Here is a 56,277-nt window from a genome sequence, read left to right as displayed (position 1 = left end):
TGCGGGCGATGTCGCTGGCCTTGAAGACAGCCGCGGCATCTACACCCCGCACGAAGTTGCGCACGTAGTCGTCGGCGGGGTTGCGCAAGATCTCGTCGGGCGTGCCCACCTGCACCACGTGGCCGTCTTTCATGATGGCAATGCGGTCGCCGATGCGCATGGCTTCGTCCAGGTCGTGAGAGATGAAGACAATGGTGCGGCGCTTGACCTGCTGCAGGCGCAGCAGCTCGCTTTGCATTTCGGTGCGGATGATCGGGTCCAGCGCTGAAAACGCTTCGTCCATCAGCAAGATGGATGGGTCTGACGCCAGCGCGCGCGCCAGGCCCACACGCTGTTGCATGCCCCCCGAGAGTTCGTCGGGGTAGCTGGCGCCCCAGCCGTCCAGGCCCACTTGCTCCAGCGCCCGTGCGGCCAGTTGCTCGCGCTCTGCGCGGTCCACACCGGCCAGTTCCAGGCCAAAGGCCGTGTTGTCGAGCACCGTCAGGTGCGGCATCAGCGCAAACGACTGGAACACCATGCTGATGTCCTTGCGGCGCAGGGCTCGCAGCTGGCGGTCGCTCAGGGCGTTGAGGTCCTGGCCATCCACCACGATGCGCCCGGCGGTGGGTTCGATCAGGCGGTTGAGCATGCGCACCAGCGTGGATTTGCCCGAGCCCGACAGGCCCATGACGACAAATATCTCGCCGGGCTCGATCGTGAAGGTGGCATCGAACACGCCGATGGAGTTGCCTGTGTGGGCCAGGATCTCGTGTTTGCTCAGGCCCCGTTGCACAAGGTCCAGGGCTTTTTCGGGCGTGTCGCCGAATACCTTGAACACATGGTCGATGATGATTTGTTTAGCCACGTTGTGGGTCCTCCCTTGGTCGCTGCAGTGCAGCGGGTTGAACACGCCAGGGCCGCCCGCAGGCCGCCATGGCTCGAAGACCGAAAGATGGAAACCCTGATGCGGCGGCCAAACCGGCCGCACAGGCAAAAGCCCGGCACGCCAGATGGCAATCAATAGGGTGGACACAAGGGTGACCGGATCGGCCCGAATGGCACGCCAAAAGGGTGCGCAAGGGCCTGGGGTGCGGGCCAGAAGAGGTCTTGGCAGAGGACTTCTGAACAGCGCAGGTGCCGGACCACCGCGAAGCGGGGTGCGACACCAGGGGCATCAGGGCCGACATTTCGGCCGTGGTGTCAGGTGCTGTCTGTCAAAGAGTTCAGCCGCCTGACGGTGAGATTCGCCCTGTAAAAGGGTGAATTACCTGCGTTGCAGGTTGTAAAACACCACTGAATTATAAGGATTCAGTGCTTTTATGTCAAAACACAGGGTTGGCAGGCCGCCCAAGCCGGGCGCCAAGTGCCCCGAAGTCGAGCCCATCATCCACGGTGGTTTGCTATGTTTTACATAGCTTCCAGCGATTTATTGACAAGCGCTGGCGCCCTAAAACACCTGATTGTTGGTGTTTGCCGATGGCGCTCTGCCGGGCGCCATCGCAGGCTCAGTGCTTCCTCAGTGTTTGTCGTGCGAGGCGTTGAGCAATTTGTCGGTGTAGGCGATGGCCAGGGCGCTGAGCAGGAACACCACATGGATGATCGTCTGCCACATGAGCACCTTCACGTCGTAATTGGCGGCGTTGATGAATGTCTTGAGCAGGTGGATGGAGCTGATGCCGATGATGGACAGGCCGAGTTTGACCTTCAGCACCGACGCATTCACGTGGCCTAGCCACTCGGGCTGGTCGGGGTGCTTGTCCAGGCCCAGCCGGCTCACGAAGGTTTCGTAGCCGCCCACAATCACCATGATGAGCAGGTTGGAGATCATCACCACGTCGATCAGCGCCAGCACCACCAGCATGATCACGGTTTCGTTGAGCGCCGTGATTTGCAGATCGGGTTTGTAGCCGATGCTGGTCACCAGGGCCTGCAGCGCGGTCTGGTTGCCAAAGGCCGCTTCCACCAAGTGCCACAACTCCAGCAGGAAATGCCATACATAGACACCCTGGGCCGCAATCAACCCCAGATACAAGGGCAGTTGGAGCCAGCGGCTGGCAAAAATCAGGCTGGGAAGCGGACGCAGCGGCGCGTTGACCGGATCGGTTTGGCCGGCCAGGCCGGGGGTGGGGAGGGTCATAAGGGTGGTTGGAGAAAAAAGTGTCGCGATTCTAAAAGACGCGTGTGACGGGGCTTATGCCCTCACGCGTGCGCGGGCGTTGGCGCGCGCCAACCCAGTGCGCTGGACGCCGCATGGGATGGGTGCGCAGGGCGGTGATGCGGGGGGCGGCTGTGCGCGCGCACCTAAGGGGCATGCCGGCGTGTGTAAGCTTCGTGCCAGTCAGTGGCTTGTAAGTGCTGCGGCAGACAGTACCGCCCAAATCCAATTCCATCAGACCCAGGAGACAAAACCATGAGTGCGCCCACATCCGCCATCGAATCCGTATTGGTTGAAAACCGCGTGTTCCCACCTTCCGACGCGTTTGTCAAAGCCGCACGCGTGTCGGGCATGGCGGGCTACGAGGCGCTTTGCGCCGAGGCCGACAAGGACTTCGAGGGCTTCTGGGCGCGCCTGGCCCGCGAGAACCTGCAGTGGACCAAGCCCTTCACGCGCACGCTGGATTCATCCAAGGCGCCGTTCTATAAGTGGTTTGACGATGGCGAGCTCAATGCCTCTGCCAACTGCCTGGACCGCCACATCGGCACCCCCACCGAAAACAAGACGGCCATCATCTTCGAGGCAGATGACGGCACGGTCACCAAGGTCACCTACAAAGAGCTGCTGGCCCGCGTGAGCCAGTTTGCCAACGCACTCAAGGCGCATGGCGTCAGCAAGGGCGACCGCGTGCTGATCTACATGCCCATGACGATCGAAGGTGTGGTGGCCATGCAAGCCTGCGCGCGCATCGGCGCCACCCACAGCGTGGTGTTTGGCGGCTTTAGCGCCAAGGCCGTGCACGAACGCATCATCGATGCGGGCGCGGTGGCCGTCGTCACCGCCAACTACCAGATGCGCGGCGGCAAAGAGCTGCCGCTCAAAGCCATCATCGACGAAGCGCTGGCCATGGGCGGCTGCGACACGCTGCGCAATGTGTTTGTCTACCAGCGCACCGCCACCGCCTGCGCGATGACGGCAGGGCGCGACAAGACGTTCAGCGAAGCGCTGGCCGGGCAAAGCACCGAATGTGCGCCCGTGGCCGTGGAGGCCGAGCACCCGCTGTTCATCCTGTACACCAGCGGCTCCACCGGCAAACCCAAGGGCGTGCAGCACGCCACAGGCGGCTACCTGCTGTGGGCCAAGCTCACGATGGACTGGACGTTTGACCTGCGCGCAGACGATGTCTTCTGGTGCACGGCCGACATCGGCTGGATCACCGGCCACACCTATGTGACTTATGGCCCCCTGGCTGCGGGCGCCACGCAGGTGGTGTTTGAGGGCGTGCCCACTTACCCCAACGCGGGCCGCTTCTGGCAGATGATCGAGAAACACAAAGTCTCTATCTTCTACACCGCACCCACCGCCATCCGCTCGCTCATTAAGGCCGCCGAAGCCGACGCGGCAGTGCACCCCAAGAGCTCCGACCTGTCGAGCTTGCGCATTCTGGGCAGCGTGGGCGAGCCCATCAACCCCGAAGCCTGGATGTGGTACTACAAGAACGTGGGTGGCGAGCGTTGCCCCGTGGTGGACACCTTCTGGCAAACCGAAACGGGCGGCCACGTCATCACGCCGCTGCCTGGCGCCACGCCGCTGGTGCCCGGCAGCTGTACGCTGGCCCTGCCCGGCATCGCTGCGGCCATTGTCGATGAAATGGGCAACGACATGCCCAATGGTTCGGGGGGCATTCTGGTCATAAAGAAGCCCTGGCCCAGCATGATTCGCACCATCTGGAACGACCCGGAGCGCTTCAAGAAGAGCTACTTCCCCGACGAGCTCAAGGGCTACTACCTGGCGGGCGACGGTGCCGTGCGCAGCGCCGACCGTGGCTACTTCCGCATCACGGGCCGCATTGACGACGTGCTCAATGTGTCCGGCCACCGCATGGGCACGATGGAGATCGAGTCGGCGCTGGTTGCCAAGTCGGACCTGGTGGCCGAAGCTGCCGTGGTGGGGCGCCCGGATGACGTGACTGGCGAGGCCATTTGCGCCTTTGTGGTGCTCAAGCGCCCCCGCCCCACAGGCGAAGAAGCCAAGCAGATTGCCAAGGAGCTGCGCGACTGGGTGGCCAAGGAAATTGGCCCCATCGCGAAACCGAAGGACATCCGTTTCGGTGACAACCTGCCCAAAACCCGCAGCGGAAAAATCATGCGCCGCCTGCTGCGCAGCATCGCCAAGGGTGAAGCCATCACCCAGGACATCAGCACGCTGGAGAACCCGGCGATTCTTGATCAGTTGTCCAGCTCCAACTGAGCAAGACAGGGGCGAGGCGCTGTGTAGCGCCCGTGCCCCGCGATACCTGCGCGCTGAGCGACCTCGCTGTGGTGCGTGGCCGTAGCCTCCCGCGTTCGCTCATGCAGCACGTGGACGTGGGGTGGCCTTCCCCGGCCTTCCCCATGCGGCAGGCCGCGTGCTGCCGTCCAGTGCGTGGTTGTAGGACGCGGTCTGAAATCGTTCTTCCGGGGTGAAGGAACCCCTTTGCATGCGTTACAACTGCAGCATGGCGCGACAGGCCACCCCGGCCTGTAACGACTGACTGGAGATTTCCCATGCACTTGCGTTCCATTGTTCTTTTAGTGACGGCGCTGGCCATCGCAGCGCTGGCGGCCCTCAATTGGCCTACCCTGGCCGCTCCCACACTCGTGTCGTTGGGGGTAGTGACGTTTGACGCACCCCTTGGGCTTTTGATGCTGGCGCTGACGACCTTGCTGGGCATTGTCTGTATCGTCTATGTGCTGTCTTTGCAGGGCTCTGTGCTGATGGAAACACGCCGGCATACCAAAGAGATGCAGGTTCAACGTGAACTGGCGGACAAGGCCGAAGCCTCTCGTTTCACCGAGTTGCGCGCTTACATCGAAGCCCATCACCAGCAGTCGCATGCAGCGCTGCTCGCGCGGATCGACAACCTGGAAGCACGTTTGACCGCACGGGCTGAGCAGTCAGACAACACCACGGCCGCTTATGTGGGGCAACTGGAAGATCAGCTGCTGGGCCGCCATTCGACCTCCATTACCCACACCACCCCCATGAACCCGACGACGCCCGTCGTCTGAGGCAGTTTTTGCTGCACAACGGTGGAGATGGCGGCGGCGCACGATAGATAGTGGATAGCGCGTGCCACCGGTTTCTTGATCGGACTGGGGTGCAAAAACAAAAGCCGCGTCACACAAGGTGGCGCGGCTTTTGTTTTGGCCGAACACGCAAGCCGCTCGCAGGAGCGGCCGACGCGCAATAGACTTATTTTTGAGTCAACACCCAGGCTGCGAGCTTCTTGGCTTCTGCATCATTGACTTGCGTATTGGCGGGCATGGGAACGGGGCCCCACACACCGGAGCCGCCCTTGATGATCTTGGCGGCCAGCTTGTCCACCGCGTCTTTTTGGCCGGCGTATTTCGCCGCGACGTCCTTATAGGCCGGACCCACCAGCTTCTTGTCCACCGCGTGGCATGCCATGCAGTTCTTGGAGGTTGCCAAGGCGAGGTCTGCCATTGCGGGGGCCGCTACCGACAGCGTCATGGCAAGGGTGATCAGGGTGCGCTTCATGGTGGGATTTCCTGTGGTTGGGTTACAGTGCTTTTAATGCGATTGTAGTGACTTGGGTTGACATACCCTTGTTTCGGATCAATCGGCTCTTTGATGTCGTTTTCTGGAGATCGCAATGTATCTGCTGGGTCTTTCCCTACTTATGCTGGCACTGAAATACTTGGAGATCGGGCCTGCGGCCACGATGTCCTGGTGGTGGGTGCTGGGCTGTTTTGGCGTCACCATGTTGTGGTGGGCATGGGCCGATTCCACCGGTTATACAAAACGCAAGGCCATGGAAAAAATGGACCAGCGCAAAAAAGACCGCATCAACAAACACAAGGAAGCACTGGGTATCCAGCCGCGCAAGCCGCGCTGAATGAGCCACACCGTTGCTGGCGCCCGCCGTGTGCGGCATTCCAGTGACGTGGTGTCGTTCTTCACTGCCAAACACAATCGCCCGTAGCAGCAGACAGCGCTACGGGCGATTCTTTTTAAGCTCCGTTTTCTGATGAACCAAAACGCTAGAGCAAAAGCAAGGCTTTATGGGCTTTAGTGTTCACAGCCAGGGGGCTGTAACGCTTACTGTGTGTCAGTAAGCGTCGAGCACCGCACCTTTGCTCGCGCTCGACGCGTTGAACGCGAACTTGGCCTGCACGCCGCGTGTGTAGCGCGGTGCGGGCGCCGTCCAGCCAGCGCGGCGCTTGGCGATTTCTTCTGCGGGCACGTTCAGTTCCAGCAGCAGCTGGCGCGCGTCGATGGTGATGCTGTCGCCCTCGTGGACGAACGCAATCGTGCCACCGGCCGCTGCTTCGGGCGCCACGTGGCCTACCACCATGCCCCAGGTGCCACCCGAGAAGCGGCCGTCGGTAATCAGGCCCACGCTTTCGCCCAGGCCGGCGCCGATCAGTGCGCCGGTGGGTGCCAGCATCTCGGGCATGCCGGGGCCGCCTTTGGGGCCCAGGTAGCGCAGCACCATCACATCGCCAGCCAGAATCTTGCCCGCCAGGATGGCTTCCAGCGCCGATTGTTCGTCGTCAAACACGCGGGCCGGGCCGGTGATGACTGGGTTCTTCAGGCCCGTGATCTTGGCCACGGCGCCTTCGGGGCTGAGGTTGCCCTTGAGGATGGCCAAGTGGCCTTGCGCATACATGGGCTTGTCGATAGGGCGGATCACGTCCTGGTCGGCGCGCGGCTGGTCAGGCACGTCCTTGAGCACGTCGGCAATCGTCTTGCCTTCGATGGTGATGCAGTCGCCATGCAGCAGGCCCGCATTCAGCAAGATCTTCATGACCTGCGGGATGCCGCCTGCGCGGTGCAGGTCCACGGCCAGGTACTTGCCGCTGGGCTTCAAGTCGCACAGCACAGGGGTCTTCTGGCGCACGCGCTCGAAGTCGTCGATGCTCCATTCCACGCCAGCGGCATGGGCGATCGCCAGGAAGTGCAGCACGGCGTTGGTCGATCCGCCCGTGGCCATGATCACGGCCACGGCGTTCTCGATGGACTTCTTGGTCACGATGTCGCGCGGCTTCAGGTCCTTCTTGATGGCCTCGATCAGCACCTTGGCCGATTCCTTGGCAGAGTTCATCTTTTCGTCGTGCGGGTTGGCCATGGTGGACGAGTACGGCAGGCTGATGCCCAGGGCCTCGAACGCGCTGCTCATGGTGTTGGCGGTGTACATGCCGCCGCAAGAGCCGGTGCCGGGGATGGCGCGTTTTTCGATCTCCTTGAGGTCAAAGTCGCTCAGCTTGCCCGCTGCGTTCTCGCCCACGGCCTCGAACACGCTCACGATGTTGAGGTCCTTGCCTTGGTAGTGGCCGGGCAGGATGGTGCCACCATAGACGTAGATGGCAGGCACGTTGGCGCGCAGCATGCCCATCAGGCCGCCGGGCATGTTCTTGTCGCAGCCACCGACCACCACCACGCCGTCCATCCACTGGCCGCCCACGCAGGTTTCGATGCAGTCGCTGATGACCTCGCGGCTGACCAGCGAATACTTCATGCCTTCCGTGCCCATGGCCATACCGTCGGAAATGGTCGGGGTGCCGAAGACTTGCGCATTGCCTCCGGCTTCTTCGATACCGGCGATGGCCGCATCGGCCAGCTTTTGCAGGCCGCTGTTGCAGGGCGTGATGGTGCTGTGGCCGTTGGCCACGCCCACCATCGGTTTCACGAAGTCGCCTTCCTCGTAGCCCATGGCGTAGTACATGGAGCGGTTGGGTGCGCGCGACTTGCCTTGCGTGATGTTGGCGCTGCGGCGGTTGATGGGGGTTGACGGAGGGAGGGGGGTGGCGGTGCGGTCGGTCATCGTGGGGCGTCCTCGTTGGGTGGAACTGATCTGGATCATTTTGCCAGTGCAAAGCGGGTCTGGGTTGCGGTGCTGCCGCAGCCCCCACGGGCAGTGGGCCGCGTCAGCGGGCTTGGGTGCGACGGCCGAGAGCGGCGTGCCGCGCCACAGGCAAAAAGGGGTGGGCGATAATTGGGGGGTTTGCCCCCGGCACGGCTCAAGAGGTTGTTCGCACGGGCGCGCGAGGGGCCTTTATTCCTGCGGCCCGCTTCCCTTTCAGCGATCTTCCAGAAGCCAGCACGATGCCTATCTACCGTTCCAAAACCTCCACCGCCGGTCGCAACATGGCGGGGGCGCGCTCCCTGTGGCGCGCCACCGGCATGAAAGACGATGACTTCAGCAAGCCCATCATTGCGGTGGTCAATTCGTTCACCCAGTTCGTGCCCGGCCACGTGCACCTGAAGGACCTGGGCCAGCTTGTTGCGCGCGAGATCGAAGCCGCTGGCGGCGTGGCCAAGGAGTTCAACACCATTGCCGTCGACGACGGCATCGCCATGGGCCACGACGGCATGCTGTATTCGCTGCCCAGCCGCGACATCATTGCGGACTCGGTCGAGTACATGGTCAACGCGCACTGCGCCGACGCGATGGTGTGCATCTCCAACTGCGACAAGATCACGCCCGGCATGCTGATGGCCGCCATGCGGTTGAACATCCCCGTGGTGTTTGTGTCGGGTGGCCCCATGGAGGCTGGCAAGGTCAACAAGGCCGACCCCAACACCCACGCCATCACCTTCAAGAAGCTCGACCTGATCGACGCCATGGTGATGGCGGCGGATGACAAGGTGTCTGACGCCGATGTGGCCGAGATCGAGCGCTCTGCCTGCCCGACCTGCGGCTCGTGTTCGGGCATGTTCACTGCCAATTCGATGAACTGCCTGACCGAGGCCCTGGGCCTCTCGCTGCCGGGCAACGGCACGGTGGTGGCGACACACGCCGACCGCGAGCAACTGTTCAAGCGCGCCGGCCGCCTGGTGGTGGAGCTGTGCAAGCGCCACTACGAACAAGATGACTACAGTGTGTTGCCACGCTCGATGGGCTTCAAGGCGTTCGAAAACGCCATGACGCTGGACATCGCCATGGGCGGCTCGACCAACACCATCTTGCACCTCTTGGCGATCGCGCAAGAGGCCGAAATCGACTTCACGATGGCCGACATCGACCGCCTCTCGCGCGCAGTGCCGCAGCTGTGCAAGGTGGCGCCCAACACCGACAAGTACCACATCGAAGACGTGCACCGCGCGGGCGGCATCATGGCCATCCTGGGCGAGCTGGACCGGGCGGGCAAGCTGCACACCGACACGCCCACCGTGCACGCCAAAACCCTGAAGGACGCGCTGGACGAATGGGACATTGCCCGCAACCCATCCGAAGCGGTCAAGACCTTCTATAGGGCCGGTCCCGGTGGCATCCCCACGCAGGTGGCGTTCAGCCAGAACGCACGCTGGCCCAGCCTCGACCTGGACCGCGCCAAGGGCTGCATCCGCTCGGGCGACCACGCCTTCTCGCAAGAGGGCGGCCTGGCGGTGCTGCGCGGCAACATCGCGCTGGACGGCTGCGTGGTCAAGACCGCTGGCGTGGACGACGCGCTGCTGGTGTTTGAAGGCACGGCCCATGTGACCGAGTCGCAGGACGAAGCCGTGGCCAACATCCTGGCCGACAAGGTGAAAGCGGGTGACGTGGTCATCGTGCGCTATGAAGGCCCCAAGGGCGGCCCCGGCATGCAAGAGATGCTGTATCCCACCAGCTACATCAAGTCCAAGGGCCTGGGCAAATCCTGTGCGCTGTTGACCGACGGGCGCTTTTCGGGCGGCACATCGGGCCTGTCCATTGGCCACGCATCACCCGAAGCGGCCGCTGGCGGCGCCATTGGCCTGGTGCAAGATGGCGACCGCATTCGCATCGACATTCCCAATCGCAGCATCAATGTGCTGGTGTCGGACGACGAGCTGGCCCGCCGCCGCGCAGCGCAAGACGCCAAGGGCTGGAAACCTGCGCAGCCGCGCCCGCGCAAGGTGTCGGCAGCGCTCAAGGCCTACGCCAAACTGGTGATGTCGGCCGACAAGGGGGCTGTGCGCGATCTGTCGTTGCTGGACTGACACCATCCGGCGCCCAGGCGCCGCGTGCCCCAACCCGCCGGCCCACCTGCTGGCGGGTTTTCTTTTTTCGCTCTGTTTTTGATAGCTTGAAGCGATTGGTACACATGCGCTGCGGGGTAATTTTCCTTGTAATTGCCAGGCATTACCGCCCCGGTTCACGCCCCGTCGTGCCATGCCGGGCACAATACCGCCCACCATGCTGACCTATCCCCACATCGATCCCATTGCCCTGCAGATCGGCCCGCTGGCCGTGCACTGGTATGGCCTGACTTATCTGGCCGCTTTTGGCTTGTTCATGTTTTTGGGCATTCGCCGCCTGCGCCATGAGCCCTTTGCCTCCATTACCGGCCCCGGTGCGTGGTCGCGCAAGGATGTGGAAGACATCCTCTTTCTGGGCGTGGCTGGTGTGGTGGCGGGCGGGCGCATCGGCTACTGCCTGTTCTACAAACCCGGTTATTACCTCAGCCACCCGCTGGAGATTTTTGCCGTGTGGCAGGGCGGTATGTCGTTTCACGGCGGGCTGCTGGGTGTGATCGTTGCCATGGTGTGGTTTGCGCGCTCGCGCAAACGGCCGTGGCTGCAGGTGGCAGACTTCGTGGCCCCTTGCGTGCCCACAGGGCTGGCCGCAGGGCGGGTAGGCAACTTCATCAATGGCGAGTTGTGGGGGCGTTTTTCCAGCCCCGATCTGCCGTGGGGCATGGTCTTCGCGCAAAGTGGCTCGATGCAGCCGCGCCACCCCTCGCAGGTGTACCAGTTCCTCATGGAAGGCCTGCTGCTTTTCATTTTGCTGTGGCTTTACGCACGCAAAGAGCGGCGCCAGGGCCAAGTGGCGGCGGCGTTTCTTGTGGGGTATGGCTGCTTTCGCTTCATCGCCGAATATTTCCGCGAGCCGGACGCGTTCCTGGGCATCCTGTCGCTGGGCATGAGCATGGGGCAATGGTTGTGCCTGCCCATGATCGTGGGCGGTGTGTTGCTGTGGCTCTGGGCGCAGCGCCAGCCTGCGCGTCAAGCTGCTTTTAAGTGAAATTGGCTGCTAGCGCTTGATTCATAAGCGCCAGCAGCTATAAAAATGGTAGTGGACGACGCGTGCGAGGCAAGGCCAACGTGCCCCGGCCTTGGGCTTAGCGCTGCGAACCTGCGCGCACCGCCATCGACCACAGGGCCGCCACCACGATGAGCGCGCCCCCTGCCCAGGCCGTGGCGCTGAGGTTCTCACCCAACCAAAACACCGCAAACAGCGCGCCAAAGGCGGGTTCGCTGCTGGTGAGCACACTCACGCGGGTGGGCGTGCTGTGGCGCAGTGCCCAGTTCTGCGCCACGAATGCGAAGACCGTACACCCCAGGACCAGATAGACGCAGGCCCACCAGAACGCGCTGGCGTGGGTGAGGGACGGTAGCGGTGGCAGCGAACCCGGCTGGGCCAGCGCCAGCAGCAAGCTGCCCAGCCCGATCACACCCGCCTGCACTGCCGTAAGCGCCTGCACCGGGACGTGGCGGCTGCGGGTGCGTTGTGTGGTCTGGCACACGGTGATGGCCCGCAACACTGCCGCCGCGACCATGAGGGCATCGCCCCAGCCCCAATGGCCCGAATAACCCCCACTGAGCAACGCGGCCCCCAGCAGTGACACGCTGGCAACAACGAACATGGCGCGGGCAGGCCGTTGGCGCAGCAGCCACCATTCAGCAAACGGCGTGAACACGACACACAGGCTGATGAGGAATGCGGCATTGCTGGCCGATGTCATGGAAAGGCCAAAGGTCTCACACAAAAAGATGCCAAGCATCAGCACGCCCAAGGGCAACCCGGCCCACAGCGCGTTCCGGCGGCCTGTTGCATCGGTGCGCAGCAGCGCAGGCAACAACACCATAAAGGTCAGCAGGAACCGAACGGCCAGAAACCCCAGCACCGGGTAGAACACCAGCGCCCCTTTGGCCACTCCATAGCTGGTGCCCCAGACCGCTGCGACCAGCAGCATGGCCAGGTCGGGCAGGCGGGGCGCCATGGGGTGGCTCGTGGCGCCGTCAGCGAAGCGTGAGAGGTTGTGTGCAGGCATGGAGGAGGGAGTGGGTGGCATGGGATGGGCATGGGCTGGTGCAGGAGGCGCACGGTGGCGCGGGCAGGCCAAGACGCTGTAAGGCCGCAGGGAGCTTGGCGGGCAGCTTGCAATTATTGATTTGCGCAGTGGCTGTAATAATTGCCTTAATCGAACAGGATTTGTTCCAAATGAACATTAATCAGTCTCTGAGCAATTTGACGGACATGGCCGTGTTTGCCTGTGTGGTGGACGCTGGCGGCTTCTCGGCAGCGGCCCGGCAGCTTGGAATCACTCCGTCGGCCGTCAGCCGACAGGTCGCCCGGTTGGAAACCGCGCTGCGTGTTCGCTTGCTGGAGCGCACCACGCGCAAGTTCAGGCTGACCGATGCAGGCGCTGCTGCTTACAACCGTTGCCAGGCCATGGTGGCTTCTGCGCGCGAGGTGTGGGCGCTGAGCGACACCCACTCTGCAGCGCCCGCTGGCCTGGTGCGCATGAGCATGCCCAAGGCGGTGGGTCGCCAACTGGTGCATCCGCTCGCGCTTTCGTTTCTGCAAAAGTACCCCCAGGTGGATGTGCAACTGGTCATTACCGACCGCACGGTGGACCTGTACGAAGAATCCATCGACCTGGCCCTGCGTGTCACCGACACGCCACCCCCCGGCCTGGCGGGGCGCCCGCTGGCCACGTTGTGCCACCGGCTATGCGCCAGTCCGCGCTATCTGGCCGAACACGGGCATCCGCAGCACCCGCGGGAGTTGGGGCAACACGCCTGTATTTACCTGGGGGAAGACGACCGCGATCGGCACTGGCGCTTTGAGTGCGCAGGCGAAGAGGTGACCGTGGCCGTCAGGGGGCGCTACGTGGCCAACCACAGTGAGGTGCGGCTGGAGGCGGCGCTGAACCATCTGGGCATTGCCAGCCTGCCGGGCTTCGCAGCGCGCGCCGCCCTGGAGCGTGGCGACCTCGTGCCGGTGCTGAGCGACTGGCAGCACAAGACGTCGTACGCAGGCACCGCCTGGTTGCTGTACCCGCCCAACCGCTTTGTGCCCGCCAAACTGCGCGTCTGGATCGATCACCTGGTGCAGGGGTTTGCGCAAGTGCAATGAACCTGCGCTGAGGGTGGGGCTTGGATTGCAGCGCTCCAACACGGTGGGCACAGGGCGAGCCGGGTTTGGCGCGTGCGGTGAACGCTCGGTGTGGGGATTTGGCATAAGCGCGGCCTGTTTTGTCTCCCAGACCGCCAAAACTAAGGGTTAGTCCCTTGTATATTTTGATAATTATGGGAAATTACGCATATGCGCAAACAATGTGCACAGTAACCAACTGTTGACGTTGCTTTGTGATCAATTCGTGATGGTCCGAGTTTGTGTTCGTTGATCCTGGAGTCCTTCTCGCCATGCGTCCCGTTTCGAATTCACTGCACGATGAAGTGGCCTCGCGGCTGCGCGAGCAGATCTTTGCGGGCGCCTTGCCGCCTGGTGGCTTTCTTGACGAGGCCGCGCTGTGCGAGCGCCTGGCGATCTCGCGCACACCGCTGCGCGAGGCCTTGAAGGTGCTGGTGGCTGAGGGGCTGCTGCGCCATGAGCCGCGGCGCGGCTGTTTTGTGGCCCAGGTCACCGAGCGGGATCTGGATGACCTGTTCCCCGTCATTGCCCTTCTGGAAGGCCGTGCGGCCTACGAAGCCACCCTCAAGGCGGGGGATGCCGATGTGGCGGCACTGGAAGTGCTGCACCAGCAACTGCAGCAGTGCGCCGACGACGGCCGCATCACCGACTACTACGAAGCCAACTACGCCATCCACGAGGCCTTCATCACCCTGGCGGACAACCGCTGGCTGGCCCAGGTGATCGCTGATTTGCGCAAGATACTGCGCCTGGCGCGTCTGCAGACGCTGCAGGTGCCGGGCCGCCTGCAACAAAGCCTGGCTGAGCACCTGGCTGTGTTTGCCGCACTCAAGGCCCGCGATAGCGATGCCGCCGAAGAGTCCATGCGCACCCACCTTTTGCGCCAGCGCGATGCGCTGCGCGACGTTGCCCGCAACCACCAGTCGAGGTTGACCCGATGATGAACGCCACCACCCCTGAATGGATTTCCCGCAGCGTTTCACGTCTGCGCGCTGCCACGCCCACCGCTGGCAAGGCCCTCTCCGAAAAAGGGGGCGACAAAGCGGGCGATAAGTCGGGTGACAAGGCGGCCGATAAGGGCGCAGACAAGGCCGGAGACAAAGCCGTCAAAGGCGCGCTCGACAAGTCGGTCACCGACGTGGTGGCCAAAGTGGTGCCGCCACGCTCCACCCACGACCGCTTGCAGGCCACGCTGCGGCGTGGGCAAGAGTCGCTGTCGCCGCGCGCACTGCGCCGTCTGCTGGCCGACTTGCAAGAAGTGGTGGCGCCGCAGGTGAGCGAAGTCGAAGGCGGGCGACGCGCCCAGGTGGTGGCCGACTGGTATGCCAAGGCCGAGCCCGAAGCGCGGCGCGACATGTGGCTGCTGATGTGTGAGCAATTCGCCCCCGACGCGTCGCAGTTCAAATCGGCCCGCCAGCGCTACGAGGCCGCAGCGGGCACGGCCGAAGAAGGTCAGGCAGAGATCGGCCTGCGCCGTGCGCTGGTGTCACCGCGCACGCGTCTGTTGCAGCGGTTCTCCGCGTTCCCGCAGGGCATGCGGTTTTTGGTGGACATGCGCGCTGAGCTTTTGCCTTTGCTCAAGGCCGACAAGCGCCTGCTCGCGCTTGACGCAGAGCTGGAGCACCTGTTTTCCACCTGGTTTGATGTGGCATTTTTGGAGCTGCAGCGCTTGTCGTGGGATTCGCCCGCTTCGTTGATCGAAAAACTCATCAAATACGAAGCCGTGCACGACATCCGCAGCTGGGCCGATCTGAAAAACCGGCTCGACAGTGACCGCCGCTGCTATGGGTTCTTTCACCCCCGGTTGCCCAACGAACCGCTCATCTTTGTGGAGGTGGCGCTGGTGGACAAGATTTCGTCCAGCATCACCCCGCTGCTGGACGAGGCCGCCGCACCGGCTGACCTGGGCCGGGCCACCACGGCCATTTTTTATTCGATCAGCAACACGCAAACTGGCTTGCGCGGCGTGAGTTTTGGCGACTCGCTCATCAAACATGTGGTGGAGACGCTTACGGCAGAGTTCCCCCGTCTGCGCACCTTCGCCACGCTGTCACCGATCCCGGGGTTTCGGTCGTGGCTGGTCAAAAACGCGCAAGCCATGCTGGGGCGACTGGACGACAAGCGCCGCGCTGAGTTGGGCCGCGCCGTGGGTTTTGAGCCGCCACAGGCCACGCACTTGCTGGCGGCCATCGACAAGGTGCATGAGCTGGATGCCAAGTCGCCGGTGCGCCAGATGCTGCTGGAATGTGCCGCCTATTACCTTGGCCGCGAGTTGCACGAAGGCAAACCTGTGGACCCCGTGGCCCGATTCCATCTGGGCAACGGCGCCCGGGTGGAGCGGCTCAACTGGGCCGGAGACCCTTCGTCCAAGGCGCAAAAGCAGTCCTATGGGTTGATGGTGAACTATCTGTATGACCTCAAACGCATCGACAAGCACCGCAGTTTGCTGGCCCAGGGCAAGGTGCCGGTGTCGGGGGACATCGACAGCCTTTGCCGCGACTAACGATGGCTAAGAGCCTGTTCAAAGGCGCTTGCGGCGGCTTTGGCGTATCGGGGTGGTGTGGCAGTTTTAACCGACGGCCCAGGGCCGATGGGCTGACAGGCCCATCGGCGCGCAGGCCTGTGGTGGAGGAAACGGTGAACCTGTCCGTGCAGAACGTGGGGCTTTCGAGCCCCCGCTTCTGGTAAAAAACAGGTGACAGCGGGCACATGGCAAAAAAGCGAACAGTGAATGGCCCATGCGTGGCACCACAAATGCCAATTTCCCTTTTTACAACGACAAGAGGAGACAAGGAAATGAAAGACAACCTGCGAATCAACGAACGAGCGCTGATGCAACGCCGCAGTGTGCTGTTGGGTGCTGCAGCGGCAGGGCTGGGGTTGCCAGGCGGCAGCGCTCTGGCGCAGGCCTCGGCATGGCCCACCAAGCCGGTCAATCTGGTGGTGCCGTTCCCCGCTGGCGGTGGGACCGATGCCTTTGCGCGGCCGCTGGCGGCGCAGTTTTCCAAGGCCACGGGCAAGACGCTGATCATCGACAACCGGGGCGGGGCCGGGGGCACGGTGGGCGCAAGCTATGCCGCCAAGGCACACCCCGATGGCTACACACTGTTCATGGGCGCGGTGCACCACGCCATCGCCCCGTCGATGTACCCCAAGCTCGACTACGACCTTGAAAAGGACTTCATTCCGCTGTTCTTGCTGGCCAACGTGCCACAGGTCTTGGTGATCAACCCCAAGGCCGTGCCCGTGACGAACTTCAAGCAGTTCATGGACCATGTGAAGCGCAATCCGGGCAAGCTCAATTACGGCTCGGCGGGCGCGGGCACATCGCACCATCTGGCGGGTGAGCTGTTCAAGCAGCAGGCCAATGTCTTCATCACCCATATCCCCTACCGGGGTGCGGGCCCGGCGCTGCAGGATTTGATCGGTGGCCAGGTCGACATGATGTTTGACGGCCTGGGTTCGTCGGCCACGCACATCAAGGCCGGGCGCATCAAGGCACTCATGGTCTCGGGCACCAAGCGCAACCCGGCGTTCCCGGACGTGCCCTGCGCGGCCGAGGTCGGCCTGCCCGACTACACCGTCACCACCTGGTATGGCCTGTGGGCGCCCAAGGGCACGCCTGCCGACGTGCAGGCACGCATCGTGGACGAGGTGCGCAAGCTCGGTGCTTCGGAAGAACTCAAAACCATCTGGGCGAGCAACGGGGCCGAATACGGCGGCATGACGCAGCCACAGTTCGCCGCCATGGTCAGCAGCGAGGTCAAGCGCTGGGCGGCCGTGGTCAAGGCATCAGGCGCAAAACTGGACTGACAAATGGTCGCTGAAGTGGTGGCGGCACGCGCCGCAGGGGAGGCGGGCGACGCCGGTGTGGTGCGGGTCACCCTGCGCCACACCGGGCGCTTGAACGCCATGTCACGCGCCATGTGGCGCCAGCTGCGCGAGGTGTTTGACGGCATCCAGCGCAGCGCTGATGTGCGCTGCGTGCTGATCGAAGGCGAGGGCGGGGCGTTCTGCGCGGGGGGCGATATCTCCGAATACCCCGCATTCCGTTTTGACGCCGCTGCGCTGCGCGACTTTCATGAGCGGGACGTCTGGGGCGGCCTGAACGCCATGCTGGAGTGTGATGTGCCCATCGTCGCGCACATCACCGGTGCCTGCATGGGCGCGGGTGTCGAGATCGCCAGCTGCTGCGACATCCGCATCGCTGCCCATGGGGCCCGGTTTGGCGCGCCCATTGCCAAGCTGGGTTTCCCCATGGCACCACGCGAGGCCCAACTGGTGGCCAGCGCGGTAGGGGAGATGACCGCACGCCAGATGCTGCTGGAGGCCGCCACCTTTGCCGCCCCGGACATGCTGGCGCGCGGGTTTCTGAGCCGCGTGGTGCCCGATGAGATGGTCGCCATCGAGGCCCTGGGCAGTGCGCTGCGCATTGCCACCCTGGCGCCACAGGCCGCCCGCATGAATAAACAGACATTTAGAGCATTAAAAGCGCCTCTAGCGATTTATGGTAAAGCGCTAGATGCTATAAAAAACATAGTAAATAATCCGCCGGATCCCTACGCCTATGCGGATAGCGCGGAGCATCGAGAGGGCATTACGGCGTTTCTCGACAAGCGCCCGCCCGTGTTCTGAATGGCGCGCTCACGCGGCCATCGCACCCCCAAAACTGTCACCTTGTCACTCAGTCAAACGCCATGAGCCAACACAACCTCTTCAGCGCCCTGCGCGCTGCCTTTCCTGCCGACCTTGCCAGCACGGCCGTAGAGACCACCGCGCCCGACGGCACGCCCCTGTTCTACACCTGGCACGACCTGGACCGCGCCAGTGCGCGCATGGCCAACCTGCTCGCATCGCTGAAGCTGCCCGAGGGCAGCCGCGTGGCCGTGCAGGTCGAGAAATCGGTCGAAGCCATGGTGCTGTACCTGGCCACGCTGCGCGCGGGCTATGTGTTTTTGCCGCTCAACACCGCCTACCAGAGCGCCGAGATCGAATACTTCATCGGTAACGCCGAGCCCGCCGTGGTGGTGTGCACACCGGGCAACTTTGGCTGGGTGAGCAAGATCGCCTTCACGCTGGGCACGCAGCATGTGTTCACGCTGGGCGATGACCGCACCGGCAGCCTGCTGGAGCGCGCAGCCCACCACAAGGACGAGCATGTTCCGGTGGCGCGCCATGCCGACGACCTGGCCGCCATCCTCTACACCAGCGGCACCACGGGCCGCAGCAAGGGCGCCATGCTCACGCACGGCAACCTGCTCAGCAATGCACAGGTGCTCAAGGACTATTGGGGCTGGACGGCTACCGGAGGGCCTGATGGCCGTGGGGATGTGTTGATCCACGCACTGCCCATCTTCCACGTGCACGGCCTGTTCGTCGCCATCCACGGCGCGCTCATCAACGGCAGCAAGATGATCTGGTTCGCCAAGTTCGACCCCAAGGCCGTCATCGCCGCCATGCCCCGCGCCACCGTGTTCATGGGCGTGCCCACGCTGTACGTGCGCATGCTGGCCGAGCCCGCACTGAACAAGCAGGCAGTGAAGAACATGCGGCTGTTCATCGCAGGCTCTGCGCCGCTGCTGATCGAGACCTTCACCGAATGGCAGCAACGCACCGGCCACACCATCCTGGAGCGCTACGGCATGAGCGAGACCATCATGCTCACCTCCAACCCCTATGCGGCCGATGCACGCCACAAGGGCCAGAGCGAGCGCCGTGGCGCCACGGTGGGCTTCCCGCTGCCAGGGGTGGGCCTGCGTGTGGTGGACGACGCCAACAAGCCCCTGCCCGTGGGCGAGATCGGCAACATCCAGGTCCAGGGCCCCAATGTGTTCAAAGGCTACTGGCGCATGCCCGAGAAGACGGCCGAAGAGTTCACCAAAGACGGCTGGTTCAAGACCGGCGACGTGGGCAAGCTCGATGAGCGCGACTACGTGAGCATCGTGGGCCGCAGCAAAGACCTGATCATCAGCGGCGGCTACAACGTCTACCCCGCAGAGATCGAGGGTTACATCAACGAAATGCCCGGCGTGGCTGAAAGCGCGCTGGTGGGGGTATCGCACCCCGACTTTGGCGAAGTGGGCGTGGCCGTGGTGATCGCCAAACCCGGCGCCAGCCTGAACCCCGATGCCATCGTGGCCCAGCTCAAGTCACAGCTGGCCAATTTCAAGATTCCGAAGAAGTGTTTTGTGGTGGCGGAACTGCCGCGCAACACCATGGGCAAGGTGCAGAAGAACTTGCTGCGGGATCAGTACAAGGGGTTGTTTGTTTAAGACGGGAAAGGCGGCATCTCGGCCGCCTTTGCCGGTCTTTCATCCCGCGGGCCCGATCAGCCCGAGCATCGGAATCCATTCGAAAAATTTTAGGGCCACCTAAAAGTCGAAGAGATGCAAACTACAAGCGAAAAAATCAGTGTCGAAATGCGTTGTCAGACTTCTATGGATTCGGTTGCTGTCGCCTAAGTCTAGTTAGCCCGTACAGTCCCACACTAAAAACATGCGCCGAGACGATCACCACTACGTCACTGCAGTTCTAGAAATCCGCCGCAATCTGGCCGAGATTCTCGTCCTCGCCTTTGCACTGGCTTTGGGAATCAACCTTCTCTCTTCAGCGCTACCCTCTGAGCTTGCAATGTCGTCAAAAGCGACGGCAGTAGCCGGAGCAGCGCTAGTGCTGGTCAGCGTCAGCTTCCTAGCGGTTCGCCTGCGCAGAGTTGCGGGACGGCGGTTGACGCTCGAAGGAATTCTTGCGCTAGATGAACATCGTATGCCCGAAGAAGTCGATCGGTACGAGCTGTCTGAAAAACTGAACCAATACTTCAAGGCCATCTCGGTCGAGAACAAGGCTATCGCAAAAATCTGGACTGAGACGCCACTTGGGTTGGAAGTTGATGAAGAAAGACGAGCGGCACGAAACTCACGTAGCCAGGCAAATCTGCTTGTACTTGAGGCGCTTGAGTATTTTGTTCTCGATAAGTTGACGCTACATCTGAGCGCTTACTTTGACTCCGCGCGCGAGGTCGATGAAAACACAGTCGTCCGAGTCGAGCGCAGCGACATACCGCAAGTACTTTTGCAGAATCGCTTTCTAGAGCTCTTCTCCAAGCCGATGGAGATGCGAGAGGCGTTCATGGATCACCTCTCCGGGGGGGAGTATGGTCGAGTCGTATACGCCACGGGAGCAGATGGCGCACTGTTCGATCACTTTGAGCTTGTCTTGCCAGCTAAGTCTCGTGTATCCAGGTTGCAGAGTACAGGGCTCTCAATCGAGACTCCTAGATTTCATCTTGCTGTTAAGCCTGAGTTCATCGGGACATCAGCACTCTTCCCATCGCAGTTCGAAGAGTTCTATCTTGGGCGCCAGTTCAACGAGCTGAGTCTGTATGGCGTCAGGCTCCACATCGAGGTCGAGTTCAAGTGGCTATCTTTTTTCACGAGCCGAGGCTGGGACTACTACGAGTGGCTGGATTCGTTTCTCGATGAGCTAGCGACGGCCTTCGAATTTAGCGAGTTCCTCGAACGAATCAATTGGGAGGCTGCCGCAACAGTAGCCACCGTTCTCAAAGAAGGATCAAAGGGAGGGCGTGGCAATGCGGGCTAACCTTTCGTTCGAGCCCCCTCGTAGCGGCATGGCGCTTGGCCCGCTTCTAGGAGTTGTTCATCTCATCCATCCAGCACACCAAGCGCCGCGCCGACGCTCGTGGCACAGCTCAAACTACAAGGGCTTTCCCCGAGAGCTGTTGGTGTCAGGTTTTGCCTTTTGCTCGTTGAGCGCCTTGGCAGGATTGTTTCGTACCAAAAGTGGGCGCTCAAAAGTATTTTTGCTATCTAGTTAGTAGCTGCTTGCGATCTACCTATAAGCGCTAGAGCCATTTTTTGACATGACTGTTTGCGCAACGACTGATGCTGCTGCCGCATGCGCAGGCTTGCAGTCGTGCTGGCCGCATCAACCTACTATGGCTGTACCGGCGCTGACGGCGTTGGCGCCGCCCACGCCTTGTTGCGGCGCGCAAAAAATGCAGCCCGCCCCAGCCTCTGCAGTCGCAGCCGCCCCTTCCGCATGGTTGCAGCAATGCTCCAGCCACCCAGCCACCAGCCGGTACACCGACAAATTGGTGCGTGCCGTGGGCGCGCACAGGTAGTAGCCCAGCGGGCTGTCAAAGCGGTCTTTCAGGGGCTCTACCAGCGTGCCTGCCTGCAGTTCGTCTTCCACCAGGCAGGTGGGCACAATGCCCACGCCAAAGCCTGAAACCGCTGCGCGGATGATGAGCGAGTAGAGGTTGAAACCCGGCCCGAAGCGGCTGGCGCTGGTGTCCAGGCCGTGGGCTTCCATCCAGTCTTGCCAGGCCAGGGGCACTTCGATGTGTTGCAGCAGCGTGGCGCGCATCAGGTCTTGCGGTGTGTGCAGGGGCAGGGCGGCCTGCAGTTGCGGGCTGCAGACGATGCTGGTTTCCTTGCCGATCAGGTAGCGCGCATTGGCGCTGGGCCAGTTGCCGTAGCCGTACTGGATGGCGGCGTCAAACTCGTGCGGCGTCGCAAAGTCGTGCGCATGCTGGTAGCGCACAAAGTTCAGTGACACCTGCGGCAGCGTGCGCTTGAAGTGCCCCAGGCGCGGAAAGAGCCACTGCGCCGCAAACGTGGGCGGCACAGATAGGTTGAGCGAGCCGCCATCGCCCCCGTACGACATGAGCTGCGCCGTGGCCGACTCCAGCGCCGCCATGGCGGGGCGGGTGGCGTTGAGGTAGGTGGCACCCGCCTCGGTCAGCTCCAGCCCCGTGGCCTTGCGGATGAACAGCTTCTGGCCCAGGTAGTCCTCCAGCGCTGCAATGTGGCGGCTGATGGCGCTTTGCGTCACGCATAGCTCGCGCGCGGCCATGGTGAAGGCCTGGTGCTTGGCGGCGGAGTGAAAGGCGTTCAGCTCCGAAATAGTGGGGCAGAGGCGGCGCATAGGGTTATCCCTTGATATGAGTGTTGCTCATGGGTGGGTGAGATTTTAGGCGTTGCGGCCAAGGGCAATTGGCCCGATAAATGCATCCTGTGACACCAACATGTCAAAACTCCTCTCTGAAGAATGCTGCATTGCACCAGATTGGAGCCTGACGATGCCCATGGCCCTCAAAAAGAGGGTCATGAGTAATTTTGAAGCCCATGGCGCCAAACTTGACGAATCTCATGACCTCTTTGCTGATTGAAAATAGCCGTGTTCTGGATGTGCACGCACTCACACTGCGCACCGGCCTGTCGGTTCTGGTGCAGGACGGCCGTATCGCCGCCGTGGGCACTGACTTGCAGGTGCCAGAGGGCACGACAACGCTGGACGCCAAGGGCATGACGCTCATGCCTGGCCTGATCGACTGCCACGTGCACACGGTGGCCTCGTCGTTCAACCTGGGCACGGTGGCCAAGATGCCCAATGTGTTCACCATGCTGCGCTCGCTGCCCATCATGAAGGGCATGCTGGACCGGGGCTTTACCACCGTGCGCGATGCGGGCGGGGCCGATTGGTCGCTGGCAGAGGCGGTGCGCACGGGGCTGGTGCCAGGGCCGCGCATTTTCCCTGCAGGTAAGGCGCTGTCGCAAACCGGTGGGCATGCGGATTTCCGCCAACGCAACGACGTCCTGGATGTGTGCTCGTGCGCCTACAAGCTGGGCAACATCGGCCGCGTGGTGGATGGGGTGGACGCCTGCCGCCTGGCGGTGCGCGAAGAAATCCTGAAGGGCGCCACGCAGATCAAGGTGATGGCCTCTGGCGGTGTGGCATCGCCCAACGACCCGATAGGCAACCTGGGTTATTCAGAAGCCGAGCTGCGCGCCATTGTGGAAGAGGCCTCCAACGCCAACACCTATGTCATGGCCCATGCCTACACGCCGCGCGCCATTGCACGCGCCGTGCGCTGCGGTGTGCGCACCATCGAGCACGGTAATTTGGTCGATGCGCCCACGGCCCAGTTGATGGCTGAAATGGGCGCTTTCATGGTGCCCACGCTCATCACGTACGAAGGCCTGGCCAACGAAGGCGAGCGCTATGGCCTGCCTGCAGCGTCCGTCGCCAAGATCGACTCCGTGCGCAGCCAGGGCAAGCAGGCCATCGAGATCCTGGCCAAGGCGGGCGTGAAAATGGGCCTGGGCAGCGACCTGCTGGCCGAAACGCACTACCTGCAGGCCGACGAGCTGCGCCTGCGCGCCGACGTGCTGGGCAACGGCCCGGTGCTGCTGCAGGCCACGCTGATTGGCGCGGAGATTCTGGGCCAGCAAGGCCAGCTGGGCGAAGTCACGGCCGGTGCCATTGCCGACATCTTGCTGGTCGATGGCAACCCGCTCACCGACATCACCTGCCTGCTGAACCAGGGCGAGCGCATTCGCGCCATCGCCAAGGACGGCGCGTGGGTCAAGAACACGCTTTGATTTCCCCTCAACCCCATCCCACCCCCCCAACCGGAGAACACCATGCAACGTAGAAATTTCGTCAAGCTCGGCGGCGCGGCTGCTGCCCTGCAGTGCCTTCCTTCCATCGGTTTCAGCCAGCAGGGTGACGTGTTTCGCATTGGCTCGCTCACGCCCATCACGGGCGCGGGCAGCCCCTATGGCCCGGGCATGCAGCAGGCCATTCGCCTGGCGGTGGATGAGGTCAATGCCGCTGGCGGTGCCGGTGGCCGCAAGCTCGAACTCTTCACCGAAGACGACCAGACCAAGCCCGACGCGGCCGTGCTGGCCGCCAAGAAGCTGATCGAGGTGAACAAGGTGCAGGCCGTGCTGGGCACTTGGGCCTCGGGCGTGACGTTGGCGGTGATGCCGCTGACCGATGCGGCGGGCTTGATCCAGATGAACGTGTCGGGCGCACCCGCTATCTCTACGCTGGACACCAAGGACCTGGTGTGGCGCTTTCAGGCCACCAATGACCGCTTTGGCGCGGCCTTTGCCGAGATTTGCACCAAGCGCGGCTTCAAGCGGCCGGCCACCATGGCGTTCAACAACGCCTCGGGCCTGGGCAATGTGGAAGGCTTCACCAAAGTGTGGGAAAAGCGTGGTGGCAAGGTGGCAGCGCACGTCACCTACGAACCCAACCGCCCCAGCTACCGCAGCGAGTTGCAAAAAATCCTGGCCGCCAAGCCCGATGTGATCGTGATGGGCTCGTACCTGCCTGACACCACCATCATCCTGCGCGAGTGGTTCCAGTCGGGTGCTGACACCAAGTGGATCATCCCTGGCTGGGCGGCCAACCCCGATCTGGTGAAGGCCCTGGGCGCCGAGGTGTGCGAGGGCATCATCTCGGTAGACACCGTGTCCAACGAAAAGAGCGCTTCGTACGCCCAATTTGATGCCGCCTTTACCAAGGCCACGGGCAAGGCCGCCTCGACCAACATCTACGCCGCCATGGCGTATGACATGGTGATCTCGCTGGCACTGGCCATGGAAGCTGCGGGCCCCAAGGCCACGGTAGAGCAGATCAACGCCAAGATGCGCGATGTGTCCAACGCGCCCGGCACGGCCGTGTTCACTTTTGCCGAAGGCAAGGCCCAACTGGCCAAGAAGGCCAAGGTGAACTACGAAGGCGCATCGAGCAAGCTGGACTTTGACAAGGCGGGCGATGTGACGCCGGACTTTGGCGTGTTCATCATCGAAAAGGGCCAGCTGGTGCGGCGCGACGTGGTGTCCATCACGATGTGACGGGCCAAGCCCGGTGTGCAGGCCCCGGGCTTTTGTTTTTTAGGACTGCGCAGCGCAGATGTGCATGGGATGACGGAATGACGCAATGACCTGGATCGACTTTGTAAACCTGCTGATCAACGGATTGATCGAAGGTCTGGTGGTGGCACTGCCTGCCCTGGCCATGACCCTGGTGATGGGTGTCAACCGCTTTCCCAACGCAGCCACGGGCGACATGCTCACCACCGGCGCCTACGCCGCTGTGGCGGTGCAACTGCTGGGCGGCTGGCCGCTGTGGGCGGCGGCGCTGGGCAGCATGGTAGTCACCGCGCTGGTGTCTGCGGGGTCGTACACGCTGATTTTTCGCAAGCTGGCCGGGCGGCCCATGGTGTCGTCCATGCTCGCGGCCATTGGCCTGGGGTTTTTGCTGCGCAGCCTGATCAGTTTTTTTGCCGGGCATGACCAGCGCACGTTTGACTTGCCCCTGGTGCGCGCCTGGAACTTTGGCGGCATCCGCATCCTGCCCACCGATCTGGCGATTGCCGCCGTGGCTGCTGCGTGCCTAGTGGTGGTGTTTGTGCTGATTTACCGCACCAGCTTTGGCCGCCAGTTGCGCGCCGTGGCAGACAGTGCGGATCTGGCGCGGGCCAGCGGTATCCGCGCCAATGGGCTCATGCTGAGCCTGTGGCTGCTGGTGGGGGCGTTGTCATCGTTGGGTGGCGTGCTGCTGGGCATGAAGGCCGTGGTCAGCCCCGAGATGGGGTGGGAGAGCCTGATCCCCGCGTTTGCGGCCATGGTGCTGGGCGGCATCGGCAGCCCGGTGGGCGCGGTGCTGGGTGCGCTGCTGCTGTGTGTGGTGCAAGAGCTGGCGGTGCCGCTGATGGGGCCGTCGTACAAATTGGTGCTGTCGTTTGTGGTGTTGGCCCTGGTGCTGCTGGTGCGCCCGGCGGGCATCATGGGCCGCGTGCAACTGGTGCGGTAAGGAGTTCGATTCATGATTGCTTACCTCTGTGCCATTGGCATCATCGCGCTTATCTACTGCCTGCTGGCGCTGGGCCTGAACCTGCAGTTCGGCCTGACCCGGCTGGTCAACTTTGGCGTCGTGGCGTTCTTTGCCGTGGGCGCCTACACCTCGGGCCTGTTGGCGCTGCAAGGCGTGCCGCTGGTACTGTGTTTTGTGGCGGCGGCTGTGCTCTCGGGCTTGCTGGCGCTGCCTATTGGCCTGCTGTCGCTGCGCCTGCGGGATGACTACCTGGCCATCGTGACGCTGGGTTTTTCGGAGGCGGTGCGTATTTCCATCCAGCAAGAGAGCTGGCTGACCAAGGGCGTGCAGGGCTTGCCCGGCTTGCCCAAGCTGTTTGCATCGTGGGGCAGTGGCGTGTCGGACATGGCGATTTTTGCCACGCTCCTGGCTGTGGTTGCGGTGGTGGCCTGGGGCACGGTGCGCCTGGCGGCCAGCCCGTTTGGGCGGCTGCTCAAGGCCATTGGCGACGATGAGCCCGCGTTGTCGGCCCTGGGCAAGGACCCTGCCTGGTTCAAGGTGCAGGTGTTCATGCTGGGGGCGGCGCTGGCCGGTGTGGCGGGTGCGTTCTATGCGCACTTCATCACGTTCATCACGCCCGAGCAGTTCATTCCGCTCATTACGTTTTATGTGTGGATGGGCCTGGTGATGGGCGGCTCGGGCACGGTGCGCGGCGCGGTGTTTGGCTCGCTGCTGCTCATGGTGTTTTTGGAGGGCTCGCGCTTTGCCAAAGACTGGGTGCCGGGCGTGTCAGAGGTCGGCATGGCCAGCCTGCGCCTGGCGGCGGTGGGCCTGGCACTGATCCTGGTCACCTTGTACAAGCCCAACGGCCTGTTTGGAGGCAAATCCTAATGACTGCAACAACGATGCTGAAGGTAGAGGCCGTCACGCGGCAGTTTGGGGGCTTCAAGGCGGTGGACGGCGTCTCGCTGCAACTGGGGGCGGGTGAGATTCTGGGCATTGCAGGCACCAACGGTGCGGGCAAGAGCACATTGTTTGCGACCATTGCCGGGCAGCAGCCAGCGGACGCGGGGCAGATCCTGTTTGAAGGGCAGGACATCACCCGCATACCCCCGTACCGCCGCGCGCGGCTGGGGCTGGTGCGCACGTTCCAGATTCCGCGCGAGTTCAAGAGCCTCACGGTGCACGAGAACCTGATGGCCGCTGCCGCCAACCCGCAAGGGGAGCGGCTGGTGAATGCCTTCTTCCAGACGCGCAGCCTGCGCGAGCATGAGGCGCAGCTGTCTGCCAAGGCGGACCGCATCCTGCAGTTTTTGAATCTGGCGCGGGTGCGCGATGTGACGGCGGGGGGCTTGTCTGGCGGGCAGAAGAAGCTGGTGGAGCTGGGCCGGGTGCTGATGCTGGACCCGCGCTGCATCTTGCTGGACGAGCCGTTTGCCGGGGTGAACCCGGTGCTGATTGAAGAGATCTGTGACCGTGTGCGCGAGCTGAACGGGCAGGGCATTGCGTTCATCGTGATCGAGCACCACCTGCAGGCGCTCAAGTCGCTGTCCAACCGCATGATCGTGATGGACCGGGGCTCCATCCTGGCCGAGGGCGACCCGCACACGGTGCTGGACGACCCGCGTGTGCAGGAAGCCTATATGGGAGGGGTGGTATGAGCGGCGCAGACAACTTGCTGCAGATCGCGCAATTGCGCGGCGGGTATTCCGAGGTGGACATCATCCACGGCATTGACCTGACCGTGGCGCCGGGCGAGATCGTGACCATTGCGGGCACCAACGGTGCGGGCAAATCCACGCTGGTGAAGGCGCTGCTGGGCCTGTTGCCACGGGTGGCGGGCACCATCCACCTGGGTGGGCGCGACATCACGGCCTTGTCGGCCGAAGACCGCTTTGACGCAGGGCTGGCCTATGTGCCGCAGGTGGCCAATGTGTTCCCGTCGCTTACCGTGCGCGAGAACCTGCAGGTGGTGCGCGGTGTTGCAAACATCAAGCGTCGCATGGACGAGGTGCTGGCCGACTTTCCGGCGCTGGTGGAACGATTGCCTCAGCCCGCCAGCAACCTCTCGGGCGGCGAGCGCCAGCAGCTCGCCTTTGCCCGCGCCCTCATGCCGTCGCCCCGCATCATGGTGCTGGACGAGCCCACGGCGGCGCTGGCCCCCTCACTGGTGGGCAAGGTGTTCGACATGGTGCAAAAGCTGCCCGCCGCTGGCGTGGCGGTGCTGATGGTGGAGCAGCGCGCACGCCAGGCGCTGCAGATCAGCCAGCAGGGCTACATCCTGGACCAGGGCCGCTGCGTGTTGCAGGGCTCGGCGCAGGGGCTGCTGGCCGATGAGCGCATGGCACAGCTCTACCTGGGCAACCACTGAGCTGCCCGCCATCCCGCTGGAAATGAAAAAACACCGAGAAGGCGTTCAGCCTTTCCGGTGTTTTGCTATTTATTTAATAGCTGCTAACGATTGATGAATAAGCGCTAGAGCCTGTTTTGATGCATATTCATGGTGTTTAGCGCAGCACCAACACAGGGATGTGCGAATGCGTCAGCACATGCTGCGTTTCGCTGCCCAGCAGCAGGCGCTTGATGCCCTTGCGGCCGTGCGATGCCATCACGATCAGGTCGCACTTGTGCTTCTTGGCTGCAGAGATCACGGCCTCGGCCACCAAGTCGGATTTGGCGATGACGGCCTTGACCGCGACTCCCTGTTCCGCACCTTGGGCTTTTATCTTGTCGACCATGGCCTGCGCTGCGTTGCCCCATTGGGCTTCGATGCGTTTCACATCGGTCATGTCGACGGGCATGCCGCCTTCAAAATAGCTCCTGGGATAGCGTGGCACTACCTTGAGGGCGATCACCGTGGCGCCAGAGAGTTCTGCCAGCGACAGACCGTGTTTTACCGCGATGTTCGACAGGGGTGATCCGTCTGTTGCGATCAGGATGCGTTTGTACATATGGGCTCCTCAAAGTTGTGGAACAAGCTTAGGATGAATCATGTTCTGAGGCTTGATGCAGGTCAATGTGCTTGCTATGTGTCAAAGATAGGCTTGAACCATGTCAATTTTTCGACCCGGTGCACCGGTTTCCGATGGGACGCACCCGCCTGAAGATACGGCAATGGAGCCGTCTGTCAAGCCGGTCCATTTGTTGGACGATCCGCAAGAGTGGCTGGCCTTTGGTCGCCCATGCGGGCCGACGGGAAGTCCTCTGGTGCCCGCCGTCGGTGCATCGTCGGTAGACCCCGCTTCCACCCATTGGGAGTCGCAGGTGGTGCTGGAGGGCATGCATTGCGCCGCCTGTGCGCTCACCATTGAAGATGCTTTGCGGACTGTGCCGGGGGTGCTGCAGGCCGATGTGAGCGCTGCCACGCGCCGCGCACGCGTGGTGTGGCGCCCCGACCGCGTGCGCCCTTCGCAGTGGATGGAGGCGGTGCAGAAGGCGGGTTACCGTGCCATGCCCGCCATGGACGCATTTGCGCGCGATCAGCGCCTTCGCGAAAGCCGTCGGGCGCTTTGGCGCTGGCTGGTGGCGGGTTTTTGCATGATGCAGGTGATGATGTATGCGTGGCCAGCCTACGTGGCCCAACCCGGCGATCTCACTGGCGAAATGGAGCAACTGCTGCGTTGGGCGTCCTGGGTCATCACGTTGCCCATGGTTGTTTTTTCATGCGGTCCATTTTTTGCCAGTGCCTTGCGTGACGTCCGCTTGCGCCGGATCAGCATGGATTTGCCCGTGGCGCTGGGTATGGCCATCACTTTTGCGGTCAGCACGGCAGGCACCTTCGATCCCGCAGGTGTTTTTGGCAAAGAGGTGTATTACGACTCTTTGACGATGTTTGTCTTCTTCCTGCTGACCGGCCGGTGGCTTGAGCTGCGCCTTCGGGACCGCACGGCGGGCGCACTGGAGGCCGTGATGAATCGTCTGCCCGACAGCGTGGAGCGGCGCGTGGCCGACGGCAGTTTCATCCGGGTGGCTACACGTCGTCTTGCCGTGGGAGACACCATTCGGGTGTTGCCTGGCGAAGCTTTTCCGGCAGACGGTGTCATCACGGTGGGCAACACGCACGCAGACGAGGCCTTGTTGACCGGCGAGTCCACGCCTGTGGCCCGGCCAGTCGGCAGCACGGTGACCGCAGGGAGCTACAACCTGCAATCTCCCGTGGAGATGCTGGTGCAGGGGATGGGTGGGCAAACGCGTTTTGCACAAATTGTGGCGCTGATGGAAAGTGCCTCTTTGCAAAAGCCCCGGCTTGCCCAGTTGGCAGATCGTATTGCGCGGCCATTTCTTGCCGCTGTGCTGCTGGCAGCCTTTTTGGCGGCAGCGTATTGGTGGCCATCGGACCCGGGACACGCGTTGATGGTTGCGGTAGCGGTGCTGATCGTGACTTGCCCTTGCGCCTTGTCGCTTGCCACTCCCGTGGCCATGTTGACCGCTGCGGGCACTTTGGCGCGCCATGGTGTACTGGTGCGCAATCTTCAGGGGTTGGAGGCCTTGGCCAGCGTAGATACCTTGGTGTTTGACAAAACCGGCACACTGACCCGTGACGGCATGGCGCTAAGAGCCGTCCACACCACAACCAGCTTGTCGGCGAACGACGCGTTGGCGCTGGCTGCGGCGCTGGCCCGGCACTCGATGCACCCTGCATCGCGAGCCCTTGCTACGGCTGCTGAAGAACTGAGCGACGATCGGTGGCGTATCTCCGATCTGACGGAGGACGCCGGGCTGGGCCTGACGGCGACTGTCCACGATGACACCGACCCCCTCGCGTTGCGGCGGGTGTGGCTGGGCTCCCCCCGCCATGCCGGTTTGGCTCCGGACGGCGCTGGTAGTGCTGAGCTGCAAGTGGTGTTGTCCCAGCAAACGCCTGGCAGTGCTGTGACGGAGCTGGCACGATTCGACTTGGCAGAAGACCTGCGCGCCGAAGCCCCTGGGGTGGTCGCGGTGCTACAGCAAGCCGGCGTTGCGGTGAAGATTCTGTCGGGGGATCGCCAGGCCGTGGTGCAGCGCATTGCCGCTCAGACGGGTATTGCTGAATTCAGGGGAGATTGCACGCCCCAGGCCAAGCTGGCGGCGCTTCAGGCGCTGCAGGCCCAGGGGCACCAGGTGGCTATGGTGGGTGATGGACTGAACGACGGCCCGGTGCTTGCCGGTGCGCATGTTTCGTTCGCATTTGGCCGTGCCGTGCCTTTGGCCCAATCCCGCGCCGACTTTGTGGTGCTCGGCGACAGCCTTGCCATGGTGCCGCAGGCGGTGATGCTGGCGCGACGCACTCTGCATGTGGTGCGCCAGAACCTGTGGTGGGCAGCAGGCTACAACGCGTTGTGTGTTCCGTTGGCCGTGGCGGGATGGATGCCTGCCTGGTTGGCGGGCTTGGGCATGGCCTTGAGTTCGTTGCTGGTTGTGCTCAATGCTGCCCGGCTTTCGCGCGAGCTGCCCGGTTTGGCTGGTGGCGCAAGCTGCCCTCCTGAAGCGGTGGTTTCACCTCGTGAAGGCACGAGCGCGCCACTGCCCGGTCGGGTGACCAAGAAAATCCTGGAGCCCATCTGATGGATATTCTTTATCTGCTGATTCCGCTGTCCGTCATTCTGGTTCTTTTGATTCTGGTGGGGCTGTGGTGGGCTGTCTATCACGGCCAGTTTGAGAGTGTGGAGCAGGAGGGGGAGCGCATTCTCCGAGACGATTGACTTGTGTCAATGCTCAGAAGCTCCGCGTACGTGAAACTCGCAAAGCAATATAAAGAGGTGCCCGATGGATTCTCCAAAAACAAGTGTTGCGCATTACAACGATACAGTTGTGCGCCAGTTTTCTATCATGGCCGTGGTATGGGGGGTGGTTGGTATGTTGGTGGGCGTTTTGATCGCCGCCCAGCTCGCCTGGCCTGAACTCAACTTTGGCATTCCCTGGCTCAGTTATGGCCGTCTACGTCCGTTGCATACCAATGCGGTGATTTTTGCGTTTGGCGGCTCCGCACTGTTTGCTACCAGCTATTACGTTGTGCAGCGCACCAGCCAGGCGCGCTTGTTTGGCGGCCCTTTGATTCCATTTACCTTTTGGGGCTGGCAATTGGTCATTCTGGCGGCCGTCGTCAGTTTGCCCCTGGGATACACGTCGGGCAAGGAATATGCCGAACTTGAGTGGCCTATCGATATCTTGATCACCCTGGTCTGGGTGTCTTATGCCATCGTGTTTTTTGGCACGATTGGTGTGCGAAAGGTCAAGCACATCTACGTGGCGAACTGGTTTTTTGGCGCTTTCATCCTGGCGATTGCGTTGCTGCATGTTGTGAACAGTGCTGAAATCCCCGCGGGTTTCATGAAGAGTTATTCCGCTTACGCCGGGGTGCAGGACGCCATGGTGCAGTGGTGGTACGGCCACAATGCCGTCGGCTTCTTCCTCACAGCGGGTTTCCTGGGAATGATGTATTACTTCATTCCTAAACAGGCCGGTCGTCCGGTTTACAGCTATCGCCTGTCCATCGTTCACTTTTGGGCACTGATTTTCACGTACATGTGGGCGGGCCCACACCATCTGCACTACACCGCGCTGCCTGACTGGACGCAATCGGTGGGTATGGTGTTCTCCCTGATCCTGTTGGCTCCTAGCTGGGGCGGCATGATCAACGGCATCATGACGCTGTCGGGTGCATGGCACAAGCTGCGCGACGATCCGATCCTGCGCTTCCTGATCGTGTCGCTGTCGTTCTATGGCATGTCCACTTTTGAAGGTCCGATGATGTCCATCAAGACCGTGAATGCCCTGAGCCACTACACGGATTGGACCATTGGACACGTGCATTCGGGCGCGCTGGGCTGGGTGGGTCTTATCACTATTGGCTCGCTCTATTACCTCGTGCCGCGCTTGTTTGGCAAAGAGAAGATGCATTCCATGAAGGCTATCGAGCTGCACTTCTGGCTGGCAACGATTGGCATCGTGCTGTACATCGCAGCCATGTGGATTGCCGGCGTGATGCAGGGCCTGATGTGGCGCGCTATCAACCCCGACGGCACGCTGACATACACCTTCGTGGAGAGCGTGAAAGCCACTTATCCGTTTTATGTGATTCGTGTGGCTGGCGGGCTGCTGTACCTGAGCGGCATGGTGATCATGGCCTGGAACGTGTGGCTCACCGCCATCTCCGGCCGATCGGTCAAGGTGGCGATTCCCGCCGTGAATGCGGCGCACGCCTGAGACCGAAGGAGCTAATTCATGTCCGACAAAAACACATCTGCTTCGACCGGTTTTTCCCACGAGAAGGTGGAAACCAATAATTTCCTGATGATCGTGCTCATCCTGCTCGTGATCGCCATTGGCGGCATGGTAGAGATCGTGCCGCTGTTCTTTCAGAAGTCCACCACAGAGGCTGTCAAAGGCGTCGAGCCCTACACCGCTTTGCAACTGGCTGGTCGCGACATCTACATCCGCGAGGGCTGCTACAACTGCCACTCGCAGATGATCCGTCCGTTCCGTGCCGAGACCTTGCGTTACGGGCACTACTCGGTGGCCGGTGAGTTTGTGTACGACCACCCCTTCCAGTGGGGGAGCAAGCGCACGGGGCCTGATCTGCAACGTGTTGGCGGCAAGTACAGCGATGAATGGCATCGCATTCACTTGAACAACCCGCGCGACGTGGTGCCTGAGTCCAACATGCCTGCCTATTCATGGCTGGACAAGAACCAGGTAGACCCGGCCGTGATGGCACCCCGCATGAAGGCGCTGCGCACCGTGGGTGTGCCTTACACCGACGAGCAAATCAATGCGGCGGCTGGCGAGGTCAAGGGCAAGTCTGAGCAGGATGCTCTTATTGCCTACCTGCAGATCATGGGCCGCGCGCTCAAGTAAAGGAGATTTGCAATGGATATCACAACCATGCGCATCGTAGCTACGGTGGTATCGATGGTCTGTTTTGTCGGCATCTGGATCTGGGCCTACAGGGGGCGCAACAAATCCCGGTTCGACGAGGCGGCGCAGTTGCCCTTTGAGCAAGATTGACTTTCACCAGAACGAGAACACCCCATGAGTGACTTCACCAGCAATTTCTGGTCGGTCTTTGTGACCACGCTGACCTTGGTCGGTATTTTTTCCTGCGCGCTGCTGCTGTGGATGGCCGGCCGTAAAAAAGTGGCTGCAACCGCCGACAACACCACGGGCCATGTCTGGGACGAAGATCTGGTCGAAATGAACAACCCGCTGCCACGTTGGTGGGTGTGGTTGTTCGTTATCACCATTGTCTTTGCGCTCGGGTATTTGGCCGTATTTCCCGGTCTGGGTAGCTTCACGGGTAAGTTGAACTGGACCCAAAAGGGCGAGTACGAAGCCGAAATGGCCAAGGCCAAAACCGAGTTGGAACCGTTGTACGCACGTTTCACGTCCATGAAGCCGGAAGACGTTGCAGGGGATCCCCAAGCCCATGCCATTGGTGAACGCCTGTTCATGAACAACTGCGCCCAGTGCCATGGTTCGGATGCCCGTGGCAGCAAGGGTTTTCCGAATCTGACGGACGCTGATTGGTTGCATGGCGGCTCTCCCGAAAAAATCCGTGAGACGATTAATAAGGGCCGTATCGGCAACATGCCCCCGATGGCGGCTGCTGTAGGCACGCCGGAGGATGTTCGCAACTTGTCGCACTATGTGCTGAGTCTTTCGGGTAGCCCGCATGATTCCTTGCGTGCCTCGTTGGGCAAGTCAAAGTTCACCGCCTGCGCTGCATGCCATGGCATGGACGGCAAGGGCAACCAAGCCCTTGGTGCCCCTAATCTGACCGATGACATCTGGCTTCACGGTTGGGGCGAGGCAGCCATCACCGCCATGATCAACAACGGTAAAGTCAACCAGATGCCTGCTCAGGAAGAAAAGCTGACGGAAGCGCAGATTGGCGTTCTGGCAGCCTATGTCTGGGGCTTGTCGAACAAGCAAGTCGCCTCACGGTGACAGTTCAGGCGGCGCATTTGCGCCGCCTGGTTATTACAGAGTACGTTTTCCGTTTGTAGAGTAGCGACACCATGAAGACTCCCAGCGAGCCCACTCGCAAGGTCATTCCTATTACGCCAGTCGCGTCTGATGTTTCGTCAGAAGGTGAAATCGTTTCTCTGTTTGAAGCGCAGAAGAAGATTTATCCGCGATCCATCACAGGTCTGTTTGCCCGTTGGCGCTGGGCTATGGTGTTTCTCACGCAGCTCGTTTTCTACGGGTTGCCCTGGTTGGAGTGGGGGCAGCGCCAGATGGTGTTGTTTGACCTCGGGGCGCGGCGGTTTTATATCTTCGGGTTGGTGCTTTACCCGCAAGACTTTATTTATCTGACCGGCTTGCTGATCATTTCAGCAATGTCGCTGTTTTTGTTTACGGCCGTGGCAGGGCGTCTTTGGTGTGGTTTTGCGTGCCCGCAAACCGTCTACACCGAAATGTTCATGTGGATTGAGCACAAAATCGAAGGGGACCGGAGCGCGCGGTTACGACTCGACAAGAGCCCCTGGTCCTTTGAGAAGCTTCGCAAAAAATCGCTGAAGCATATTGTTTGGCTTGTCGTTGCGCTGTGGACCGGGTTCACCTTTGTGGGCTATTTTGTACCGATCCGCGAGCTGGGTCCGGAGCTTCTGGCCTTCAGTGGTGGGTGGCAGGTTTTCTGGGTGCTTTTTTATGGATTTGCCACCTATGGCAATGCCGGCTTCATGCGGGAGCAGGTATGCAAGTACATGTGTCCTTACGCTCGGTTTCAGAGCGCCATGTTTGACAGCGATACATTGATTGTTACTTATGACGTAGAGCGGGGTGAGCGCCGCGGTCCACGCAACAAATCCGTGGATTACAAAGCCAAAGGTCTGGGTGACTGCATTGATTGCACGCTTTGTGTTCAGGTTTGCCCGGTCGGTATCGATATCCGTGATGGATTGCAATATGAATGCATAGGCTGCGGCCTGTGTGTCGACGCTTGTAATACCGTGATGGAAAAAATGCAGTACCCGAAGGGCTTGATCAGGTACTCCACACAAAATGCAGTTGCCAATCGTTGGTCGCAGTCGCAGATATTGCAACGCGTGTTGCGCCCTCGGGTATTGATTTACAGCGCAGCGCTGCTGGTCTTGTGCGTGGGAATGCTTGTGAGTCTGTCGATGCGGACTCCACTGAAGGTGGATGTAGTGCGCGACCGTGCTGCGCTGTCTCGTATCGTGGCAGGTGGCAAACTCGAGAACATTTACCGCCTACAGATCATGAATGCCACCGAGGGAGAGCAACTTTATCGTATCAGTGCCCGTGGTTTGGATGCGCTGGAGGTTGCCTCGGATACCGATGTGACCATCAGTGCTGCGGATTCGCGTTGGGTGGCTGTCAGGTTGCAAATACCGTATGGAGCTGCTGAGCCAGGCTCGCACACGGTGTATTTTGATGTGCAAGCGGTTGGAACTGGTGCCCACGTGACGGAGAAATCTGTTTTCCTCGTGCCACGTTAACCAGCTTGCAAGTCCCCACCACCCACTGGTTTAGCTGCCAGGTGGTGGTGGTGCCCATTGAGATGTTTTGAGGAGTAGATTGCCATGTCGTCAACCCCTGTTGCCGCTGTATCTGGTGCGTTACCTGCTGCACCATGGTGGAAGTTTGGTCACGTATGGCTCGTGATTGCCGGCCCTGCCATTGTGGTCGTGGCGGGTTTCGTCACTCTGTGGCTCGCTATCGCGCGGCCCGATCCGGTCGTGGCGGAGGATTACTATCAACAGGGCATCGAAATCAACAAGACGCTGAAAGCCCCTGAGAAAAGTCTCGCACCTGCCATGAAAGGGCGTAACCATGCCGCGACCCCGGTGCAAGATCAACCCCGCTGAACACAAAACACCGGTCATGCCCCCATGCGGCAGGCCCTATGAAAAAGAGACGGGATGTATATGTGGACGCAACGCTTGATGTGGATTGCATGGCCAGCATTTCTCATGGCAGGGGTGCTGGAGATGCTCGTTTTTGCATTGGTGGATCCGCAGGATCTGCACTGGTTTGGGCAGCCCTTAGCGCTTTCTAGGGAAGGGGTCTATACCCTGGCCTTTTTTATATTCTGGATCATCACAATGGCCAGTGGCGCATTGACGACGCTGCTGTCATTGTCCCCGTTCGAGCTGAACCGCTGTCCTGTGCCTAACGGTGAGCGGCCAGACGACTGTCGCAAGACAAATGCATGTTCCTGATGCACTATTGAAAATACCAGTCATGGGCTGGAGCCCAGCCTACCGGCAGGAATCTCGCTACCCAGACTGGGTCAATGGCATGCCTGTTGGCTATTGACGATGCGTTTGAGCGCCTCGGTATCCAGTATGCGGACGTGCCGCTGTTTGACCTCCACAACGCCTTCTTCCACAAATTTGGAGAACGTCCGGCTGACGGTTTCGAGTTTGAGCCCGAGATAGCTTCCAATTTCTTCACGTGTCATGCGGAGCACGAGTTCAGACTGCGAAAAACCGCGAGCGTGCAGGCGTTGAACCAAATTCAGAAGAAACGCAGCAAGACGTTCTTCCGCACGCATGCTGCCAAGCAGGAGCATCACGCCGTGCTCGCGCACGATTTCGCGGCTCATGATCTTGTGCACATGGTGCTGCAGGGCCGTGACCTCTCGGGACAATTCTTCGATGCGGTCAAAGGGCATTACACAGACCTCGGCGTCTTCGAGTGCAACGGCATCGCAGGTGTGGTGATCATTGACGATGCCGTCGAGACCGATGATCTCGCCAGCCATCTGAAAACCGGTAACTTGGTCGCGGCCATCTTCAGTGGCGACACAGGTCTTGAAGAAACCCGTTCGGATGGCATACAGCGAAGTGAATGTTTCGCCATTGCGAAACAGCGTGCCGCCCCGTTTTATCTTGCGGCGAACAGCAACCACTTCGTCGATGCGCTGGAGCTGCTCTTCATTCAAGCCAACGGGCATGCACAGTTCCCGCAGATTGCAGTTGGAACAGGCGACTTTGATGGTGAGCGGGTTCATAAGCACGTGAACTGGTTGGGGTGTCAAGCGCTATACGAGCGCCGCACGAGATGGCATGGTCTCAACCGCAATGGTACGGGTGACGTGCATCAAATTGTCGCTGTTTGGCACATGCGATCAATTGATGCAGGTCAAGGACGGGCAGCTAAGGGTACGGCACAGTTTGGATGTACGCAAGGATATCTTCTCATGACCGCTGTTTCGCCTGATCTTCTGCGCCGTTTCGACGTGCCAGGGCCCCGCTATACCTCTTATCCGACCGCCGACCGTTTTGTTGAGGCCTTTGGGCAAGATGAATACGTCCTTGCCCTCGAACAACGGCGGTCCGGGACGATGGCGAAAGCGTTGCCTTTGTCCCTGTATGTGCATATTCCGTTCTGCGAGTCGCTGTGTTACTACTGCGCATGCAACAAGATCATCACCAAGCACCATGATCGCGCCGATGTTTATCTGCGATATCTGAGCCGTGAGATTGATCTGCACACTGCACATTGTGGTGGCGGGCAGGTGGTAAGCCAGTTGCACTTGGGTGGTGGCACGCCAACATTCCTGTCCGACGCGGGCCTGCGCGAACTCATGGCCATGCTCAAGCGCAGTTTTGCCTTTGCACCGGGTGGCGAATACTCCATTGAAGTTGATCCGCGCACTGTCAACGCCGAGCGCTTGGCGCTACTGCACGAGCTGGGTTTTAACCGGCTGAGTTTCGGTGTGCAGGATTTTGATGCCGAGGTGCAAAAGGCGGTGCATCGCATACAACCGGCAGAGCAGGTGTTTTCTTTGGTGGAATCAGCGCGTTCGCTGGGCTTCGACTCGGTGAATGTGGATCTGATCTACGGGTTGCCTCGCCAAACCCCAGAGTCTTTTGATCGCACGTTGGCACAGGTCGCACAGTTGCATCCTGACCGTATTGCGCTCTACGCCTATGCCCATCTCCCTGAGCGTTTCAAGCCGCAGCGACGCATCATTTCGGCGGAGCTGCCAACGGCGTCAAGCAAGGTATCGATGTTGTCGCGCTCGTTGGATGCGTTCATGGATGCCGGATACGTGTATGTCGGCATGGACCATTTCGCGCTTCCGACGGATGCGCTGGCTATTGCCAAGCGGCAGGGGCGCTTGCATCGTAATTTTCAGGGTTACAGCACCCAACCAGACTGCGACCTGATTGGACTTGGGGTGTCTGCCATTGGCCGGGTTGGCGCCACTTACAGCCAGAACTCCAAAACGCTGGATGAGTACTACGACTTCCTTGACCAGGGGCGTCTTCCTGTCGTGCGCGGGCTCGCGCTCACGCGGGATGATTTGGTGCGGCGCGCTGCAATCATGGCGTTGATGTGCCAAGGGGAGTTGCTGTTCGAGCCCATGGAGCAGGCGTGGCTCATCGATTTCCGCAAGTACTTTGCCTCAGAGATTTCGCAACTCGAAGGCATGGTGGAGCAAGGTCTGGTCACTGTCGGTTCTGAAGGGATTGAAGTGACCGCGATGGGCTGGTTTTTTGTTCGCGGCATTGCGATGGTGTTTGACCGCTATCTGCAGGTGGACCGCAATCGCGCACGGTTTTCGCGCATCATCTGATGCCTATGCTCACTACGGTTGTCTGGACTGCTTTGCTGATGGGGCTCGCGGGCGGGTCTCATTGCCTTGTCATGTGCTCGGCGCCGTGTGGGGCTTTGGTCGGTAGTGGGAAGAAGGTGACCACATTGACGTCGGGCGGTGCCGCTGCGCCGCAGATCGTGCGCTGGGCGCAGCGCAAGGACCAGGCGCAGCGCTCTGCAGCGTTCCATGTGGGGCGGCTTGCGGGGTATGCCTTTGTCGGCGCGCTGGCGGCACTGGCCATGGACAGTCTGGCCTGGCTCACACAGCAGACCACGGCATTGCGACCCGCGTGGACCTTGATGCATGTAGCCGTCATGGCTTGGGGCTTCATGATGATGGTGCAGTCGCGTCAACCTGCTTGGATCGATCAGGCAGGGCGGTCCATATGGGGGCGAGTGAAACCCTTGGTGGCCGCTCCTGGGGGCGTGTTTGCTGCAGGGCTTCTCTGGGCCTTGATGCCTTGCGGGTTGCTTTATTCCGCTTTGCTGGTCGCCGCTTTGAGTGGCGGTGCGTTGGAAGGCGCATTGACAATGGTGGCATTTGCTGTCGGCAGTAGCGCCTGGCTGGTGGCAGGGCCATGGGCATGGACCCGGTTGAAAAGGCGTCTTGACCTGGCGCGGGTGGAATGGGGAACCAGAATATCGGGGGGCTTGCTGTGTGGCATCGCTGCGTGGGCTCTCTGGATCGACCTGATCTACAAACCATCACTGTGGTGTCGTTGAAGCGCGGCTGAATACGAAGCCATGGCGCGTGGGGGCGAGTGAGGCAGGGGGGCACAACGCAACAGCAGAGGGCTCGAATGCCACTCCCCGATGGGTGTTGTGTTGCGCGTTGTCCAATTCTGGGGTTGTAGTGGTTCTGCGGGTGCTGTGCGCCCATTGGGTAAGCGCGAGGAACGGGTGATAATCTGCGTAACTATTGGTGGCATTGATGTCGCCATGTTTCCCGTTCGCCAGAAGTGAATTCCTCCATCCTCATCGACATCAGCCAGCTACGTATTGGCATGTACATCCAACTCGATGTGGGCTGGATGCGCCATCCATTTCCTGTCAGCAGTTTTCGGGTGGCATCGGCTGAGCAAATCACCATGCTGCGGGAGCTTGGGCTGGCTGAGGTGCGTTACGTCCCCAAAAAGAGTGACCCATCGCTGAAAGAGCTGGTGCCAGCGGCGTGGAGCGTGCCGGAGATGGCCGACTTGGCGACCGAAGGTGCGGATACAACGGCCGCCTCGGCCAACATGGACCCTGAAACGGCGCGTCGACGCGTTTTGCTGGAAACGCAAAATAGTGTCTTGGCTGCTTGCAATTTGCGTTTCTCTGAGGCGACACGGAAGTATCAGTCGCTGGAACGCGTGGTGCCCGAGAGCCCAGACCAGGCGCGTACCTTGGCGGATGCACTGGTGTCCGGCTGTGTGACGGAGCTGCTGGAAAATGGCGACTCCGTCATTCGCCTATTGTCGGAAGGTGTCGGCGAACGCAACGCGCTGCATCCGATCAACGTGATGGTGATCTCATTGCTGTTAGGCCGTTCGTTGGGCATGGCCAGCGATGAATTGCACGATCTCGGTGTCGCGTCGCTGATCCATGACCTTGGCAAGCTGCATATCCCTCCGAACCTTCGGCAGCCGAAACCCGCCATGCCGCCGCTGGAGCGCGCACGCTACGAGACCCATGTGGCTGAATCCGTGGTGCTGGCAAAAAGCATGGGGTTTTCGTCCACAGTCCTCACTGCCATCGCCCGCCACCATGAAATGGCGGATGGCAGTGGGTTTCCTTTGGGATTGGCTGGGCCTGACTTGGGCCGAGCAAGCCAGGTGCTGGCCCTTGTGAATCAATATGACCGAATGTGCAACCCGGCGGTGGGCGTGGATGCCCTGACCCCCCATGAGGCGTTGTCGGTCATTTTTGCTCAACTCAAAGCACGATTTGATGCGGTAGTGCTTGGTGCTTTTATTCGGATGATGGGTGTGTACCCTCCGGGTTCCATCGTCCAGTTGGTCAATGATCGCTTTGCGATTGTCGCTTCGGTCAATTCGTCGCGGCCCTTGCGGCCCAGGGTGATCGTGCATGACGCTCGAATCCCAAAAGACGAAGCACCGATTCTGGATCTTGAAACAATGCCGGAACTCGGAATTCGGCGGAGTTTGAAGCCTGCCCAGTTGCCCCGTGATGCGCTGGATTACCTGTCGCCACGTCAGCGAATTTGTTATTTTTTTGAACGCGCGGTCAGCACCGATCCAGACCAGGCGGGCGATCTGTGATCAAGCGGGAAACTCGCGCCTGGCTGGATGGACTCCAAGAGGCCGTGTGGCTTGTGGATGAAACAAGCCAGGTTGTTGTGCACGCCAATGTGGCGGCAGAGCGCCTTAGCGGTATGTCCACCGCTGCGATCGTCGGTGTGTCCGTCCTCAAGTTGGTCGCAACACCGCAGGATATTGCTTTCTGGTCCGAGCCTGCTGATGTGATTGCGGCGGGTATCCACTCGCATACGAGTTTGTTGCGTGCTGACGGCTCCTTGCTGCCAGTGGACCGGCGCGTTACGCGCGTGGCATGGGGCCCGGAGCCCGCCACTGTTTTCATGTTGACCATGCTGGACAGAAGCTCGCACGAAGCGACCGAACGGGAGCTGGAGAAGCTGCTTTCCGAGTTGCGTGCAACGCTCGACTCCGCGGCTGATGGCATGCTCGTTTGCGACCTTGATCGCCGTGTGCGTGCGTTTAATCACCGGTTGGTTCAGCTGTGGGGTCTTCCGCGCGACCTGCTTGTGGAGCGCGACGATACGGCCATATATGCCTATATGGCGAGCCAGGTTGCCGATGCCGCTTTTTACGGGGATCGCATGGCGGCCATTGAACGCGAGCCCACACAGGAGAGCACGGACATTCTTGTGCTGACCACAGGCGTTGTGCTTGAAATGCGTACCGTCCCGCAGTTCAGTCAGGGACAGCCCGTTGGGCGTGTGTATTCCTATCGCGATATCACGCGGCAGACTGAAACCCAGGCGAGCTTGCGGCTGGCTGCGCGCGTGTTCGAGTCCAGCCTCGATGCTATTTTTATTGCCGACAGCCAGCATCGCCTCATGCGCATGAACCCTGGGTGCGAGCGTCTCGTGGGGCTCACCGCCAAAGTGTTTGAGGGCTGCATGGCAGCGTCGCTGTTTGGCGGTGGGTCGGATGCAGCTTTCATGGAGCAGGTGTCGCAAGGTTGGGCGCGTGAGGGTTTTTGGGAGGGGGAGCTTTGGCTGCCTCGTGACAACGGGGCCTACTGCGCGGTGCAGTTGTCGTGGGTGGCATTGCGCGACGACGAAGGCCGGCTTGTGCAGAGCATCGGCTTCATGCGCGACCTGACCTTGCAGCATGCGGCACAAAAACGCATCGAAGAACTGGCATACAGCGATGTTTTGACCGGATTGCCCAATCGCTTGCTGCTGTCGCAACGCGTGGATACGGCGATTCAGGGCGCACGTCAGAGCGACACGGGCTTTGCGATCCTGTTTCTGGATCTCGATCGCTTCAAGATCATCAATGACTCACTGGGCCATCCGTTTGGTGACCGGGTCTTGCAATTGGTGGCAGAGCGCTTGCAAACCTGTCTGCGCCAAACCGACATGCTATGCAGGTTGGGCGGCGACGAGTTTGTCATCTACCTTCATGGCGGCGATGCCGCCGTGGCGGAGAGTGTGGCTCGGCGCATTCTGGATGACATGCTCAAACCTTTCATGCTCGATGGCATGGGGTTTTCGATCCAGAGCAGTATTGGTATCGCCCTGTACCCGCAAGACGGGGTGACGCTGGACGATCTGATCAAGCAGTCTGATACAGCGATGTACCGAGTCAAGGAGCGCGGACGGGGGAGCTACGGCTTTTACCAGCCGCAGATGAATGCCAACCTGCTCGCCCGGATGCAAATGGAGCACGCGATGCGGCAGGCGCTGGGCCTGCATCGCATGGCAGTGCACTACCAGCCCCAGGTCAATATGGCCACGGGGCGAATCATGGGCGCTGAGGCCCTTCTGCGCTGGAACGACCCTGATTTCGGGGCCGTCTCGCCGGGTGTTTTTATTCCGCTGGCAGAGGAGTCTGGTTACATCGTCACCCTGGGCGCGTGGGTGATGGAGCAGGCGGTGCGTGAGGCCGCGTTGTGGATGCACAGTGGCATGCCGATCATGATTTCGGTGAACGTGTCTGCATTGGAGTTCCGCCAGCCTGATTTTGTCGACCGCATCACCCGGCTGCTGGCGGTGCATCAGCTGCCGCCGACACTGCTGGAGCTGGAGCTCACCGAAACCATCTTGTTGCAAGACGCCCAGGAAATGGAGCAGCGGCTGAGAGTGCTTGCCGACCTCGGAATAGGGCTCGCGATTGATGACTTTGGTACGGGCTATTCCAGTCTCGCGTATCTCAAAAAGCTGCCGATTCACAAACTCAAGATTGACCAGTCGTTTGTAAGAGGGCTCGCCGATGACGATGGTGACCGGGCCATCGTGAGCGCCATCATCAGCATGGGTCGCGCCATGCATGTGGAGGTGGTGGCCGAAGGGGTGGAGACCGAAACCCAACTGGCCGTGTTGCAGCAGATGTTGTGCGAACACTATCAGGGCTTCCTGTGTGCCCCAGGATTGCCTGCCGATCAGTTTCTCGCGTTGCTGCGCAAGCCGCTGCCCCTGGCAGCGCAAGGTGCGCGTAAGCCACTCAACACCTGAGTCCGCGCCAGGCCTCGTTTACCTGGCCGTGAGGCATTTGAACGGTATGTGCTTCAGGCTGCCGTAAGCCCCTTCCAGAGCATATAGGCCGCCAGCCCAAACAACAGCGATGCAAATATCCGCTTAAGTTGTTTGACGGGCAGGGTGTGTGCGGCCCTCGCCCCAAGTGGCGCCGTGAGCACGCTGCATGTGGCGATCACCGCCAGAGCCGGCAGCCAGACATAGCCCAGTGATGCTGCGGGCAACCCGCTCAAACCTTGGCCGCTGATTACGTAGCCTACAACGTTGGCCAATGCAATCGGAAAACCGAGCGCGGCGCTGGTGGCCACCGCATTGTGAATGGGGAGGTTGCACCATGTCATGAACGGCACGCTCACAAAGCCACCGCCAGCGCCAACCAGTCCCGACAAAAAACCGATCACGCCGCCGGCTGTCATTTGGCCTGCGACGCCAGGCATCTGGCGCGTGGGGGCGGGCTTCTTGTCCAGAAACATCTGCGTGGCAGAAAAACTGACGAACAGCGCGAAAAAAACAGCGAGCAAAGAGCCTTTGAGCAGCGCAAAGACGCCCAAACTGGCAACAAAACCACCCAAAACCACCCCCGGGGCCAGGCGCTTGACGATGTCCCAGCGCACCGCGCCACGCAGGTGGTGGGCCCGCACGCTGGAGACGGACGTGAACATGATCGTGGCCATCGATGTGGCGATGGCCATTTTGACCGCCAGATCGGGCGCTACCTTTTGGAGGCCGAGGATGTAGGTCAGAAACGGCACCATTAACATGCCCCCGCCAATACCCAGCAGGCCTGCCAGAAAACCTGTCGCCAGGCCCAGGGCGCCAAGTTCAACAATCAGAAGTGGGTGCAGCATGGCAGCATGAAAGAGCGGAGTGGAAACACACGGAGCTCCCGCCAGTCACGCTGCGCCTGTTCGGGTCGAGGGCAGGCGGGTGACGAAGAATGAGGTGTCTGCGAATGCCACCGGACCCTCATCCTGAACCGGGGGTTCAGGTGGGCGAGGGCAGCCTGGCGTTGGGTTCATCTGACGCGAGATGATCACGCTCACCGGGCGATGTACCAAGCCCGTGCTCAATGAGCATTGGTTCAAGGAAATATAAAGCCCGGCGGCTTCGCAGACACCTTTATTGTAGGCGCGGATGGCCTGCGCTGCCGAGCGTGGCAGCTGTAAAGCCCGTAAAACAATGCACTGTGTGCCGCGGTGGCCCAACGCAGGCAGCCTGCGTCAGCTCTTTTGTGCTGGTGCCTGCCCGGTGGCTGCTCAATGCATTGCTGCTTAAAGCAGCCGGCCGTCTTCGCCGAGCGCCAGGTCCAGGCGCGCCACCAGGGCCTGCAGCTGCTGGCTGTCTGATTCAGGTAGAAAGGTGTCCTGTTGGCGGGGGGGCGGCGTGAATGATGCCGACGCTGGAGTGGGGAGCGCACTGCCTGCGGCAAGGTCGGCGGCTTCGCGGTCCGCGATTTCAAAAGCCAGATTCAAGGCGGCCAGCACCGCAATGCGTTCGCGGGCGCGGACCTTGCCTGCATCGCGGATGCGGATCATTGCCGTGTCTACGCGTTCCACGGCGTCCAGCAGGCGGCTTTCGTGGCCTTCGGGGCAGGTCAGCAGATAGCTTTGCTGCAGGATCTGCACCTCGATCTGTTTCATTCGGACTCTTTCGTGGCTGGGGCAACTGCAGGCAGCCGCTCCAACAAAGCATCCACCCGGGCGCGGGCTGCGCTCAGGCGTGATTTCAGGGAATCGCGCTCCTGCGTGAGGGCGGACACCTGCTCGGCGAGCAATGTGTTGGTGCGCTGCAGTTCTGCGTGGCGCAGCAGCAGGCGTTCAACGCGCTCGGCGATCTGATCGGTGGGGGACGGTGTGACCATACAACCCGCAATTGTAAGGTTGTGCCGTGTAAACGGTCGTAAAATGCGCCCGTTGGTGCTCGCGGTGTGGTTCACATACCGCAGTTCAACGGGAAGCAGGGAGACGCCGCCAGTCATGGCGCGCCGAGCCTGCGCTGCCCCCGCAACGGTCAGCGGACGAATCACGTGATTCCCTCTCCATCTACACGCCACTGAGCGCCTTGAACAAGCGCGTGGGAAGGCTTTGGAGGGCGTTCCGCCAGCCCGGATACCGGCCAACAAGGTGGCTGCGTGCGCTCGTTTTTTGCGGGTGCGTGCGGCCGTTATCGCCCATGCGCCGGCGGGGAAGTCGGCAGGGGTTACTTTTTGCTGACGGTTCTTTTTCATGACTTCCTCATTTACCCACGTGCGCCGTGCTGCTGCGCCTGCGTGTGCGCGCCCTGCGGTGTTGACCCTGGCGTTGGCATGTGCACTGCCCGCCCTGGCGCAGCAGGCTGAGCCCGTTCTGGTGGCGCAAAACCTGCATGCGCCGTCAATGCGCGAAACCGTGGTGACTGCTACGCGCACAGCGCAGCCGCTGTCTGACCTGGTGGCGGACATCTCAGTGGTTGACAGTGAAACCATTGAAAACAGCGGCGCCACCGGCGTGGTGGACATGCTGGCGCGCCTGCCCGGCGTGCAGATCGTGCGCAATGGTGGCGTCGGCAATTCAGCCAACGTCTTCTTGCGCGGCGCTGAAGGCCGTTTCACGGCTGTCTATATCGACGGTGTACGCGTCGACTCGCAATCCACCGGCGGTGCCGTGTGGGAGCAGATTCCGCTGTCGCAGATTGATCGCATCGAAGTTTTGCGCGGCCCCGCGGCTGCGGTGTATGGCTCGGATGCCATTGGCGGCGTGGTTCAGCTGTTCACGCGCAAGGGCGAGGGCGCTTTCGCTCCCTACGTCGGTGTGGGCATTGGCACCCACAACACCCGCAAGATAGAAGCTGGTGTGAGCGGCTCGGCGGGTGTGGACGGGGCCTTTGATTACGCCCTGGGCCTGACCCGTACACAAAGCGACGGCTACGACATCAGAAGCGGTGCTGGCCATAACACCGACAAGGACGATTACACCGCCACCTCTGGCAATGCGCGCGTGGGCTTCAAGGTCAACGCGCAACACCGCATCGATGCCACGCTGCTGGGCCAGACCATGAACTCGGGCTACGACACCTCGCCCGTGCCCGTGGACGACCGCAACAAGAACCGCCTGCGCACGGCAGGCCTGACCTGGGCTGCGCAGTGGACGCAGGCCTACACCATGCGCCTGTCGGTCAACGACACACTCAGCCGCTACGAAACCGAACCTTCGCCCTACCGCACCGAGACGCAGTTGCGCGGCTATCTGTGGCAAAACGAATATCGTCTGGGCGCGCACCTGTTTACGGCTGCGCTGGAGCGCCGTGAGGACACGTTGATCAACCCGGCGCTGGACGAGTGGAGCAAAACCATCGACCGTGACCGGTCGCAGAACGCGCTGGCTTTGGGTTATGGCTACCACGCTGGTGCACACACGTTGCAGATGAACCTGCGCCACGATGACGACAGTGAATTCGGTGGCGAGAACACCGGCAGCGTGGCGTATGGCTATGGCTTTGCGCCGCACTGGCGCGCCACGGCATCGGCAGGCACGGCTTTCCGTGCGCCCACGCTGTATCAGCGCTTCAGTGAGTACGGTGACGCGTCGTTGAAGCCCGAGAGCAGCCGCAACGTCGAGCTGGGTTTGCGCTATGCGCAGGGCTCAAGCACCTTCTCCGCCGTGGCCTACCGCAACCGTGTCTCTAACCTGATCGCCTTTGCCGGCGGCGGCAATTGTGGCGCGGCCTTTGGGTGCTATGTCAACACGGCGCGTGCCGAATACCGCGGCATCACGCTGGCGGGCTCGCACAAGCTGGGCAACGTGCAGGTGCATGGCTCCATGGACTTCCAAAACCCCCGTGATCTCGACACGGACAAGCGGCTGGCGCGCCGGGCCAAGCGCTACGCGACGCTGGGTGCAGACGCGCGGGTGGGCGGCTGGACCCTGGGTGCTGAAGTGCAGGCCTCGGGCCAGCGTTTTGACGACGCCAAGAACACGCGCACCCTGGGCGGGTATGGCCTGTTCAACCTGTACGCCAGCACGCGCGTGGCACGCGATTTCACGCTGCTGGCGCGGGTTGACAACCTGGCGGACAAGTCTTACGAAGTGGCGCGCACCTACGTGCCACCAGGCCGCACGCTGTATGTCGGCCTGAAGTGGGCTCCGAAGCAATGAGCGGCAGCCCCCTCTGTCGCGTTGCGCGCCTGTGGCATGCCAAGCGCCATGGATGACCGAAATACGCCCTGCACGCCATGGCTGAAAGTCTGAGGGTGTCCATGACACGTTGCCCCGCGCTGCTTATCTCGGCCCCGGCCTCGGGCCAGGGCAAGACCACGGTGGTGGCCGCCCTGGCGCGCCTGCATACCCGCCAGGGGCGGCGGGTGCGCGTGTTCAAGTGTGGGCCGGATTTTCTCGACCCCCACTGGCACCAGCTCGCCAGTGGTGCGCCGGTGCACCAGCTTGACCTGTGGATGACCGGCGAGGCCGATGCGCGCGCGCGCCTGCATGCCGCGGCGCAAGAGTGCGACCTGATCCTGGTCGAGGGTGTGATGGGCCTGTTTGACGGCCAACCCAGTGCCGCCGATCTAGCGCAGCGCCTCGGCCTGCCGGTGATGGGGGTGGTGGATGCGTCTGCCATGGCCGCAACTTTTGGTGCGCTGGCGTATGGCTTGCAGCACTACCAGCCTGGGTTGCGTTGGGCCGGTGTGCTGGCCAACCGCGCTGCCAGCCCGCGCCACGCGCAGATGCTGCAGAGCAGCCTGCGCGAGCCCGGGCATTGGCTGGGCGCGCTGATGCGTGTGTCGGTGGACCCAGGCGCCAAAGCGGGTTTGTTGCCCGAACGCCACCTCGGCCTGGTCAGCGCCCAAGAGTTGCCCGACGGCCTGGCGCGGCTGGACGCCGCCGCTGATGCCTTGGCCGACACACCTCTGGGCCAGATGACGCTGGCCGACTGGCAGGCGCGCTGGTCGGTAGACTTTGCGGCGCCCGACGCCAGTGCCGCGTTGGTGCCTGCGTTGCTGCAGGGCCGCACCGTGGCCGTGGCGCACGATGCGGCTTTCAGCTTCATCTACCCCGCCAACATCGACTGCCTGGCGCAACTGGGCGCGCGGGTGGTTTTTTTCTCGCCGCTCGCAGATGCCGCGCTGCCACCGTGCGACGCGCTTTGGTTGCCCGGTGGGTATCCCGAATTGCATGCAGCGCGGCTGGCCGCCAACATATCGCTGCGTGACAGCCTGCAGGCGCATGTCGCCGCTGGCAAACCTGTGTGGGCCGAATGTGGCGGCATGGTGGCGTTGTCGGTGGGTATCACCCAGGCAGACGGGGCTTGCCAGCCGCTGTGGGGGCTGTTGCCTGGCACGGCCACGCTGCATAAGCGTTTGGCAGGCCTGGGTCCGCAGCAATTGGCCTGGCGCGGCTACACCTTGCGCGGCCACACGTTTCACTACTCCACGCTGGCCAGCGATACCGCTGCATTGGCTGAAGTGGCCCGCACCGCGCCGCCCCACGCAGCCAGCGCGCCCGGTGTGGGTGAGGCGGTGTACCGCCATGGCAGCATTCACGCCAGCTATTTTCATGCGTGGTTTGCCTCCAGCCCGGCTGCGGTGGCCGCGTTGTTCGGCGGGGCGCAGGCATGAAAGCCCCCATCACCAGCGAATTCATCCTGGGGGGACAGAAAAGCGGCAAATCGCGCCGCGCCGAGATGCTGGCGCGCGACTGGCTGGCGCAGGACGCCAGACACCGTGCGGTGTTGATTGCCACCGGCGAGGCTTGGGACGATGAAATGCGCGAGCGCATCGCCCGCCACCAGCGCGACCGCGTCGAGCGCGTGCCCGGCCTGCAGACGGTGGAAGAGCCCCGCGATGTGGCAGGCGCTGTGGCCTTGCATGGCAATGCCCACACGCTGGTGGTGGTGGACTGCCTCACGCTGTGGCTCACCGGCTGGACCATGCCCATGGGCATGGAAGCCATGGATTTGAAGCAAAAACAGGCGCTGGCGCTTGACTGGAAAGCGCAAGCAGCTATGTTTTTGGAAGCAGTTCGGCAATCCCCCGGGCCCGTTGTTCTGGTGGGCAACGAAATCGGCCTGGGGGTCATACCGATGGGCCGCCCGGTGCGTGCCTTTGTGGATGCGTTGGGGGGGCTCAACCAGCAGGTCGCGCAGGCCTGCCCACGTGTCACGCTCATGGCGGCAGGTCTACCGCTGACTTTGAAAGAACCCCGTACATGAAACCAACCCCCGTGCGCCGCATTCTCTGGGTGATTGCCATCCTGTTGCTGCTGGGTCTGCTCATGGCCGGACTGGCGCGTGCGCAGCCCGTGCACATCAAGGACGACAAGGGCCGCGAGGTCTCGCTGCCCCGCCCGCCGCAGCGCATCGTCAGCCTGCTGCCTTCGCTGACCGAAAGCGTGTGCGCGCTGGACCAGTGCCATCGCCTGGTGGGGGTGGACCGCTACTCCAACTGGCCCGAGGCCGTGGTCGGCAAGCTGCCCAAGGTGGGCGGTGGGCTGGACCCGAGCATCGAAGCCGTGGTGGCCTTGAAGCCCGACGTGGTGCTGATGTCCGTCAGCTCGCGCGCCAGTGACCGGCTCGAAGCCTTAGGGGTCCAGGTGGTGCAACTTGAGCCCAAGACCCATGCCGATGTGCGAAGGGTGCTGGGCGTGGTCAGCGACCTGCTGGGTGTCCCCCGGTCCGAGGGCTCTGACCGCCTCTGGCGCGTGATCGATGCGGGCGTGCTGGCGGCGGCGCAGTCCCTGCCGCCCAAGGCCAAGAATGTGCGCGTGTACTTCGAGGTCAGCCGCGGGCCCTATGCGGCCGGTGAGTCGTCGTTTATCGGCGAAACCCTCACCCGGCTGGGCGTGCGCAACGTGGTGCCAGCGTCGCTCGGGCCTTTTCCGCGCCTGAACCCTGAGTTCGTGGTGCGCGCCAATCCCGACATCATCATGATCGGCAACCGCAGCATGCAGGCCATGGTGCCGTACCCCGGCTGGGCCAGCATGCGTGCGATCCGTGACAACCGGCTGTGCGTGTTCGGCCCCGGCGACTCCGACGTGGTGGTGCGCCCTGGCCCGCGCATGGCCGAGGCGGCCCGCATCATGGCGAAATGCCTGGTGGAGAAAGCTCCCCCTGAGTCGCCTGCGGCGCCTTCCCCCTCAGGGGGACGCACCCAGTGGCCTGGCAAAGCCAGTTCCACGGGTGCACTGAGTAGGGCCGCGCCGGTGGCGCCAGCTGACAGCAGTGCCAGCGTCGCGGTGAACTGAATGACCACGGCCATAGATCATCACCACCAAAGCCGCCGCGCGGCATGGTGTGCCGCCTGGCTGTTGCTCGCCAGCGCGTTGCTGGCGGTGTGTGGCGCCAGCGTGGGCAGCACGGGCTTTGACAGCGTGCTGCGCATGCACGGTGACCCTGTGGCCTGGCAGATCGTGTGGGACATCCGCCTGCCGCGCACGGCGGGTGCGTGGCTGGCGGGGGCGCTGCTGGGCCTGTCGGGCGCGGTGGCGCAGGGGTTGTTTCGCAACCCGCTGGCCGATCCGTACCTGCTGGGCAGCGCCTCGGGCGCAGCGCTGGGCGGGGCGGTGGCGATGGCGCTGTTTGGCGTGTCGCCGGTGGCAGCGCAGTGGATGGCCCGCATCGGCATCACGGGCATGGCATTTCTGGGGGCGGCGGGGGCGGTGGTGCTCACGCTGATCCTGGCGCGCGGGGTGCAGCACACGCTGCGCCTGCTGCTGGCTGGCGTGATCGTGGGCGTGGTGCTGGGCGCTGTGCGCGATCTGGTGGAACTGACCTCGCCCGATATCCTGCAAGCCATGCAGGCGTTCACGCTGGGCAGTACGGCCTTTGTGGGCTGGATGGCCTGCGCGCTGATGGCGGTGGTCTGGGTGCTGTGTTCGGTGGTGGCCTGGATGCTTGCGCGTGCGCTCGACGGCCTCACGCTGGGCGAGGCCACGGCCGCCAGCCTGGGCCTGCCGCTCATGCCCATGCGCGTGGGGCTGGTGGCCGCGATGGCGCTGGCTACGGGCACGGCGGTGGCGCAGACGGGGCTCATCGCCTTTGTGGGGCTGGCGGCCCCGCACCTGGTGCGTTCCATCGTGCGCGTGACACACGAACGGCACATCGTGCTCTCCAGCCTGATGGGCGCGGTGCTGCTCATGGCGGCCGACATCCTGGCGCGCTGGCTGCTGGCGCCGCAGGAGCTGCCCGTGGGCGTGCTCACGGCGGCCCTGGGCGGCACCTATCTGCTGTGGCTCATGCACCGGCGCACCTCGCAAGGGGGTGCACTATGAAATCAATAGCTATCAGTGCAAATGGAATAAGCGCCAGCATCGGGAATCGCTCGATATTGCAGGGCATCGACCTGCAATTGCCCGCCGGGCGCTGGACCAGCATCGTCGGCCCCAACGGTGCGGGCAAGTCCACGCTTCTCAAGGTGTTGGCGGGCCTGCTGCCGCGCGCAGCCGTGCAGGGCGAGGTGTTGTTGCTGGGCCGCCCGCTCCTGCAGATCCCCGCACGCGAACGCGCCCGCCAGCTCGCCTGGCTGGGCCAGAACGAAGGCTCGGCCGACGACCTGACCAGTTATGACGTGGCCATGCTGGGCCGCCTGCCGCACCAGGCCTGGCTGGCGCCGCCAGGTGCGGCCGACCACGCAGCGGTGGAGCAGGCGCTGCGCACTACGCAGGCCTGGGACTGGCGCCACCGCCCGCTGTCGCAGCTGTCGGGCGGCGAACGCCAGCGCGTGCTGCTGGCCCGCGCTCTGGCCGTGCAGGCGCAGGTGCTGCTGATGGACGAGCCCCTGGCCAACCTCGACCCGCCGCACCAGACCGACTGGCTGCACACCATGCGTGCACTGGTCGATGCGGGGGGCACGGTGGTCAGCGTGCTGCACGAGGTGTCGCTGGCACTGCAGTCCGACGACATGGTGGTGATGGCACATGGCCACGTGCTGCACCAGGGCGCCTGCGATGCACCCGCCACGCACGCGGCGCTGGAGAGCGTGTTTGACCACCGCATCCACGTGCGGCATCTGGATGGCATGTGGATGGCGCTGCCATCGCTGCGGCGCAAGAACAACCACCAGGAATCTCAGGGAGTGCACGCATGAACATCGAATCGGGTTTTTCGCAGGTCGCGCAGTCATTGCTGTGGCCCGTGCTGGTGCTGGTGGGGCTGGCGTTTGTCTACGCGCTGTGGATGGGTGGCGCCACGCTCATGGAGGCCTGGCAGCGCTGGCGCCAGCCGCAATACCGCTCGCTGCGCGTGGAGCCTGGCTTGTCGATGGAAGAACTGGAGCTGCAACTGGTGCGCCAGGTGGAGCCCGTGCGCCTGCTCAGCCGCCTGTCGCCCATGCTGGGGCTGATCGCCACCATGATCCCGCTCGGCCCTGCGCTGCAGAGCGTGGCGGCGGGCAACGGCCAGCAGGCGCTGGCCGTGTTCAGCGGGGCCTTTGCGGGTGTGGTGCTGGCGCTGGCCGCCGCGTCGGTGGGCTTGGTGGTGTACTCGGTGCGCCGCCGCTGGCTGCTGGCCGAGCTGCTGGTGGTGCGCAAGGAGCGCGGGGTAGCGCAATGAGCTTGCGTCACCTGAACGTGCTGGCCGAGGACGACGACGACCCGATGCTGTCCGCCGTGAACCTGGTGGACGTGTTCCTGGTGCTGGTGGTGGCGCTGCTCACGGCCGTGGCCGTGCAGACCCAGACCAGCGCCAACGAGAGCGTCACCATCATCCGCAACCCCGGCCAGCCCGACATGGAAGTGGTGGTGCGCGAGCAAGGCAAGGAAGTGCGCTTCAAGGGCGCTGGCAGCGCAGCGCAAGGGCAGGGCGTGCGTGCGGGCGTGGCCTACCAGCTCGAAGACGGCAACATCGTCTACATCCCTGAAACGGGCGCTGCCCCCGCCGGTGCTTCGGCCGGTGGCGCGGGTGGCGCAGCCACGCCGGTCCCCGCCAAGCCATGACGGTGCTGATCCTGCGCGTGGCACTGCGGTGCCTGCTGCTGGCTGCGCCGCTGGCGCATGCCCTACAGGCGGACAAGGCCCAGGGCGCAGACGAGGGCGCCAACAAGGCCACGCCTGTGCTGCTGTGGCTGACCTCCGACATCACCACCGCCCCGCGCACGGCCATGGTGCAGCGCCTGGCCTCCGAGGCGGGCGTGGGCTTTGTGCACATCGACTACCCGCTGGCCGGACCAGCGGTACTGGACGAGGCCCAGGCCCAGAAGCTGGAGCGCGCACTGGCAGGTGCTGCCATGGTGTGGGTGGATGCACCGCATGCCAGCGTAGAGGCGCGCTTGCGCCGTATGGCGGGGCCGCAGCTCGATGCCCGCGCCGCGCGCGCCCCGGGCCGCGTGGTCTGGGTGCCTGCGGGCACGCCCGCTGTTGACCTGTCTGCGCTGGATGCCCCCGCCCGCATGGTGGCCTACCTGCAGGCTGGTGGCCCGCGCAACCTGCACAGCGCCATCGCCCTGGCGCGCGCCACGGTGGCGGGTGTTGCGATGCCGACCTTGCCCGCGCCCGACATCCTGCCCACCCGTGGCATCTACCACCCCGACGCGCCCCGCCTGCTTCCCAACGCCGCCGCGCTGGAGGCATGGCGCCAGGGCCAGCCCGCGCTGCGCAGCCTGCCAGCGGTGGCCGTGCTGGTGCACCGCCACCATTTTGTTGATGGCAGCACGGAATGGCTCGATGCCTGGCTGCGCACCTTCCGCGCGCAGGGCCTGTTTGCCTATGCGGCCTTTGGTCAGCAGGTCACGGCGCAGACGCTGGCCGAGGTGCTGGAGCTCCCCCCCGAAAGCGGCACCGACCCCGGTCGTCTGCATGCCTCTGCGCTGGTGCTGCACCAACTGGTGCCGCAGGCCGCTGCGTTGCAGCCGCTGTTGTTGCGCTGGGGCGCTCCGCTGCTGGCCACGCAGCCCTACCGTGCGGGCGATGTCGCTGCATGGGAGGCCAGCGACACGGGGCTGTCGCTGTCCGATGTGCCGTTCTACCTAGCGCAGCCCGAGGCGGCGGGGGCCATCGACTCGATGCTGGTGGCAGCCCATGGTGCCGAGGGGCAAGACTTTCGCCTCATCGAGCGCCAGGCCCTGGCCGTGGCCGCCAAGGCGCGGCGCCTGATTGCGCTGCAGACCCAACCTGCCGCCAACAAGCGCCTGGTGGCCATGGTCTACAACTACCCGCCGGGCGGCACCAACTTTGGCGCATCGTTCCTCAACGTGCCGCGCAGTCTGGAGCAGGTGTCGGCCGGCCTGGCCCAGGCGGGTTACCGCACCGAGCGCGTGCCCGAGCAGGGCTGGATCGATGGGCTCAAGCCGCTGCTGGCTGCCTATTACCCCGGCGCCGACGTGCGCAAACTGTTGGAGTCGGGCCAGGCCGCCGCGCTGCCGCTGGCGCGCTATGAGCAGCACCTGGCCACGTTGCCAAAGGCCGTGCGCGATCGCATGAACGCGCACTGGGGCCCACCCGAAAAGAGCCGTTACGTGGTCGATTGGCAGGGCGAAAAGGTATTCGCCATCCCGCGCCTGCAGGTGGGCCATCTGGCCGTGCTGCCCCAGCCCCCGCGCGAGGAAACCCTGCGCCTGGGCCAGAACCCCTTCATGCACAAGAGCAAGGCGCCGCTCTCGCACCACTACCTGGCGGTGTACCTGTGGGCGCAGCGGGAGGCCGATGCCCTCATCCACTTCGGCACCCACGGCACGCAGGAGTGGGCGGGCGGCAAGGCCCGCGCGCTGGATGTGCACGACGACGCGCTGCTGCCGCTGGGCGACCTGCCCGTGGTCTACCCTTACATCGTGGACAACCTGGGTGAGGCCCTCACGGCCAAGCGCCGGGGCCGCGCCGTGCTGGTGAGCCACCGCACGCCCGTGTTCGCCCCGGCGGGCTTCGAGGCGCGCATGGCCCACATGCACGAGGTGATGCACGAGTGGGAAACCGTGGACGAAGGCCCCACGCGCCGCGCGCTCGAAAAGCAGCTGGTCGCGCAGTTTGTAGAGCACCAGTTGCACCGCGACCTGGGCTGGAGCGCCGAGCGCATCGCGGCCGACTTCAGCGGCTTTCTTGAAATCCTGCACCCCTACCTGGACCAGCTCGCGCAAAGCTCGCAGCCCAAGGGCCTGGCTGTGTTCGGCCGCGTGCCCGCGCCCGAGCAGCGGCGCGAAACCATGCTGCAGGCGCT

At 62.5% G+C, this 56,277-nt stretch carries 52 protein-coding genes and 1 riboswitch (2 of these 53 cut by a window edge); of the genes, 41 read left to right on the top strand and 11 right to left on the bottom strand.

Going from position 1 to position 56,277, the window contains the following annotated elements:
- A protein-coding gene (gene proV / locus KI609_RS15180) for a glycine betaine/L-proline ABC transporter ATP-binding protein ProV (RefSeq protein ID WP_226444428.1) crosses the window boundary here: on the bottom strand, positions 1-844 show its 5' portion. 461 nt of this gene lie to the left of the window's left edge; 844 of the gene's 1,305 nt are visible here — the first part of the coding sequence; it begins with the start codon at positions 842-844; the stop codon falls past the left edge of the window.
- Between the two features lie 651 nt (positions 845-1,495).
- The gene (locus KI609_RS15175) at positions 1,496-2,116 is read right to left on the bottom strand and encodes a TIGR00645 family protein (RefSeq protein WP_226444427.1); all 621 of its coding nucleotides are present in this window, start codon (positions 2,114-2,116) and stop codon (positions 1,496-1,498) included.
- A gap of 273 nt (positions 2,117-2,389) precedes the next feature.
- On the opposite strand from KI609_RS15175, the gene acs reads away from it, so the two are divergent.
- Positions 2,390-4,384, top strand: coding sequence for an acetate--CoA ligase (gene acs / locus KI609_RS15170; protein WP_226444426.1), 1,995 nt, complete (start codon positions 2,390-2,392; stop codon positions 4,382-4,384).
- 296 nt (positions 4,385-4,680) lie between these two features.
- Positions 4,681-5,184 carry a LapA family protein gene (locus KI609_RS15165; RefSeq protein WP_226444425.1) on the top strand — a complete coding sequence of 168 codons (504 nt, stop codon included), beginning with the start codon at positions 4,681-4,683 and terminating at the stop codon, positions 5,182-5,184.
- Positions 5,185-5,368: 184 nt separating this feature from the next.
- Here the strand turns inward: KI609_RS15165 and KI609_RS15160 are convergent, their stop codons facing one another.
- Positions 5,369-5,674 (bottom strand): c-type cytochrome, encoded by a 306-nt coding sequence (locus KI609_RS15160; protein ID WP_319003110.1) that lies wholly within the window; start codon positions 5,672-5,674, stop codon positions 5,369-5,371.
- A 115-nt stretch (positions 5,675-5,789) separates the two neighbouring features.
- On the opposite strand from KI609_RS15160, the gene KI609_RS15155 reads away from it, so the two are divergent.
- A complete protein-coding gene (locus tag KI609_RS15155; RefSeq protein WP_226444424.1) occupies positions 5,790-6,032 on the top strand; it encodes a TIGR04438 family Trp-rich protein in 243 nt (80 codons plus the stop codon).
- Positions 6,033-6,245: 213 nt separating this feature from the next.
- On the opposite strand, the gene ilvD (KI609_RS15150) is transcribed toward KI609_RS15155, so the two are convergent.
- Complete coding sequence (ilvD, locus tag KI609_RS15150) at positions 6,246-7,961, bottom strand: dihydroxy-acid dehydratase (protein WP_226444423.1); 1,716 nt, start codon at positions 7,959-7,961, stop codon at positions 6,246-6,248.
- 281 nt (positions 7,962-8,242) lie between these two features.
- On the opposite strand from ilvD (KI609_RS15150), the gene ilvD (KI609_RS15145) reads away from it, so the two are divergent.
- Positions 8,243-10,099: a dihydroxy-acid dehydratase gene (gene ilvD, locus KI609_RS15145; protein ID WP_226444422.1), complete on the top strand. Its 1,857-nt coding sequence runs from the start codon at positions 8,243-8,245 to the stop codon at positions 10,097-10,099.
- Between the two features lie 196 nt (positions 10,100-10,295).
- Positions 10,296-11,123, top strand: a complete 828-nt coding sequence (gene lgt, locus KI609_RS15140; RefSeq protein WP_226444421.1) for a prolipoprotein diacylglyceryl transferase — start codon at positions 10,296-10,298, stop codon at positions 11,121-11,123.
- Positions 11,124-11,220: 97 nt separating this feature from the next.
- Here the strand turns inward: lgt and KI609_RS15135 are convergent, their stop codons facing one another.
- Positions 11,221-12,153, bottom strand: a complete 933-nt coding sequence (locus KI609_RS15135; protein ID WP_226444420.1) for a DMT family transporter — start codon at positions 12,151-12,153, stop codon at positions 11,221-11,223.
- A 170-nt stretch (positions 12,154-12,323) separates the two neighbouring features.
- Here KI609_RS15135 and KI609_RS15130 point away from each other — a divergent pair, with 170 nt between their 5' ends.
- The 7 genes from KI609_RS15130 (at position 12,324) to KI609_RS15100 (ending at position 20,858) form a co-directional block, all read left to right on the top strand.
- A complete protein-coding gene (locus KI609_RS15130; protein WP_226444419.1) occupies positions 12,324-13,241 on the top strand; it encodes a LysR family transcriptional regulator in 918 nt (305 codons plus the stop codon).
- Between the two features lie 290 nt (positions 13,242-13,531).
- On the top strand, positions 13,532-14,200 hold the full coding sequence (locus tag KI609_RS15125; protein WP_226444418.1) for a GntR family transcriptional regulator: 669 nt from the start codon (positions 13,532-13,534) through the stop codon (positions 14,198-14,200).
- Positions 14,200-15,762, top strand: a complete 1,563-nt coding sequence (locus KI609_RS15120; protein ID WP_226450446.1) for a malonyl-CoA decarboxylase — start codon at positions 14,200-14,202, stop codon at positions 15,760-15,762. The genes KI609_RS15125 and KI609_RS15120 overlap by 1 nt, the downstream gene beginning before the upstream one ends.
- 293 nt (positions 15,763-16,055) lie before the next feature.
- Positions 16,056-17,072 carry a Bug family tripartite tricarboxylate transporter substrate binding protein gene (locus tag KI609_RS15115; RefSeq protein WP_226444417.1) on the top strand — a complete coding sequence of 339 codons (1,017 nt, stop codon included), beginning with the start codon at positions 16,056-16,058 and terminating at the stop codon, positions 17,070-17,072.
- 3 nt (positions 17,073-17,075) lie between these two features.
- Positions 17,076-17,894 (top strand): enoyl-CoA hydratase/isomerase family protein, encoded by an 819-nt coding sequence (locus KI609_RS15110; RefSeq protein ID WP_226444416.1) that lies wholly within the window; start codon positions 17,076-17,078, stop codon positions 17,892-17,894.
- Between the two features lie 62 nt (positions 17,895-17,956).
- On the top strand, positions 17,957-19,531 hold the full coding sequence (locus KI609_RS15105) for a malonate--CoA ligase (protein ID WP_226444415.1): 1,575 nt from the start codon (positions 17,957-17,959) through the stop codon (positions 19,529-19,531).
- Between the two features lie 223 nt (positions 19,532-19,754).
- Positions 19,755-20,858 (top strand): hypothetical protein, encoded by a 1,104-nt coding sequence (locus KI609_RS15100; RefSeq protein WP_226444414.1) that lies wholly within the window; start codon positions 19,755-19,757, stop codon positions 20,856-20,858.
- Between the two features lie 345 nt (positions 20,859-21,203).
- On the opposite strand, the gene KI609_RS15095 is transcribed toward KI609_RS15100, so the two are convergent.
- Positions 21,204-22,205 carry a LysR substrate-binding domain-containing protein gene (locus tag KI609_RS15095; RefSeq protein ID WP_226444413.1) on the bottom strand — a complete coding sequence of 334 codons (1,002 nt, stop codon included), beginning with the start codon at positions 22,203-22,205 and terminating at the stop codon, positions 21,204-21,206.
- A 100-nt stretch (positions 22,206-22,305) separates the two neighbouring features.
- Between KI609_RS15095 and KI609_RS15090 the strand changes: the two genes are divergently transcribed.
- The 7 genes from KI609_RS15090 to KI609_RS15060 all read left to right on the top strand — a co-directional run bounded on the left by KI609_RS15090 (position 22,306) and on the right by KI609_RS15060 (position 28,257).
- Complete coding sequence (locus KI609_RS15090; RefSeq protein WP_226444412.1) at positions 22,306-22,449, top strand: hypothetical protein; 144 nt, start codon at positions 22,306-22,308, stop codon at positions 22,447-22,449.
- A complete protein-coding gene (locus tag KI609_RS15085; RefSeq protein WP_226444411.1) occupies positions 22,430-23,662 on the top strand; it encodes a metal-dependent hydrolase family protein in 1,233 nt (410 codons plus the stop codon). The genes KI609_RS15090 and KI609_RS15085 overlap by 20 nt, the downstream gene beginning before the upstream one ends.
- Positions 23,663-23,704: 42 nt before the next feature.
- Positions 23,705-24,925 (top strand): ABC transporter substrate-binding protein, encoded by a 1,221-nt coding sequence (locus tag KI609_RS15080; RefSeq protein WP_226444410.1) that lies wholly within the window; start codon positions 23,705-23,707, stop codon positions 24,923-24,925.
- A gap of 85 nt (positions 24,926-25,010) precedes the next feature.
- Positions 25,011-25,886, top strand: a complete 876-nt coding sequence (locus tag KI609_RS15075) for a branched-chain amino acid ABC transporter permease (RefSeq protein WP_226444409.1) — start codon at positions 25,011-25,013, stop codon at positions 25,884-25,886.
- Positions 25,887-25,898: 12 nt separating this feature from the next.
- Positions 25,899-26,777, top strand: coding sequence for a branched-chain amino acid ABC transporter permease (locus tag KI609_RS15070; RefSeq protein ID WP_226444408.1), 879 nt, complete (start codon positions 25,899-25,901; stop codon positions 26,775-26,777).
- Positions 26,777-27,547, top strand: a complete 771-nt coding sequence (locus KI609_RS15065; RefSeq protein WP_226444407.1) for an ABC transporter ATP-binding protein — start codon at positions 26,777-26,779, stop codon at positions 27,545-27,547. The genes KI609_RS15070 and KI609_RS15065 overlap by 1 nt, the downstream gene beginning before the upstream one ends.
- Positions 27,544-28,257 carry an ABC transporter ATP-binding protein gene (locus KI609_RS15060; protein ID WP_226444406.1) on the top strand — a complete coding sequence of 238 codons (714 nt, stop codon included), beginning with the start codon at positions 27,544-27,546 and terminating at the stop codon, positions 28,255-28,257. Before KI609_RS15065 ends, KI609_RS15060 begins: the two co-directional genes overlap by 4 nt.
- A 136-nt stretch (positions 28,258-28,393) precedes the next feature.
- On the opposite strand, the gene KI609_RS15055 is transcribed toward KI609_RS15060, so the two are convergent.
- Positions 28,394-28,837 carry a universal stress protein gene (locus tag KI609_RS15055; RefSeq protein ID WP_226444405.1) on the bottom strand — a complete coding sequence of 148 codons (444 nt, stop codon included), beginning with the start codon at positions 28,835-28,837 and terminating at the stop codon, positions 28,394-28,396.
- A gap of 163 nt (positions 28,838-29,000) precedes the next feature.
- On the opposite strand from KI609_RS15055, the gene KI609_RS15050 reads away from it, so the two are divergent.
- From KI609_RS15050 to KI609_RS15010, 9 genes are all read left to right on the top strand, one after another.
- Positions 29,001-31,430, top strand: coding sequence for a heavy metal translocating P-type ATPase (locus KI609_RS15050; protein WP_226444404.1), 2,430 nt, complete (start codon positions 29,001-29,003; stop codon positions 31,428-31,430).
- Positions 31,430-31,567, top strand: a complete 138-nt coding sequence (gene ccoS, locus KI609_RS15045; protein ID WP_226444403.1) for a cbb3-type cytochrome oxidase assembly protein CcoS — start codon at positions 31,430-31,432, stop codon at positions 31,565-31,567. Before KI609_RS15050 ends, ccoS begins: the two co-directional genes overlap by 1 nt.
- A 64-nt stretch (positions 31,568-31,631) precedes the next feature.
- Complete coding sequence (gene ccoN / locus KI609_RS15040) at positions 31,632-33,071, top strand: cytochrome-c oxidase, cbb3-type subunit I (RefSeq protein ID WP_226444402.1); 1,440 nt, start codon at positions 31,632-31,634, stop codon at positions 33,069-33,071.
- Between the two features lie 18 nt (positions 33,072-33,089).
- Positions 33,090-33,722, top strand: a complete 633-nt coding sequence (ccoO, locus tag KI609_RS15035; RefSeq protein WP_226444401.1) for a cytochrome-c oxidase, cbb3-type subunit II — start codon at positions 33,090-33,092, stop codon at positions 33,720-33,722.
- Between the two features lie 12 nt (positions 33,723-33,734).
- Positions 33,735-33,872, top strand: coding sequence for a cbb3-type cytochrome oxidase subunit 3 (locus KI609_RS15030; RefSeq protein WP_226444400.1), 138 nt, complete (start codon positions 33,735-33,737; stop codon positions 33,870-33,872).
- A gap of 24 nt (positions 33,873-33,896) precedes the next feature.
- The gene (gene ccoP / locus KI609_RS15025; RefSeq protein ID WP_226444399.1) at positions 33,897-34,811 is read left to right on the top strand and encodes a cytochrome-c oxidase, cbb3-type subunit III; all 915 of its coding nucleotides are present in this window, start codon (positions 33,897-33,899) and stop codon (positions 34,809-34,811) included.
- Positions 34,812-34,882: 71 nt separating this feature from the next.
- Positions 34,883-36,328: a cytochrome c oxidase accessory protein CcoG gene (gene ccoG, locus KI609_RS15020; protein WP_226444398.1), complete on the top strand. Its 1,446-nt coding sequence runs from the start codon at positions 34,883-34,885 to the stop codon at positions 36,326-36,328.
- An 84-nt stretch (positions 36,329-36,412) separates the two neighbouring features.
- Positions 36,413-36,697: a FixH family protein gene (locus KI609_RS15015; protein WP_226444397.1), complete on the top strand. Its 285-nt coding sequence runs from the start codon at positions 36,413-36,415 to the stop codon at positions 36,695-36,697.
- Positions 36,698-36,757: 60 nt separating this feature from the next.
- Positions 36,758-37,051, top strand: a complete 294-nt coding sequence (locus tag KI609_RS15010; protein ID WP_226450444.1) for a hypothetical protein — start codon at positions 36,758-36,760, stop codon at positions 37,049-37,051.
- A 71-nt stretch (positions 37,052-37,122) separates the two neighbouring features.
- On the opposite strand, the gene fnr is transcribed toward KI609_RS15010, so the two are convergent.
- Positions 37,123-37,845, bottom strand: a complete 723-nt coding sequence (fnr, locus tag KI609_RS15005) for a fumarate/nitrate reduction transcriptional regulator Fnr (protein WP_226444396.1) — start codon at positions 37,843-37,845, stop codon at positions 37,123-37,125.
- 189 nt (positions 37,846-38,034) lie between these two features.
- Between fnr and hemN the strand changes: the two genes are divergently transcribed.
- From hemN to KI609_RS14985, 4 genes are all read left to right on the top strand, one after another.
- On the top strand, positions 38,035-39,417 hold the full coding sequence (gene hemN / locus KI609_RS15000) for an oxygen-independent coproporphyrinogen III oxidase (RefSeq protein WP_226444395.1): 1,383 nt from the start codon (positions 38,035-38,037) through the stop codon (positions 39,415-39,417).
- 5 nt (positions 39,418-39,422) lie between these two features.
- Positions 39,423-40,160 carry a sulfite exporter TauE/SafE family protein gene (locus tag KI609_RS14995; protein WP_226450442.1) on the top strand — a complete coding sequence of 246 codons (738 nt, stop codon included), beginning with the start codon at positions 39,423-39,425 and terminating at the stop codon, positions 40,158-40,160.
- A 236-nt stretch (positions 40,161-40,396) separates the two neighbouring features.
- On the top strand, positions 40,397-41,698 hold the full coding sequence (locus KI609_RS14990) for an HD-GYP domain-containing protein (protein WP_226444394.1): 1,302 nt from the start codon (positions 40,397-40,399) through the stop codon (positions 41,696-41,698).
- A complete protein-coding gene (locus tag KI609_RS14985; RefSeq protein ID WP_226444393.1) occupies positions 41,695-44,139 on the top strand; it encodes a bifunctional diguanylate cyclase/phosphodiesterase in 2,445 nt (814 codons plus the stop codon). Before KI609_RS14990 ends, KI609_RS14985 begins: the two co-directional genes overlap by 4 nt.
- Positions 44,140-44,192: 53 nt before the next feature.
- On the opposite strand, the gene KI609_RS14980 is transcribed toward KI609_RS14985, so the two are convergent.
- From KI609_RS14980 to KI609_RS14970, 3 genes are all read right to left on the bottom strand, one after another.
- Positions 44,193-45,008 carry a sulfite exporter TauE/SafE family protein gene (locus KI609_RS14980; RefSeq protein ID WP_226444392.1) on the bottom strand — a complete coding sequence of 272 codons (816 nt, stop codon included), beginning with the start codon at positions 45,006-45,008 and terminating at the stop codon, positions 44,193-44,195.
- Positions 45,009-45,431: 423 nt separating this feature from the next.
- On the bottom strand, positions 45,432-45,800 hold the full coding sequence (locus KI609_RS14975) for a cell division protein ZapA (RefSeq protein ID WP_226444391.1): 369 nt from the start codon (positions 45,798-45,800) through the stop codon (positions 45,432-45,434).
- Positions 45,797-46,021, bottom strand: coding sequence for a DUF904 domain-containing protein (locus tag KI609_RS14970; protein WP_226444390.1), 225 nt, complete (start codon positions 46,019-46,021; stop codon positions 45,797-45,799). The genes KI609_RS14975 and KI609_RS14970 overlap by 4 nt, the downstream gene beginning before the upstream one ends.
- Positions 46,022-46,057: 36 nt before the next feature.
- A riboswitch (cobalamin riboswitch) is annotated at positions 46,058-46,295 on the top strand.
- Positions 46,296-46,385: 90 nt separating this feature from the next.
- On the opposite strand from KI609_RS14970, the gene KI609_RS14965 reads away from it, so the two are divergent.
- From KI609_RS14965 to cobN, 9 genes are all read left to right on the top strand, one after another.
- Positions 46,386-48,293, top strand: coding sequence for a TonB-dependent receptor domain-containing protein (locus KI609_RS14965; protein ID WP_226444389.1), 1,908 nt, complete (start codon positions 46,386-46,388; stop codon positions 48,291-48,293).
- 101 nt (positions 48,294-48,394) lie between these two features.
- Positions 48,395-49,753 (top strand): cobyrinate a,c-diamide synthase, encoded by a 1,359-nt coding sequence (locus tag KI609_RS14960; protein ID WP_226444388.1) that lies wholly within the window; start codon positions 48,395-48,397, stop codon positions 49,751-49,753.
- Positions 49,750-50,346, top strand: coding sequence for a bifunctional adenosylcobinamide kinase/adenosylcobinamide-phosphate guanylyltransferase (locus KI609_RS14955; protein WP_226444387.1), 597 nt, complete (start codon positions 49,750-49,752; stop codon positions 50,344-50,346). Before KI609_RS14960 ends, KI609_RS14955 begins: the two co-directional genes overlap by 4 nt.
- Positions 50,343-51,377: an ABC transporter substrate-binding protein gene (locus KI609_RS14950; protein WP_226444386.1), complete on the top strand. Its 1,035-nt coding sequence runs from the start codon at positions 50,343-50,345 to the stop codon at positions 51,375-51,377. Before KI609_RS14955 ends, KI609_RS14950 begins: the two co-directional genes overlap by 4 nt.
- Positions 51,378-52,403, top strand: a complete 1,026-nt coding sequence (locus KI609_RS14945) for a FecCD family ABC transporter permease (protein ID WP_226444385.1) — start codon at positions 51,378-51,380, stop codon at positions 52,401-52,403.
- A complete protein-coding gene (locus tag KI609_RS14940) occupies positions 52,400-53,218 on the top strand; it encodes an ABC transporter ATP-binding protein (protein ID WP_226444384.1) in 819 nt (272 codons plus the stop codon). The genes KI609_RS14945 and KI609_RS14940 overlap by 4 nt, the downstream gene beginning before the upstream one ends.
- Positions 53,215-53,682, top strand: coding sequence for a hypothetical protein (locus tag KI609_RS14935; RefSeq protein ID WP_226444383.1), 468 nt, complete (start codon positions 53,215-53,217; stop codon positions 53,680-53,682). Before KI609_RS14940 ends, KI609_RS14935 begins: the two co-directional genes overlap by 4 nt.
- The gene (locus tag KI609_RS14930) at positions 53,679-54,065 is read left to right on the top strand and encodes a DUF2149 domain-containing protein (protein ID WP_226444382.1); all 387 of its coding nucleotides are present in this window, start codon (positions 53,679-53,681) and stop codon (positions 54,063-54,065) included. The genes KI609_RS14935 and KI609_RS14930 overlap by 4 nt, the downstream gene beginning before the upstream one ends.
- Positions 54,062-56,277: the 5' portion of a cobaltochelatase subunit CobN gene (gene cobN / locus KI609_RS14925; protein WP_226444381.1), read on the top strand. 2,005 nt of this gene lie beyond the right edge of the window; the window shows 2,216 of its 4,221 coding nt (coding positions 1-2,216); the start codon lies at positions 54,062-54,064; its stop codon lies beyond the right edge, outside the window. Before KI609_RS14930 ends, cobN begins: the two co-directional genes overlap by 4 nt.

Origin of the sequence: Acidovorax radicis (assembly GCF_020510705.1) — a bacterium.
In the GTDB taxonomy this organism is placed as follows: domain Bacteria; phylum Pseudomonadota; class Gammaproteobacteria; order Burkholderiales; family Burkholderiaceae_C; genus Acidovorax; species Acidovorax radicis_A.
The sequence above is the reverse complement of the archived record's forward strand: the minus strand, read 5'-3'. Positions and strand labels throughout refer to the sequence as shown.

What these genes read in the sequence shown, in the direction of transcription:
- KI609_RS15165 (WP_226444425.1), top strand. Translation starts at nt 4,681, where the DNA reads ATGCACTTGCGTTCCATTGTTCTTTTAGTGACGGCGCTGGCCATCGCA.
- KI609_RS14940 (WP_226444384.1), top strand. Translation starts at nt 52,400, where the DNA reads ATGAAATCAATAGCTATCAGTGCAAATGGAATAAGCGCCAGCATCGGG.
- KI609_RS15055 (WP_226444405.1), bottom strand. Translation starts at nt 28,837, where the DNA reads ATGTACAAACGCATCCTGATCGCAACAGACGGATCACCCCTGTCGAAC.
- KI609_RS15010 (WP_226450444.1), top strand. Translation starts at nt 36,758, where the DNA reads ATGTGGACGCAACGCTTGATGTGGATTGCATGGCCAGCATTTCTCATG.
- KI609_RS14935 (WP_226444383.1), top strand. Translation starts at nt 53,215, where the DNA reads ATGAACATCGAATCGGGTTTTTCGCAGGTCGCGCAGTCATTGCTGTGG.
- KI609_RS15080 (WP_226444410.1), top strand. Translation starts at nt 23,705, where the DNA reads ATGCAACGTAGAAATTTCGTCAAGCTCGGCGGCGCGGCTGCTGCCCTG.
- KI609_RS15095 (WP_226444413.1), bottom strand. Translation starts at nt 22,205, where the DNA reads ATGCGCCGCCTCTGCCCCACTATTTCGGAGCTGAACGCCTTTCACTCC.
- KI609_RS14960 (WP_226444388.1), top strand. Translation starts at nt 48,395, where the DNA reads ATGACACGTTGCCCCGCGCTGCTTATCTCGGCCCCGGCCTCGGGCCAG.
- KI609_RS14970 (WP_226444390.1), bottom strand. Translation starts at nt 46,021, where the DNA reads ATGGTCACACCGTCCCCCACCGATCAGATCGCCGAGCGCGTTGAACGC.
- KI609_RS15030 (WP_226444400.1), top strand. Translation starts at nt 33,735, where the DNA reads ATGGATATCACAACCATGCGCATCGTAGCTACGGTGGTATCGATGGTC.
- acs (WP_226444426.1), top strand. Translation starts at nt 2,390, where the DNA reads ATGAGTGCGCCCACATCCGCCATCGAATCCGTATTGGTTGAAAACCGC.
- KI609_RS15135 (WP_226444420.1), bottom strand. Translation starts at nt 12,153, where the DNA reads ATGCCTGCACACAACCTCTCACGCTTCGCTGACGGCGCCACGAGCCAC.
- KI609_RS14980 (WP_226444392.1), bottom strand. Translation starts at nt 45,008, where the DNA reads ATGCTGCACCCACTTCTGATTGTTGAACTTGGCGCCCTGGGCCTGGCG.
- KI609_RS14965 (WP_226444389.1), top strand. Translation starts at nt 46,386, where the DNA reads ATGACTTCCTCATTTACCCACGTGCGCCGTGCTGCTGCGCCTGCGTGT.
- ccoP (WP_226444399.1), top strand. Translation starts at nt 33,897, where the DNA reads ATGAGTGACTTCACCAGCAATTTCTGGTCGGTCTTTGTGACCACGCTG.
- KI609_RS15050 (WP_226444404.1), top strand. Translation starts at nt 29,001, where the DNA reads ATGGAGCCGTCTGTCAAGCCGGTCCATTTGTTGGACGATCCGCAAGAG.
- KI609_RS15155 (WP_226444424.1), top strand. Translation starts at nt 5,790, where the DNA reads ATGTATCTGCTGGGTCTTTCCCTACTTATGCTGGCACTGAAATACTTG.
- ccoO (WP_226444401.1), top strand. Translation starts at nt 33,090, where the DNA reads ATGTCCGACAAAAACACATCTGCTTCGACCGGTTTTTCCCACGAGAAG.
- KI609_RS15015 (WP_226444397.1), top strand. Translation starts at nt 36,413, where the DNA reads ATGTCGTCAACCCCTGTTGCCGCTGTATCTGGTGCGTTACCTGCTGCA.
- KI609_RS15110 (WP_226444416.1), top strand. Translation starts at nt 17,076, where the DNA reads ATGGTCGCTGAAGTGGTGGCGGCACGCGCCGCAGGGGAGGCGGGCGAC.
- ccoS (WP_226444403.1), top strand. Translation starts at nt 31,430, where the DNA reads ATGGATATTCTTTATCTGCTGATTCCGCTGTCCGTCATTCTGGTTCTT.
- KI609_RS15090 (WP_226444412.1), top strand. Translation starts at nt 22,306, where the DNA reads ATGTCAAAACTCCTCTCTGAAGAATGCTGCATTGCACCAGATTGGAGC.
- KI609_RS14955 (WP_226444387.1), top strand. Translation starts at nt 49,750, where the DNA reads ATGAAAGCCCCCATCACCAGCGAATTCATCCTGGGGGGACAGAAAAGC.
- KI609_RS15060 (WP_226444406.1), top strand. Translation starts at nt 27,544, where the DNA reads ATGAGCGGCGCAGACAACTTGCTGCAGATCGCGCAATTGCGCGGCGGG.
- KI609_RS15065 (WP_226444407.1), top strand. Translation starts at nt 26,777, where the DNA reads ATGACTGCAACAACGATGCTGAAGGTAGAGGCCGTCACGCGGCAGTTT.
- KI609_RS15175 (WP_226444427.1), bottom strand. Translation starts at nt 2,116, where the DNA reads ATGACCCTCCCCACCCCCGGCCTGGCCGGCCAAACCGATCCGGTCAAC.
- KI609_RS15105 (WP_226444415.1), top strand. Translation starts at nt 17,957, where the DNA reads ATGAGCCAACACAACCTCTTCAGCGCCCTGCGCGCTGCCTTTCCTGCC.
- KI609_RS14975 (WP_226444391.1), bottom strand. Translation starts at nt 45,800, where the DNA reads ATGAAACAGATCGAGGTGCAGATCCTGCAGCAAAGCTATCTGCTGACC.
- ccoG (WP_226444398.1), top strand. Translation starts at nt 34,883, where the DNA reads ATGAAGACTCCCAGCGAGCCCACTCGCAAGGTCATTCCTATTACGCCA.
- KI609_RS15115 (WP_226444417.1), top strand. Translation starts at nt 16,056, where the DNA reads ATGAAAGACAACCTGCGAATCAACGAACGAGCGCTGATGCAACGCCGC.
- KI609_RS14950 (WP_226444386.1), top strand. Translation starts at nt 50,343, where the DNA reads ATGAAACCAACCCCCGTGCGCCGCATTCTCTGGGTGATTGCCATCCTG.
- ilvD (WP_226444422.1), top strand. Translation starts at nt 8,243, where the DNA reads ATGCCTATCTACCGTTCCAAAACCTCCACCGCCGGTCGCAACATGGCG.
- ccoN (WP_226444402.1), top strand. Translation starts at nt 31,632, where the DNA reads ATGGATTCTCCAAAAACAAGTGTTGCGCATTACAACGATACAGTTGTG.
- KI609_RS15120 (WP_226450446.1), top strand. Translation starts at nt 14,200, where the DNA reads ATGAACGCCACCACCCCTGAATGGATTTCCCGCAGCGTTTCACGTCTG.
- KI609_RS14995 (WP_226450442.1), top strand. Translation starts at nt 39,423, where the DNA reads ATGCTCACTACGGTTGTCTGGACTGCTTTGCTGATGGGGCTCGCGGGC.
- ilvD (WP_226444423.1), bottom strand. Translation starts at nt 7,961, where the DNA reads ATGACCGACCGCACCGCCACCCCCCTCCCTCCGTCAACCCCCATCAAC.
- lgt (WP_226444421.1), top strand. Translation starts at nt 10,296, where the DNA reads ATGCTGACCTATCCCCACATCGATCCCATTGCCCTGCAGATCGGCCCG.
- KI609_RS15075 (WP_226444409.1), top strand. Translation starts at nt 25,011, where the DNA reads ATGACCTGGATCGACTTTGTAAACCTGCTGATCAACGGATTGATCGAA.
- KI609_RS14945 (WP_226444385.1), top strand. Translation starts at nt 51,378, where the DNA reads ATGACCACGGCCATAGATCATCACCACCAAAGCCGCCGCGCGGCATGG.
- KI609_RS15100 (WP_226444414.1), top strand. Translation starts at nt 19,755, where the DNA reads ATGCGCCGAGACGATCACCACTACGTCACTGCAGTTCTAGAAATCCGC.
- KI609_RS15130 (WP_226444419.1), top strand. Translation starts at nt 12,324, where the DNA reads ATGAACATTAATCAGTCTCTGAGCAATTTGACGGACATGGCCGTGTTT.
- KI609_RS14930 (WP_226444382.1), top strand. Translation starts at nt 53,679, where the DNA reads ATGAGCTTGCGTCACCTGAACGTGCTGGCCGAGGACGACGACGACCCG.
- KI609_RS15160 (WP_319003110.1), bottom strand. Translation starts at nt 5,674, where the DNA reads ATGAAGCGCACCCTGATCACCCTTGCCATGACGCTGTCGGTAGCGGCC.
- KI609_RS15070 (WP_226444408.1), top strand. Translation starts at nt 25,899, where the DNA reads ATGATTGCTTACCTCTGTGCCATTGGCATCATCGCGCTTATCTACTGC.
- hemN (WP_226444395.1), top strand. Translation starts at nt 38,035, where the DNA reads ATGACCGCTGTTTCGCCTGATCTTCTGCGCCGTTTCGACGTGCCAGGG.
- KI609_RS15125 (WP_226444418.1), top strand. Translation starts at nt 13,532, where the DNA reads ATGCGTCCCGTTTCGAATTCACTGCACGATGAAGTGGCCTCGCGGCTG.
- KI609_RS15085 (WP_226444411.1), top strand. Translation starts at nt 22,430, where the DNA reads ATGACCTCTTTGCTGATTGAAAATAGCCGTGTTCTGGATGTGCACGCA.
- fnr (WP_226444396.1), bottom strand. Translation starts at nt 37,845, where the DNA reads ATGAACCCGCTCACCATCAAAGTCGCCTGTTCCAACTGCAATCTGCGG.